The following is a 55,891-nucleotide window of genomic DNA, read 5'->3' as shown; positions in this document are numbered from 1 at the left end:
ACCGCGTCGACGGGCAGCCCCTGGACGCGGGCCATGAGCAGTGCGATGTCGTCCTCCCCGTGCCGGGTGTGCAGCGTGTTCAGCACGTGGTCGCAGACCTCCTCCAGGGGGCGCGACGGGTCCGCGACCGCGTCCCGCAGCCCCCGCAGGCCCTCCTCCAGGGGGTGGTCGCGGGACTCGACGAGCCCGTCCGTGTAGAGCGCCAGCAGGGCCCCCTCGGGGAGGTCGATCTCCACCTCCTCGAAGGGTTCGCCGCCCACCCCGAGCGGCATCCCCGGCGGGACCTCCAGCAGCAGGCCGGGCCTCGGCCGGGTGCCCTCCTCCGCCGGTTCCACCAGCACCGGCGGCATGTGGCCCGCGTTCGCGATGGTGCACCGCCGCGTCACCGGGTCGTACACGGCGTAGACGCAGGTCGCCAGGTACACCTCCGACCGGTCCGCGTCCCGGGAGTGCAGCGCCGCCCGCGAGGCCTGCTGGGAGCCCCCGGGCGCCCCGAGCCCCCGGGCGACCTCGTCCAGGGCGGTGAGCACCTCCGCCGGTTCGAGGTCCAGCAGTGCCAGGGTCCGTACGGCGGTGCGCAGTTCGCCCATGGCCACGGCGGCCCGCAGCCCGCGGCCCATGACGTCGCCGACGACCAGCGCCGTGCGGTGTCCCGGCAGCTCGATGACGTCGAACCAGTCGCCGCCGACTTCGGTGGCCGCGTTCCCCGGCAGGTACCGGCAGGCGATGTCGAGTCCGGCCGCCTCCGGGTCGCCCGGGGGCAGCAGGCTCCGCTGGAGTATCAGCGCCCGCTCGTGTTCCCTCCGGTACAGGCGCGCGTTGTCGATGCACACGGCGGCCCGGGCGGCCAGCTCCACGGCCACCGCCCGGTCCCGCTCGCCGAAGGGCTCGCTGCCCTTCGTACGGGAGAACTGCGCGAGTCCGACGACCGTGTCGTGGGCGACCATCGGCACGACCAGCGTGGACTGGACGAGGTCGTCCGACCCGCCGCCCTCGATCAGCCGCGGCCGGGCCGTCCGCAGGGCCAGCGCCCCCGGCGAGGCCGCCGGATAGCGGTGCGTCTCCCCTACGGAGACCAGTGCGCCCGGCCCGGACAGCGGGGCGTCGGACACGGCGGAGGCGAAGGCCACCCGCCGCAGCGGCGCGGACGGCGCGCGGCCGGGCCCCTGCCCGGGCAGGGAGGGCACCCCGGGGCCCTGCGGCCGGGCGGGCCGGTCGTCGTCGCCGAGCAGCAGCCCCTGGTAGAGGTCCACGGCGGCCAGGTCGCAGAAGCCGGGGACGGTGACGTCGAGGAGTTCCCGGGCGGTGGTCTCCAGGTCGAGGGAGTTCCCGATGCGGTGTCCGGCCTCGTTGAGCAGGGCGAGATTGCGCCGTACGCCGGCGGCCTCGCGGGCGGCGAGGTGGCGCCGGGTGACGTCGATGCCGATGCCCGCGACCCCGACGGGCCGGCCGGTGCCGCCGTGGACGCGGTAGAGGTTGATGGACCAGTGGCGGTTGTTGTCCCGGCTGCGCGGGGTGGCGCCGGTGATCCGGAGGTCGGTGACGGATTCGCCGGTCTCCAGCACCCGGCGCAGGGCTTCGGCCATCCGGTCGGCCTCGTGCGGCGGGAGGTAGTCGTGCACCGTGCGGCCGCGGTGTTCCTCGGCCGCACCGCCGAAGACGGTCGCGAAGCGGCGGTTGGCGCGCTGCACGGTGAGGTCCGTACCGAAGAGCAGGAAGCCGAAAGGGGATTGGCCGAATATGGCTTGCGAGGCCGCGAGATCGGATTCGATCCGCCGCAGCGCGCGTACGTCGACCACGACGCACAGCGCGGCCCGCTCGGCGGTCTCGGTCTGGGTGGGCATCACATAGATCTCGGCCACGCCGTGCGCGCCGTCCCCGTCCGGGATCCGGAAGGGGACGAGGCCGGTCCATTCCTCGCCGTCGAGTATCTCCGCGACCTTGCGGTGGCCGCCGGCCCTGAGCTCGGCCGGCATGAAGGCCTCCACGGGATCGCGCCCCACCGCCTGGGCCGGGGAGAGACCGAACAGTTCCTGGGCGCGCAGGCTCCACTGGTCGATCAGCCCGTCAGGTCCGATCGAGAAGGAAGCGACCTTTATGTAGTCATATATCGAGCCAGGCGGGCTGCTGTGCCACAGGGCGTCGTGCCACGTCGCCCCGGACACTCGGGCCTGATGTGCCTGCGCAGGTATCTCGCTCACGCGACCGTCCCCTCCAGCTCACCGCAACCGGACCGGCCATCACCGAAGTATTCAGCACCACGGCCCCGGTCCGCATGGCGTTCACGATCACAAAAAGGTCCCGACTGTTTCGAGCCACGTCCAGTGATCGTCAGCCACTCCTCCCCTTGTTACTCACCAGGAAGTGCCAACTCGAACCACACAGTCTTGCCCGACTTCCCGTGCCGGGTGCCCCAGCGCTGCGCCGAGACGGCCACGAGGTGCAGCCCCCGGCCGCCCTCGTCGTCCGGGTTCGCGACGCGCTCGCGGGGCGGATCCGGCAGCGGATCGGAAACCTCCACGAGAAGCGCAGGACTCGACGGCACCCCCTCGGCGGCCGGATCGCGCCGTACCAGGCGGACCCCGATGGGGCCGGAGGCGTAGCGGAGGGAGTTGGTGACCAGCTCGCTGACCAGCAGTACGGTCACGTCGCCGACGGCCTCCAGGCCCCAGGCGCGGAGCTTTCCGCGCACGGCGTGGCGGGCGGTGCGGACGGCACCGGGCTCGGCGGGAAAGGCCCACTCGGCACATTCACCGTCTGTGTCGATCACGCCGATCACTTCCCGGGCCGCGGCGACCCCAGTCGGGTTCAGCAGGGACGATAGGGGAACGAGATAGGGATTAATAGCGACATACCCGATATTCAGGGCGTCGTACCACTCCAGCCCCCACGCACCGGCGCACTGTGGCGCAGACGGCCTACAGCGCGAGCCTCACACGCCCCGGGCGGGGTCCTCCGCCTGATCCCGGAGCAGCCCCAGCCGGCGTCCGGCCTCCGCGACGGCCGGTCGGTCCTGGTCGAGCCAGTCCACGGAGTCCAGCTCCTGCGGCCCGAGCCAGCGCAGCTCGTCGTGGTCCTCCAGCGGCTCCGGCTCACCGGACAGCAGCCGGGCGGTCCACACGTGCAGCACCAGGCCGGGCTTCAGCGGCCACTCCCCCGGGATGCGCTCCAGCGCCTCGGTCTCGACGCCGAGCTCCTCGCGCAGCTCGCGCACCAGCGCCTCGGGGACGGTCTCACCCGGTTCGGCCTTGCCGCCCGGGAGCTCCCACCGGCCGGCCAGCTCGGGCGGCGCGCTGCGGCGGGCGGCCAGCAGGCGCCCGTCATGGCAAAGGGCTCCGCCCACGACCACTCGTACAGTCATGGGCGGAGCCTATGTCAGTGCGCCGGCGGCCCGGCGCTCAGTTCGTCGTCGCGGTCTGGCTGCCCTGACCGACCCGCTCGACCCAGTAGAGCTGCTTGTGTCCGCGGTCGTCGAGGCTGTCGACGACCTTCTGGGCCTCGGCCCGGGTGGAGTACCGGCCCACCCGGTAGCGGTTGCCGTTGTCGTCCTGACGTATGACCAGCCATGGGAGCAGGGCACCGCTGTCGTTCATCGCGTCTCACCCTCCGCCGATGTACCTGCCCGGGAAACCCCATTGCGCATATGCCCGAGCTTACGCCCGACCTTTACTGAGCGGATACGGTTTTTCACGAAGAGGTACCTCGCAGGCGTACGCATCCGGCCATGCGTACGAGCGGGCCGTGCGCGCCGGCTCAGACCCGGCGCACGACCGGCATCGGGAGCACCACGGCTCCCGCGTCCGCGCCCTTGCGGCAGGCGTCCCCGCAGGTGGCGTCGAGGGAGCAGCAGAGCGAGCAGATCGGCCCCGCCTGGACGGGGCAGTCGGCCGTGTCGGGGAGTTCGTAGGCGGTCTCGCAGACCGAGCAGGTGCGGGTCGCGGTGATGTCCGGGACCTCGATGCCGGGGCCGTTCACCTCGTTCGGCCTGGCCAGGTAGTACTTCCCCTTGGTCGCCCAGGCGATCAGGGGGCACAGGACCAGCGCCAGTCCGGCGGCGATGAAGGTGGAGAAGGCTTCGGGGTAGGTGCCGAAGAGTCCGAAGAACGCGAGGATGGAGACGGTGGAGGCGATCACCATCGCGCCGAAACCCGCCGGGTTGACGGCGTACAGGTAGGCGCGCTTGAACTCGATGTAGGGCGGGCTGAGTCCGAGGCGCTTGTTGATGACGAGGTCGGCCGCGACGGCGGCGATCCAGGCGATGCCGACGTTGGAGTAGAAGCCCAGGAGTTTGCCGAGCATCGCGAACATGTCCAGCTCCATCAGCGTCAGCGCGATGCCGAGGTTGAGGAAGATGTACCAGACCCGGCCGGGGTGGCGGTGGGTGACGCGGGAGAAGAAGTTCGACCAGGACAGCGAGCCGCTGTAGGCGTTGGTGACGTTGATCTTCACCTGGGAGACGATCACGAACAGCGCGGCGGCGGGCAGCGCGAAGCCGCCGAGCCAGGGGCGCAGGGCCTCGATCTGCGGGGCGATGGGCTCCAGCGCGTGGGTCTTGCCGACCGCTTCGAGGGCGACGAAGGCGAGGAACGCGCCGCCGAGCTGCTTGGCGGCGCCGATGATCACCCAGCCGGGGCCCGCGGCGAGCACGGCGAGGTTCCACCGGCGGCTGTTGGCCGCGGTCTTGGCGGGCATGAACCGCAGGTAGTCGGCCTGTTCGCCGATCTGGGCGATGAGCGACAGCGCGATGCCGGTCCCGAAGCCGAAGCCGATCCAGGAGAACCCGGAGCCGGCGCCCTCGGTGCCGCCGAAGTCGGCGAACGCGCCCCAGGCGTCCGGGGCGTGGAAGGCGAGCACGAGGAAGGGCAGCACGAGGCCGATCAGCCAGACGGGCTGGGTCCAGGCCTGGACCTTGGCGAGGGCGCCCATGCCCTTGAAGACGATCGGGATCACGATGAGCGTGGTGAGCAGGTACCCGAGCTGGAGCGGGAGGCCGATCGCCTGGTGCATGGCCTGGGCCATGATCGAGCCTTCGAGGGCGAAGAAGATGAAGGTGAAGGAGGCGTAGATGAGCGAGGTGAGGGTGGATCCGAAGTACCCGAAGCCCGCGCCGCGCGTCACCAGGTCCATGTCCAGGCCGTACGTGGCGCAGGCGCGCGCGATGGGGATGCCGGTGAGGAAGATGACGGCGGCGGCGGCGAGGATCGCGGCGAGGCCGCTGGTGAACCCGTAGGCGAAGACGATGGAGGCGCCGATCGCGAAGTCGGCGAGGTAGGCGATCCCGCCGAGCGCCGTGCCCGCGACGGATGCGGGGCTCCAGCGGCGGAACGCGTGGGGGGCGTAGCGGAGGGAATAGTCCTCGCGGCTCTCGTCGGCGGCCAGCTTGGCGTAGCTCCGGCGGGGCGGCGACTGCGGGGGCGCGGCGGTCTCGGCGGTCTCGGTCATACCGCCGGACGGTAGGGCCGGTGTGTGACGCCGCGTCACGCGTGGGCATTGCCCGGCGGTTACGTCGCCCCGCCGCGCGTCACCGGGGCGTTAACGGCGCGGTACGCGGTGTCCGCCATCCGGTGCGGCGCGCTCCGGCCCCGCGGCGCTCGGGGGCGGGGACCGGGATCCGGTCTCGCGGCGGCGGCCCCGGGTCCGGGGCGCCCGTACGACGGCGCCTCGGCCGGGGCCCGGGTCAGCGGACGGGGAGGTGGTAGGCCAGCCGGTAGCGGTCCGCGGGGACCACGACGTCGGCGGTCTCGACGGCCAGTCCGGAGGCGAAGTACGTACGGCTCACCACCAGCACCACGTGCCCCGGCACCCCGCCCAGCGCCATGATCTCCTCGGCCAGGCCGGGCCGCGCCCCGACCTCCTCCGCCACGTTGTCGACGACCACGTCGATCGCGGCCATCCGGTCCACCACCCCGGAGCCGCCCAGCGGGCCCTCCTCGGGCAGCATCACCGGCGTCCGGCCGGTCACGGCCAGCGGCTCCCAGGAGGTCGACAGCATCATCGCCTCCCCCGCGTCGCGGAAGACATACCGGGTCCGCATGACCCGGTCCCCAGGCTCGATGCCCAGCCGCTGCGCGATCTCGGCCGGGGCCTGCGTCTGCTCGCTGGTGGACTCCCACGTGCCGCGCGCGCCCGATTCCGCCTGCTCCTGGCGGAACGGCGTCGACGTGGTGCCGGTGCGGTACCCGGAGCGGGCGACCCGCCTCGGCACGGGCTGTTCGCGCACGTACGTGCCCGACCCGGACCGGCCCTCGACGAGCCCCTCCGCCATGAGGACCTTGCGCGCCTCCAGCGCCACCGTGTCGGAGACTCCGTACTCCTCGCGGATACGGGCCTGCGAGGGGAGCCGGGCGTGCGGGGGCAGGGACCCATCGACGATCTTCCGTCGCAGATCCCCGGCGACGCGCAGATAGGCCGGCTGCTCACCGAAAGTCACTGGCCACTCCCATCAGGTTGACAGACAGCTACACCCTGGCAACCGACGGTTGTGCACCGCAAGCAAGGGCCAGAGTTTCACTCGAAGTGATGAAGCCAGGTCACTCAAACCCGTTACCGCGCGTTACACAGAGGCGCTCAAACCGACTCCGACGACGAGCCCTCCCCGCCCTCGTCCGGGTACCCCTCAAGCCACTCCGGAACCCGCGTCGAAAGGCCGTACGCACCGCGCAGCGCCTTCTCCGTGTCGACGGAGGCCGCCCCCAGCGCCCGGTCCCACGCGTCCTGGAACTCGGCCGGCCGCGTCGCCCTCGCCGCCCGCTGCCACTCCTTGCGCGCCGCCTCGACCTCCTTGAGCCGGGCCGCCGCCGCCGCGCCCACCTCGGGCCGGCCCTTGACGTCCTGGAGCATCGCCGCCTCGGCGCCCAGCGAGGCGTCGACCTGCCGGGCCCACTGCCGGTACTCGGACAGCGCGTCGTCGACCTCCGCGTCGGGCCCGCGCCCGAGCGCCTGGTCGGCCTGGTTCATCGCCCGCAGGAAGGTCACCTGGTCCGGCGTCAGCACCGCCGCGTCCTTGCGCAGGCTGCCCCTGTGCTCCTCCTCCGACGTGCCGATCACGCAGAGCAGCCGCCGGTCGCCCTGGCGCCACAGCTCGCGCGTGGGGGCGAAGTAGAACATCTCCGCGTACCCCGGCAGCGCCCAGGTGTCCATCGCGTACTCGTCCTGCGCCTTCCAGCACGTCTCGGTGGCGGTCTTCTTCAGCTGCACGCCCCCCGGATAGGGGCCCGAGTCCATGAGGGAGGAGGAGGTCACCTCCGCGTCGTGGACCTCCGCGCACCCGATCCTGTAGACGAAGGGCTCCTCTTCGAGGAGATCGCCGCCGGGGACGTTGAAACAGTCGCCGGGCCGCATCTCGTCCATGCTCGCCAGCCGGCCCTCGACGTCCTCCAGCCCGCTCGTCGAACCGATCCGCTCGAAGAACGGGTCCGCGTACCGGCCGGTGGCGTACACCAGGCCCGCGGTCATCGTCACGGAGACCACCAGGCCCACGACGGCGAGGGACCTGCCCCGCTCCCGCTTCTTCGCGATCTGCACCAGCGCCACGACGGCGAAGACGATGCCCAGCGGCGGCAGGCACAGCAGGCCGACCAGCAGGGAGGCGAGCGCGAACCCGTTGAGGGCGGGCGGCCCCTGGGGCACGGGCGGCCCCCACATCGGCTGCGCGGACGGCGGGGGCCAGTGGTAGCCCTGACCGGCGGGGGGATTCGGCGGGGGCGGGTTGGTCACGGCGCGGGATGCTCCATCACAGGGGGCGCGAACGAATGCGCGAATAGTACGCAGAGGGGGCGACCGCCCTGTGGTCGCCCCCGTGGTTCACCGCTCGGTCCTACCGGTCCGCGTAGGCCCTGCCCCTAGCGCGGACGCCGCGTCAGAACTGCAGCGCCCAGCTGTCGATCTTGCCGACGTCGGCGCCCGCGAGGTCGGCGACCCGCAGCTTCCAGACCCCGTTGGCTACCTCGGAGGAGGCGTTCACGGTGAAGGACTGGAGGATGTTGTCCGCGCTGCCGCCGGTGCGGTTGCGCAGGTTGTAGACGGTGCCGTCGGGGGCGACGAGGTCGACCTTCAGGTCACCGACGTACGTGTGCTTGATGTCGACGTCCACCTTGAGGGCGCTCGGGGCGTTGCCGGAGATCCCGCTGACGGTGACCGGCGACTCGACGGTGGAGTTGTCGTTGATCGCGTAGTCGGCCGCGTTCTCGAAGCGGGTGCCCGGGTTCGGCGGGGTGGTGGAACCCCCGACGTACAGCAGGCGGTTCGGGGAGCCGCTGCCGGGGCCCGTCACCACGTTCGGGGTGGCCGCCGCGACCAGGCCGTCACGGACCTGCGCCGGGGTGCTGGCCGGGTTCTGCGAGAGGTACAGGGCGGCCGCGCCCACGACGTGCGGGGTGGCCATCGAGGTACCCGAGATGGTGTTGGTGGCGGTGTCGCCGGTGCCCCACGAGGAGGTGATGGAGGAACCCGGCGCGAAGATGTCGAGGATGGAGCCGTAGTTGGAGTAGCTGGCCTTGGCGTCGGTGCTGGTGGTCGCCCCGACCGTGATCGCCTCGGCCACCCGCGCCGGGGACTTGGTGGAGGCGTCGGTGGACTCGTTGCCCGCCGCCACGCCGTACGTGATGCCGGCGGCTATGGAGTTGCGCACGGCGGTGTCGAGCGCGGAGTCCGCACCGCCGCCGAGCGACATGTTCGCCACGGCGGGCTTGACGGCGTTGCGGGTCACCCAGTCGATGCCCGCGACGACCTGGGCGGTCGTACCGGAGCCGTTGTTGTCGAGCACGCGGACGCCGACGATCTTGGCCTTCTTGGCCACGCCGTACGTGCCGCCCGCGACGGTGCCGGCGACGTGCGTGCCGTGACCGTGGCCGTCCTGGGCGGTGTTGTCGTTGTCGATGGCGTCGTAGCCGTCGGAGGCGCGGCCGCCGAAGTCCTGGTGCGTCTTGCGGACGCCGGTGTCGATGATGTACGCCGTGACGCCCTCACCGGCCTTGTCCGGGTAGGTGTAGCTCTGGTCGAGCGGGAGCGCCCGCTGGTCGATGCGGTCCAGGCCCCACGACGGCGGGTTGGGCTGGGTGGCGTCGACGGTGAAGAGGCGGTTCTGCACGACCGACTTGACCGCCGGGTCGGCGGCGAGCTTTCTGGCCTGCGCCTCGGAGACTTCCACGGAGTAGCCGTTGAGGGCGGCGCTGTAGGTCCGGTCGATCCTCGCGCCGTACCGCTTGGCGACGGCCTTGCCGCTGTCGGCGGTGGAGCGGGCGGCGGAGTCGTTCAGGGTCACGATGTAGCTGCCGGCGACGGCATCGGCGGCGCCGGCGTTCTCGATGACGCCCTGGGGGCCGTCGGCCGCGGAGGCGGGTAACGCGGCGGCCGCGCCCAGTGCGAGGGCCACGACGGCGGTGGCGCTGATGCCGGCGATCTTCCGGCGGGTGTGACGCATCACGGACATGTGAGGGGTCCTCCTCATAGGTGGTGCGCTGCGGGGGGTGGGGCGTCGGACCGGAGCTGGATAAGCATGGCCATGACAAGACATCGCGGCTGGTGCACCGCCCAACGGGCCGTCGCCTCCGAAAGGTTGACCCACCCCCGCGCCATCCCACAAGAGGACAACGCACGCGTAACATCCGTGCCATACAACGGCCATGAACGAGCAAAGGCGTTCCGCACATGACGCACGCACTGCCTGGTTACGTCTGCCCCGAGGACGGCACCCGCGCCGACGTCCGGACGGCGCCGTGGTGCTGCCCGGTGTGCGCCGGACCGTGGGACCTCGACTTCGCACCCGATCCGGCCATCGCGCTGGAGCCGGCCGCCGGACCCAACTCGCTGTGGCGGTACGGATCCGTGCTGCCGCTGCCTGGAGCGTTCTCGGTGTCGCTCGCCGAGGGGCACACTCCGCTGGTGCCGCTGGCGGAGCGCGTTCACGCCAAGCTCGACTTCCTGATGCCGACGCTGTCCTTCAAGGACCGGGGTGCGGTGATGCTCGTGGAGCTGGCCCGGCGGCTGGCTCCGGAGCGGGTCGTCGCGGACAGCAGCGGCAACGCGGGGACCTCGTTCGCCGCCTACTGCGCGCGGGCCGGGCTGAGTTGTGAAGTTTTCGTGCCCGAGGGCACCTCGGAGAAGAAGACCGCGCAGATGCGGGCGCACGGGGCGGTGGTCCGGGTGGTGCCGGGCGGGCGCGAGGCCGCCGCGCTGGCGGCCCGGGCCGCCGCGGAGGAGCCGGGGGTCTTCTACGCGAGCCACGTCTTCAACCCGTACTTCCTGCACGGCACGAAGACGTACGCGTACGAGATCTGGGAGGAGCTGGGCGGCCGGCTGCCGGAGGCACTGGTGGTGCCCGTGGGCAACGGCACCCTGCTGCTGGGGGCCGCGCTGGCGGTGCGGGAGCTCGGCCGGCGCGGGGTGCGGCCGCCGGCGCTGATCGCCGTCCAGGCGGAGGCGGTGGCCCCGCTGGCGGAGGCCTTCGCGGCGGGGGCGCAGGAGGCGCGGCCGGTGGCCCAGCGGCCCACCCTGGCCGAGGGGATCGCGATCCCGGCGCCGCCGCGGGCACGGCAGATCCTGGCGGCGGTCCGCGAGACCGGCGGCACGTTCGTGACGGTGTCGGAGGAGCGGCTGCGGGCGGCCCAGCGGGACCTGGCGGCGCGGGGCCTGTTCGTCGAGCCGACGGCCGCGGCCTGCTGGGCGGCGGTCTCCCCGGGCGCCCCCACGGACCCCCTCCAGGGCCGCACGGCGGTCCTCCCCCTCTGCGGCGCGGGCGCGAAGACGGGCCTGGCCCCGTAAGCCCGGGCCGGGGCGGCGGCCCGGGGCGGCCGGGCGGCGTACGCACACGGCGGAAAATCGCCAGCCCCGGGCCGCCCCGTCTGCTGGACTGTGCCCATGACCGCTGATCTCGGCCCCGCCCGGCAGACCGCCCGGGCCGGCGCCTTCGCCGCTCTGCACACCCCCGCCGCCCCGCTCGCCCTGGCCAACGCCTGGGACGTGGCCAGTGCCCGCCTCGTCGAGGCCTCCGGCGGCGCCGCCGTCGCCACCACCAGCGCCGGGGTCGCCTGGTCCCTCGGGGCTCCCGACGGGGACGCCCTGAGCCGGGACCGGGCGCTCGACCTCGTCGCCCGGGTGGCCTCCGCCGTCTCGGTGCCGGTCACCGCCGACATCGAGGGCGGCTTCGGCGCCGACCCCGCCGCGGTCGCCGAGACCGTCACCGGGGTCCTGGCCGCCGGCGCGGTCGGGATCAACATCGAGGACGGCAACCGCGCCCCCGCCGACCACGCGGAGCGCCTGGCCGCGGCCCGCGCCGCCGCCGAAGCCGCCGGGATCCCGCTCTACATCAACGCCCGCGTGGACACGTACCTCTTCGGCCTCGGCGATCCCGGCACCCGCCTCGACGAGACCCTGGCCCGGGCCGCCGCCTACCTCCGGGCCGGCGCCACCGGCATCTTCGTGCCCGGCGTCACCGACCCCGGCACCGTCGCCGAGCTCGCCAAGGGCATCGACGCCCCGCTGAACGTCCTCGTCGGCCCCGGCGCCCCCACGGTGGCCGAGCTCGGCGCCCTCGGCGTCTCCCGCGTCAGCCTCGGCTCCTGGGTGGCGGAGGCCGCGTACGCCGTCGTCCGCCGCGCCACGCAGGAGATGCTCGGCTCCGGCACGTACACCTCCCTCACCGGCTCCCTCCCCTATGGCGAGCTGAACGCCCTGCTCAAGGGCTGAGACAGCCCGGAAAACAAGAAGCCTGTACGGGCCAACGACCATAGGCTCCCGCCGTGCCCACATCGAAGATCTCCGGCTCCGTCTGGACCGCCCTCGCCCTCGTGTACGTCGTCTGGGGGTCCACCTACCTCGGCATCCGGATCGTCGTGCACACCATGCCGCCGTTCCTGTCGGCCGGAGCCCGGTTCATCGCCGCCGGCCTGCTGCTGGCGGGCATCGTCGCCTGGCGGTACGGCCCGGCCGCGCTGAAGGCCACCCGCGCCGAGCTCGGCTCGGCCGTACTGGTGGGGCTGCTGCTGATCCTCGGGGGCAACGGCCTGGTCGTGCTCGCGGAGACCTCGATCCCGTCCGGCCTCGCGGCCCTCGTGGTGGCCGCGGTGCCGATGTGGCTGGTGGTGCTGCGGGCGGGCACCGGGGACCGGCCTCAGGTACGCACCCTGGCCGGGGTGCTGCTCGGCCTGGCCGGGCTGGCCGTGCTGACCAGCCCGGGGCTGAGCGGGACCGTACGCCTCTCGGGCGTGCTGCTGGTGGTGGCCGCGTCCGTCCTGTGGGCGCTGGGCTCCTTCGCCGCGTCGAAGCTGACGCTGCCGGGCAATCCCTTCGCGGGGAGCGCGTACCAGATGCTCGCGGGCGGGGTCGGCGGCGTTCTGGTCGGCCTCGGCCGGGGCGAGCAGCGCGGGCTGGACGTGGCCGCGTTCTCCGCCTCGTCCTGGCTGGCGCTGGGCTACCTCGTCCTCTTCGGCTCGCTCGTCGGCTTCACCGCGTACGTGTGGCTGCTGCGGGCCGCGCCGCTGTCGCTGGTGGCCACGTACGCGTACGTCAACCCGGTCGTCGCCGTGGCGCTGGGCGCGCTGATCCTCGACGAGGCGCTGACCTGGCCGATCCTGGTCGGCGGCGCGGTGGTCGTGGCGGCGGTGGGCGTGATCGTCAGTACGGAGCGCAAGAGCTGAGGGCCCGTACGGGGTGCGGGAGCAGGGGCGGCCCGCGGTCAGCCGCGCGCGGCCCGCTCGTACAGCGCCCTGGCCTTCTCGTCGTAGAGCGCGGCGGTGGAGTCCACGTCCGTGTCCCCGCCGCTGAGCACCCCGATCAGCCGGCCGGGCTGCCCCGGGCCGCCGCGGTCGGCGATCCAGGGGCTGCCGCTGGTCCCGGTCCAGAAGCCCGAGCAGTTGATGTACAGCATGTCGGGGTCGTCCTCGTCGTGCCGGGTCTGGGTCGTGCAGGAGACGGGCTTGTTCTGCGGGTTGTGCTCGGACTCCGGGTAGCCGACGACGGTGACGTCGCGCTCGTATCCGGAGGTCCAGTCGGGCTTGGGGGCCTCGCTCCGGCCGACCCGGTCCTGGAGGCTGCGCCCGTCCTCGTCCGGCTCGACGGTGAGGAAGGCGAAGTCGGCGGTGTCGTCGCCCCACTTCGTCCAGCGCTCGTCCACCTGGACGGAGCGGACCTTCCACACGCCGAGGGGCTGGGTGCCCTCGCCCTCGCCGGAGAAGGCGGGGGCGAAGGCGAGCTCGCCGATGGCGAGGCCGTCGTGGGCGACCTCGCCGGGCTGTCCGTCCTCGCCGGCGGGGGCCACGCAGTGCGCGGCGGTGGCGACGACGTTGCCCTCGGGGCTGTCGACGACACTCGCCGTGCACCAGTGCTCCCCGTTGGCCATGAGGACGCCGACGGTGGGGAAGGGGTGCACCGGCCGGTCCTGGGCGGACTCGGCGAACGCGACGGCGAAGACCGCCGCGATCACGGCGAGGGCGGCGGCCGAGAGCCCCTTCACCCTCGTGCTCATCGCACGGCGGGATCGGGGGTCGGCGGCGACATGACCTTGCTGATCCACTCCAGGGAACCCTCCCTCATACCGCGTACGTACGACTTTCCGTTGTGCTCACCATCCTGGATCACCTGGAGCCGGGTGTGCACGGGGCCCCTGCCGTACTCCTTCATGAACTTCTCGGCGAGGTCGCGGCCGCCCTCCTTGGTGCCGATCTGGAAGTTGACGTAGACGTCGGGACCGCCCGCGCGGATCAGCTTCTCGGCGAGCTTCTCCGGGTTGTTCTCGTCCATGGCCTGCCGGTTCCCCTTCCACAGCGGGGAGTCGGGGACGATGTCCACGCCGCTCGCGATGACCGCCTTGAAGCGGTCGGGGTACTTCAGGACGTGCTTGAAGGCGCCGAACCCGCCGGACGAGGAGCCCATGAAGGCCCAGCCGTCGCGGGAGTCGAAGGTACGGAAATTGGCCTTCGTGAATTCCGGGACGTCATCGGCCATCCAGGTGCCCATCTTCGGCTGGCCGGGGATGTCCGAGCCGTCGAAGTGGTGCTTGGTGTCGGCGTTGATCACCGGCATGACGAGGATGAAGGGCAGGCTGGTGCCGTCCTTCACCCCGTCGATCACGGCCTGCTGGAGGCCGAGGCCGGGGCCGGTGCCCCAGTAGTTCTTGGGGTAGCCGCGGCCGCCGGGCAGGGAGATCAGGACCGGGAAGGCGCTCTTCGCGTACTTCGGGTCGTCGTACTCCTTCGGCACCCACACCCACACGTCACCCGTGAAGCCGGACTTGGCTCCCGTCAGGGTGGTCTGCGCGATCTGGGTGCCGTCCGGCAGCCGGGCGCTGCGGACGAACGTGGCCTTCGGGCCGGTGGGCATGTGCACGCCCGGGCGGATGTCCTCGGTGGCGGCGGCCGTCTCCTGGGTCTTCCCGAAGGCCACGGGATCCCCTATGTCCGAGAAGATGCCGCACTTGTACGCCGCCGCGCCGCCCCCGGCGAGCGTGAGGGCGAGGCCTGAGCTGATCAGGATCAGGCGCTTGGGACGGCGGCGGCCCTTGGTCGTGGGGCCGCCTTCGCCTTGCTGGTCTTGCTGCACGGATTTGTTCCCGTTCCTTCTCCGGCGCTCGTCGCCGAGCGCGGGTCGGACCGATCGGTCCCCCTTACACCCCTGTCAGAGGTGTCAACGACGCTATGGGTTGCCCGGGACGGGGGTGACGTGGCGAGCGCCACGCGGCGTGGTGGCGCGTCGGGTCCGTGCGGGGGGCGGGGAGATCAGCCGGCTTCGGGCTTCGGGCCCTTCAGCACCTTGCTGATCCACTCCAGCGAGCCTTCCTTCATGCCGCGCACGTAGTGCCAGCCGTTGTGCTCGCCGTTCTGGATGTCGCGGATGGTGATCTTGACCGGGCCCTTGCCGTACTCCTGCTGGAACTTCAGCATCCGGTCCTTGCCCGTCTCCTTCGTGCCGACCTGGAAGTTGATGAAGACCTCCGGGCCCTTGCCGTCGATCAGCTTCCTGGCGAGCTTCTCGGGGTTGTTCGCGTCCATCTCCGCCTGGTGGCCCTTCCAGAGCGGGGAGTCGGGAACGATCTCACCGCCGCTGGCGATCACGGCCTTGAACTTGTCCGGGTGCTCGAGGACCTGCTTCATGCCGACGAAGGCGCCGGAGGAGGAGCCCATGAAGGCCCAGCCGTCGCGGGACTTGTACGTGCGGAAGTTGGCGCGGGTGAAGTCCGGGACGTCCTCGGCGATCCAGGTGCCCATCTTGGGCTGGCCGGGGATGTCGGCGCCGTCGTAGTAGTACTTGTTGTCCGGGTTGAGCACCGGCATGATCACGATGAACGGCAGGCTGGTAGCGGCCTGGACGCCCTCGCTGATGGCCTTCTGGAGGCCCAGGCTGCGGTCGGACCAGTAGTTGGCGGGGAAGCCGTTGCCGCCGGGAAGCGCGATGAGCACCGGGAAGGCGCTCTTCTCGTACTTCTTCTCGTTGTACTCCTTCGGCGTCCACACCCAGACGTCGCCCTCGAAGCCGGACTTCGCTCCCGCGAGGCGGGTCTTGGCGATGACCGTGCCGTCGTCGAGCTTGGCGGTCTGCTTGAAGTCGGACCGCGGGCCGGAGGGCAGCAGCACGTCCGGGTCACCGGAGGGCTGGGCCGGGGCGGAGGGGGCGCCGGGGGCCTTCTGGCCGTTGCCCGCGTCCGCGTCCGCGGGCGGGGGGTTCTTGCCGAAGCTCACGCTCTCGCCGTTGCCGGAGAACCACTCGTTCTTCCAGGCGGTGAAGCCGCCGGCGCCGACGAGTATCAGCAGGACCAGGGACGCGCTGATCCATATCGCCCGGCGGGACCGCCCGGTCGCGGGAGCGGGGGCCGCCGCGGGCGCGCGGTCACCGTACGGGGGCGGGGGCGGGGGCGACTGGTGCTGGTCGTACTGCTGCTGGTGCTGGTGCACGGACTTCGCTCCGAACGGTCATGGCTGCCCCCAGCGGGACAGAACGGCTGGGCATCCCATTGGTCCTGATGTACGAATCCTGCCGGGAGTTCCAAAACCAGGCAAAAACATGACCCGCGTCTCACCGCGCGACCCTCACTTCAGGGCGTCGAGGACCCGCGCGCACCGGCCCAGCAGCTCGATGAGCTGCTCGCGTTCGGCACCGGTGAACTCGGCCGCGAGCGTCCGCTCCACCCGCACGGCCCCGGCGTCCGCCAGCTCCATCGCCGCGCGCCCCTCCCCGGTGAGCCGGGTCTCCAGCACGTTGCGGTGCCACTCGTGCGGGGTGCGTTCGATGAACCCGCGCTCCTGGAGGTTCTTCAGCACGGTGTTCATGGTCGGCGGCGTCACCCCGCACAGCCGCGCGAGCGCGGCGGCGGAGATGCCCGGCTTCTCGGAGAGCCAGAGCAGGGCGGCGTACTGCGGAACCGTTACCGCAGCCGGCTTGCAGGCGGTGTTCTTCGCCGCGAGGAGCGCCTGCTCGGCGCGCTTGATGTGAGAGCCGATGCGCTCCTCGGCGGGCATGGAGGTCATTCCGGCATCCTACGACCCTTGCCAAGCATTAGAGCTCTAACGTATCTTCGCCTTCACCTGCACGAAAGACCACGCAGGTTCATAAGCATCGCTACACCTCATCGACCACTTCCGCTAACCGAGAACGGGACGTCACCTGATGAAGCTCGCACCGGCCACGAAGCTCCTGACCCTCACCGCGGCCCTCACCGCCGCGCTCGCCCTCGGCACGGCCCCCGCCCAGGCCACGGACTCCCGCGTCTCCACCGCCTTCTCCCTCCCCGGCGCGAAGGTCTACCCCGAGGGCATAGCCGCCGACGCGCGTACGGGCACGGTCTACGTCGGCTCGTACGCGGACGGCACCGTCTACCGCGCCCGCCCCGGCCAGCGCACGGCCGAGGTCTTCCTGCCGGCCGGCACCGACGGCCGCGACACCGCGAACGGCCTCTTCGTCGACGGCCGCGGCCGCCTCTGGGTCACCGACTCCACCACGGGCGTGGCCGTCTACGACACCCGCACCGGTACCCGCCTGGCCCACTTCGAGGTCTCCGGCAGCGCGCCCTTCTTCGTGAACGACCTGGCCGTCACCCCGGACGGCACGGCCTACCTCAGCGACAGCTTCCGCGCCGTGGTCTACCGCGTCACCCCGGCCCAGCTGGCCACCGGCTCCGGCGCGCTGGAGGTGGCGTACGACCTGCACGACCGCCTCACTCCGTCGCCGGCCGGCAGCGTCTCCCTGAACGGCATCGCCGCGGACCCGGCCGGCCGCTACCTGCTCACCGTCGACATGACCGCGGGCGACCTCCACCGCATCGACCTGCGCACGGGGGCCCTGTCCCGCGTCAGCCTCCAGGGCGGCGACCTCAAGCACGCCGACGGCCTGCACCTCTCCCCCGGCGGCGCCCTGCGCGTGGCCCACAACACCACCAACACCCTGACCCGCTGGCAGCTCACCCCGGACGGCACCCGCGCCCGGCTGGTGCAGAGCCTGACGGACCCCGGCCTCCAGATCCCCACCACCCTCACCCGCACCCCGGGCCGCACCCTGGTGGTCCGCTCCCAGTTCGACAAGGGCGGCCCCCTGAACCCGGGCACCGGCACCCCGACCACCTTCACCGTCGCCGCGGTCCGGGGCCTGTGACCCCTGCCCCGCGCGGCGCGAGGCCGTCAGGGGACCAGGACCGCCGGCGTCGCCGGGGGCCGGGCGGGCTGACTCCGCGGCCGCGGGGGCGCGGTCGCGGGGTCAGCGCCGTCGGCGGCGGGCGCGGAGCATCGTCAGGGCGTGAGCCACGGCCACGGACAGGCCCAGGAGCAGGGCCCCCGTCCACAGCGCGGCGGAACCCCGGGTCTGCAGCACCGCCATCCCGACCGGGGCGCCGACCACGAGCCCGAGGTTCCAGACGAAGCCGTACGCGCCCTGGTACGAGCCGGCCCGGCCCGGCGGCGCATGGCGGACCAGGAAGGCGGAGGCCTGCGGGACGAGCAGCATCTCGCCCGCCGTCCACACCACCAGGGCGGCGGCGTACGCCCACGGCCCCGTGGCCACCGCGTTGAGTCCGAAGCCGACCGCCACCAGGACCGCCGCCGACAGGAACTGGAGGTCCACGGCGAGCCGCCGGGTCAGCCGGGAGACCAGCGGCTGGGTGGTGATGATCAGGAAGCCGTTGAGCGAGACCACCAGACCGTAGACCTGTGAGGACAGGCCGTGCGCCTTCATGTCGAGCGGCAGCGCCGACTGCTTCTGGAGGTAGATCGCCGCCAGGCAGAACGACAGCGTCAGGAACCACGCGGTCGCCGGGCTGCGGAACGGCGCGAGCAGACCCCGCACGCTCTCCCGCCCGCCACCGCCCGCCCGGGCGGCCCCGGCCCGCGATCCGGGCCCGGGCAGCCGGCGCGCCAGGCCGATGTACGCGAGCGCGGTGGTGACGTTGAGCGCGATGAGCCAGTAGCCCGAGGCGGACAGGAGGAAGCCGGAGACGGCCGGGGAGACCGCCGCCCCGATGTTCGACGCCCAGTACAGCAGGCCGAAGGCCCGTACGTGTTCGCTCTCCGGCAGCGCCTGCGCGACCACCACCGTCCCCGCGGGCTTGTGCAGGGTCGAGGCGCAGCCCGCCAGGAAGGCCGCCACGCCCAGCACGGCCGGCTGGTCCACCACCGCCAGCACCGCGCACGCGGCGATGGCGGTGGCCTGGGAGACGAGGATCGCTCCGCGCGCGCCCGTACGGTCCGCCAGGACGCCCCCCGCCAGCGAGCCGGTCACCGACCCGGCGCCCCAGACGCCGACGAGGATGCCCGTCGCCCCGGGACCGATGCCCGACTCGGCGGCGAGGAAGAGCGCGAGGAACGACGGGACGAGGATTCCCAGCCGGTTCAGCAGGAGACCCGTGAACAGCAGCCAGAAGACCCGCGGGAGCGGAATTTTATGCTCCGGTACCCGTCGGGCCGTTGCCTGGCCGGTCACGCGGACTCGAGCTCCTGCCAGTCGGACAGCCGCTGCAGGGCGAACACGTCCTTGACGGAGGCGATCTTGTCCTCCAGGTGGGTGGTGTCTCCGTGGCTCAGGATCGAGGCGTAGGTGTCCCGCAGCGCCGAAACCGTCGCCCTCAGCCCCTGGTTGGCGTAGATGATGGTGGACACGCCGTCCTTGACCGCGTCGTCCGCGTGCCAGTCGGGGTAGGTCGTGGGCACCACGACGACGGGCGCGCGGTCGTGCCACTCCTGGAGGAACTCCAGGACCTGGTCCCTCGTACGGGACTTGGAGTGGATGAGCACGGCGTCCGCACCCGCGTCGACGTAGGCGTGGCAGCGCTCCAGCGCGACCTCCAGGCCGAGGCCGTCGATCAGCGCCTCGGTGCGGGCGATGAAGAAGAAGTCCTCACCGCGCTGCGCGCTCTTGGCGACGCGGACCTTGGAGCAGTACTCCTCGGTGTCCAGCAGAGTGTGCGCGGTGGCGACGAAGCTGTTCATCTTCGGGAAGAGCTTGTCCTCCATGCAGACGGCGGTGATGCCGGCCGCCTCGTACTCGTGGACCATGTGCGCGACGTTGAGGTTGTTGCCGTAGCCGGTGTCGACGTCCGCGACGACCGGGATGCCGAGCGCCTTCTGGGTGTGCGCGGCGGCCTCCAGGTACTCGGTCATCGTCAGCACGCTGGCGTCGGGCAGGCAGCGGGCCGCGGACACCTCCAGGCTGGAGGCCCATACGGCGTCGAACCCGGCCGCCTGCGCCAGCCGGCCGCCCAGGGCGTCGTGCGCGCCGGCGACGCGGACGGCCTGCGAGAGGGCGCGCCGCTCGGCGAGGACGCTGCGGAAGGAGGGGTACGAAGCGGGCTTGAACATGTGGGTTCCTTCGAAGTGGTTCGGTGGTCGGTATCGGACCGGCCCCGGCCGGCCCCGGTCGGCCGCGGGGCGGCGCGGTGCGGGGCGGCGGCGCAGGGCGACAGAGCGGGACGGAGCAGGGCGGGGCGCCGCGGCGGGGCCGCGGCCGCGGCCGCGGCCTCAGTGCGCGTCGGCGGTCCGGACGGAGATCAGGGACAGCGCCCGGCGGGCCCGGTGCAGCGCCTCGCGCCCCGTCGGGGCGGTCGCCACGACGTGCCCGTGCCGGGCGCTGTTGTTGACGTGGGCATGGGCCGGGGACGCGCCGCCGTCGCCCGGCGCGACGTACAGGACGACGTCGGCCACGCCTTCGATACGGCGCGCCGCGTCGGCCCCCCGTACCTCGGTGACCGTTCCGGCCTCGGCGGGCAGGAAGGCGATCGCGGCGGCGCCCTTGGCGGCCGGCCGGGGCACGGTCCACCCGGGCAGGTGCAGTGCGAGCAGCTCGGCGGGGATGCCGACCCCGGTGGCCAGTTCGACGAGCCGGGTGATCCGGTCGCCCGCCGGACGGCAGTTGATCTCGATCAGCCGGGGCCCGTCGGCCGCGAGGCGCAGTTCGACGTGGGCGGCCCCGAAGTCGAATCCGACGGAACGCACCGCGTCCGCCGCGACCCGGGCGCACCGCTCGTCGAGCCCGTCGCCCAGCTCGGCCGGGACGTGGTGGCCGGTCTCCACGAAGTGGGGGAGCTCGCCCAGTTCCTTCCAGGTGACCGCGAGGACGGTGATCTCGCCGCCGTTCACCAGCGCCTCGACGCTGACCTCGGGCCCGTCGACGTACTCCTCGACGAGGGCCGCCGGGATCTTGAGCTGGCCGCGCTCGTTGTGGGTCTCCGCCAGGATCGTACGGACGTGCTCGGCGGCCTCGGCGGCGGTCGCGCACAGCCGGACCCCGTTGCTGCCGCCGTCGTCCAGCGGCTTGACGACGCACGGGAAACCGACGTCCCGCCCGCTCGCCTCCTCCGGGCCCGAGACCCGGGCGAACCGCGGAACGGGCACGCCCGCCGCCGCGCACAGCGCGCGCGTGGCCGACTTGTCGCGGGCGGCCCGCACTCCGGCCGGGTCCGGGCCGGGCAGCCCGAGCTCCCGGGCGGCCTCGGCTGCGGCGATCATGTGCCACTCGCCGACCGAGATCAGCGCGTCCGCCGGCGGCGAGAGCCGGCGCACGGCGTCGACGACGGCCCCGGAGTCGTTGGTGTCGCACACCACGACCTCGTCCAGCCAGGCCGTGTCGAGCCTCTCGTGGCCGGCCGCGAGGTAGAGGGACAGGTCCCGGGTCAGGAAGGTGACCCGGTGGCCGGCCTCGCGCGCCGCGACGATCGCCTCGTACCCGGCCCCGGTGAGGTTGCTCTCCAGGAACACGACGTGACGGGTCATGCCGTGGCCCCGGAGTCCTCGGCCGTCTCGGGAGCCACCTCGAACAGCTCCTCGCACAGCAGCGTGAGCTCCCGCAGGTCCGTCGAGAGCTGTTCCGGGGAGGCCGCGCGCATCTCGATGCGCACGGGCGCCGCGACGCCCTCGTGGCGGGGGCGCACCACGTCGCCGGGCTGCTTGTAGGTGTCGACCTGCACCGTGGAGGGCAGGGCGCGGATCGCGTCCAGGGTGCGGTACGAGCGCAGCCGGCCGGCCTGCGCCGGGTAGGGCGTGACGACCGCCGCCGCCCCGTCGTGGGCCGGGGTCACCTGCGGCGGTACGCCGCGCATGACGTCCCGGTACCCGGCGATGATGTTGATGCCGAAGGCCTCGCGCAGCAGCGGGGCCCGGTTCGCGCCAGGCCGGCCGCCCGCCTCGATCAGCCGGGGACCGCCGGGGCCCTGGACGAACTCGACGTGCAGCAGGCCGCGGTCGACGTCCAGGGCTCGTACGGCCTCACGGGCCAGCGCGCGCATCCGGTCCTGCTGGTCCGCGGTGAGTTGGGTCGCCGTCACCCGGGCGAAGTGGTGGAAGTCGGTGCCGCCGAGGTCGGTGCCGGTGACCACGTCGATGACGGGGGTGGTCCACACCTCGCCGTCCAGCACCAGGCACTCGACCGAGTGGTTGGTGCCGGGCAGGTACTCCTCCGCGAGGATCTCCACCGGTACGCCGGACACCCGCTGCTGCTCGGAGAACTCGGGCAGCGTGTCGCGGACCTGCCGGTAGGCGGCGGTCAGCTCGTCGGCGTCCGCGCACAGCGACACGAAGTAACTGCCCCACAGGTTACCGGGCTTGAGGATGACGGGGTAGCCGGTGTCGGCGGCGAACCGCAGCAGTCCCGCCTCGTCCGTGACCACGTGGGAGCGGGCGGAGGACTCGATGCCGATCCGCTCGGCGAAGCGGCGCCGCATCTCGCTCTTGCTGCGCACGGCCGTGGCGGCGGCGGGGGTCATGCCGCGCAGGCCGAGCAGGGCGCACACCTCGCTCCACAGCGGGACCAGGGTCTCGTCCACGTTCAGCACGCACTCCAGGCGGTACCGGCCGCGGATCTCCTCGATCCGGCGGGCGATCGCCCCGGCCCCCTGCGAGAAGGCGAACTTCTCGACGAAGTCGAACTCCGGGGGCTCCAGCTTGTGCGGCGTGTCCTCGTCGAGGAGCAGGCCCAGGGCGGACTCGCCGCCGAGCAGTCCCGCGTAGAACTCCGGCCGCTGGGCGGTGCCGAAGTACAGGACGAGCGGCCGGAGGTCACTCGACATCGTCCATCACCTCCCGCAGGCGGGACAGGCCCGCGGTGATGCGGTCCTCGGCGATGGCGTACGACAGGCGAAGGAAATCTTCGCTGCCGAAGGCCGATCCGGGGGTCAGCGCGATGCCGGCGTGCTCCAGGAGGAGTTCGGCGAGCACCCCGCCGTCGGTCACGTCGGTGCCGCGCAGCGTCCGGCCGATGACGTCGCGGCCGTCGACGAAGAAGTAGAACGCGCCCTGGGGGGTGGTGGCCGACAGGTGCGCGGTGGCGTCCAGGGCCTTCTCGACGATGCCGTGCCGGTGCAGCAGCACCTGGCGGGCCTCGGCCACGAAGGAGTCGAGTTCACCGCGAGCGGCGGGCAGCAGCGCGTGCTGGACCACACTGGTCACGTTGGACGTGGTGTGGCTCTGGAGGTTCTTCATGGCGGAGATCACCGCGGCGGGGCCGTGCACATGGCCGGCCCGCCAGCCGGTGACGGCGAAGCTCTTGGAGAACGAACCGATCCCGACGACGAGCTCGCGGGCGCCGTCGACCAGCGCCGCGGGGTGCGCGTGCTGCGCGCCGGGCAGCACCAGCTCTCCGTAGCACTCGTCGAACAGGATCCACACGCCGTGGCCCTGGGCCCATGCGGTGATCTCGGCCAGTACGTGGGGCGGGTAGACGGCGCCGGTCGGGTTGTTCGGCGTGTTCAGCACGAGCATCCGCGTCCGCGGAGTGCGCAGTGCCTCCAGCCGCTCGACGGTGGGCACGAAGCCGGTGTCCGCGGTCTCCACCGGCACCGGTACCGCTCCGGCCAGCCGGATCTGGGCCTGGAAGGTCCCCCAGCCGGGATTGGGCACGAGCGCTTCGTCGCCGGAGTCGAGCAGCACCAGGCACGCCAGGTACAGCGCGTGCTTGGCGCCGGCGGTGACGAGTACCTCGGAGGGCGTGTACGCGACGCCGGACAGCCGGGAGATGCGGTCGGCGAGGGCCTCGCGCAGGGCCGGGATGCCGCCCGTGTCCGTGTAGCGGTGCACGTCCGCGTCAGCACTGCGCCGCAGCGCGCTCAGCACCTCGGGGTGCGGGGCGAAGTCCAGTTCTCCGGCGGCGAAGTTGACGATGTCGACGCCGCGGGCCCGCAGCGCCTCCGCCTTGTTGCGGGTGCCTGAGGTCTTGGAGCCGGATATCCGGCTGCTGCGCCGGGACAGCCGCATGAGCGGCTCGCGCTCCTGGCTGGCCTGCTGGTCGGGCATGTGGTTCACATCCTTGCGGTGAAGGTGCGTGGCGGCGGGCAAACGGCGGTGGCCGCTGGGTGGTTGCCCGTGGTGCGGTGACGCGGGTGTGGCGGGTGTAGGGGTGTCAGGGGTGGAGCGGGAGGCGTGCGTGGAGCGGGAGGCGTGCGTGGAGCAGGAGGCGGGGGTGCGGCGGGGTGTGTCAGGCGGTGGCCACGCGCAGGACGACCGACATGGAGCTGACGACCAGCAGGCCGAGGACGACCCGGCGGAACCGCTCGGCGTTCAGGCGGTGGAAGGCCTTCTCGCCGACGAAGATCCCGATGAGCAGGGCCGGCACCCCGACGAGGAGCATCTGCCCGACGGTCGCGGTGAGCTGGCCGCTGATCCCGAATCCGGCGAGCGCGGCCAGGCTGGTGCCGGAGAACACGACGCCCAGCGTGGCGCGCTGGACCCTGGGCTCCAGCTGCATGCTCTGGAACGCGGCGACCATCGGCGGACCGTCGATGCCGGTGGCGGCGAAGGAGGCCCCGGAGAACATCCCCACGGCCATCACCGCGGCCAGGCCGCCGCCCAGGGTGATCTTCCGCCACACGATGAAGGTGCCCAGCAGGACCACCGCCGTGATGATGAACAGCAGCACCCGCGAGGAGAGCGTGGCCAGCAGCCACACCCCGAACGGCACGCCGGCCAGCCCGGACAGCAGGGTGGCCGTCATCAGGCGGCGGTCGACGTGACGCCAGTCGCGGACGGCGATCACCAGGCTGAGCGGGGCCGCCATGATCCCGGCCACGACCACCGCGCTCGCCGGGTCGATGAGCAGCGCCAGGGGCGGGACGGCCACCAGGGAGAAGCCGAATCCCGCCGTGGTGCGTACGACGGAGGCGACGGCCAGCACCACGAAGGCGCCGAGGAGGATCATCATGCGGAACGGGTCTCCAGGTTGGGCGGCACGGTTCGGAGCGGCGCGGGGTTCAGACGACGTGGTTGGTGAGCCGGCCGATCCCCTCGACGGAGACCGTGACCCGGTCGCCTCGCCGCAGCGGTCCGACGCCCGCCGGGGTGCCGGTGAGTATCACGTCGCCGGGGTGCAGTGTCATGGCCGAACTGATGTGACTGATCAGGCGGTCGACGGGGTGCACCATGTGGGAGCTGTTGCCGTCCTGCCGGACCTCTCCGTTCACGGTGGCGCGTACCCCGACCGCCCTGACGTCGAGTTCGGTCTCCACCCAAGGGCCGATTGGGCAGAAGGTGTCCGAGCCCTTGGCCCGCCACCACTGCCGGTCCGGCCCCTGGAGGTCGCGGGCGGTGACGTCGTTGGCGCAGGTGTAGCCCAGGACGTGTGCGGGCACCTGTTCCGGCGTCAGATCGCGGCAGGTCCGGCCGATCACCGCGGCGAGCTCGGCCTCGTGGTGGAGCTCGTCCGTGTAGGACGGCTTGACGATGGCCTCGTCCGGTCCGATGACGGCGCTGCCCGGCATGAGGAACACGAGCGGCTCCTCGGGCACCTCGTTGCCGAGTTCCGCGGCGTGCTCGGCGTAGTTCCGGCCGATCGCGAGGACCTTCCCCGGTGTGACGGGGGCGAGCAGCCGCACCTCCTGGAGGGGGAAGCGGGGCGCGTCCGAGGGCACGTCCAAGGGACCGAAGGGGCCGTTGATGAGCGGGACTACCTCGTCGTCGGCGAGGATTCCGTAGCGGATCGTTCCCGCCTTCTCGAACCTTACGATGCGCATGTGCCGCTTCCGTTCTCTGTCTCGGCGGGGGTTCTTCCCGGCAGGGCGCGCAACAGCAGCTCCGCCAGGTGTTCGGGACGGCGTGAGCCCTCCTGGGAGATCTGCGTCCGGCAGGAGAACCCGTCGGCCACGACGGCGGTGTCCGGTCCGGCGGCCCGCAGCTTCGGGTAGAGCTCCCGTTCGGCCGCGCCCTGGGAGACGTCCCAGTGGCCGGGTTCGTAGCCGAAGTTGCCGGCCATGCCGCAGCAGCCCGCGGAGATCACGTCCGTGGTGACGCCGAGCCGGCGCAGCACCTCGCTCTCCGGGCCGTGACCGTGGCCGGCCTCCTGGTGGCAGTGCGGCTGCATCAGGGCGTCCTGGTCGAGCTTGCCGAACGGCCAGGGGCCCTGGTGGTCCGCGACCACTTCGGCGAGGGTGCGCACCTGCTGGGACAGCCGGCGTACGACCGGCGAGTCCGGCAGCAGTTCGGCCGCCTCCTCGCGCAGGGTCTGGGTGCAGGAGGGCTCCAGGCCGATGATGACGCGGCCGGCTTCCAGGTGCTCCCGCAAGGCGCCCACCGAGCGGCCGAGCACCGCCCGGGCGGTCCCCAGCTGGCCGGTGGAGTGCCAGGTCAGGCCGCAGCAGACCGGGCCGTCGGGCAGCACCACCTCGTACCCGAGGGCTTCCAGGACCCGGGTGGCGGCCTGGGCTCCCCGGGGGTCGAGGAGGTTGCTGAAGGTGTCCGGCCACAGGACGACGGTGCCGGAGCTGCCCTTGGGGACACGCGCCCCCGTACCGGCCTCCGCGCCGGCGGGGGCCGGCTTGCGGTAGTGGAACCACTGCCTGAAGGTCTGCGAGGGCAGTTCCACCAGCGGCCTGCGCGTCTCCAGCCCGGCCAGTGAGCTCAGCCTGGCCGCGAGCGGCTTGCGCCGCGTCAGCCGGTTGAGCGAACGGGGGGCCACGGACGCCAGCCGGGCCAGCAGCGGCAGCCAGCCCAGGGTGTAGTGGGCGCGCGGTCTCAGCCGTCCCTCGTAGTGCCGGTGCAGGAACTCCGACTTGTACGCGGCCATGTCGACGTTGACCGAGCAGTCGCTCTTGCACGCCTTGCAGGAGAAGCACAGGTCGAGTGCGTCCCGGACCTCGGTGGAACGGTAGCCGTCGGTGATCGTCTCGCCGCGCAGCATCTCGCTGAGCACCCGGGCGCGCCCCCGGGTGGAGTGCACCTCGTCGCGGGTGACCTGGTACGAGGGGCACATGTGGCCGGTGTCGTTGCGGCAGGTGCCGACGCCCGTGCAGCGGTGCACGGCGCTGGTGAGCGAACCCTTGTCGTCGCCGAAGCGCTGGATCAGCGGCAGTTCGTTGCGGTCGCGGCCCGGGCCGGGGCGGATGGCCTCGTCGAAGGGGGCCGGGTCCACGATGATGCCGGGGTTGAGCAGGTTGCGCGGATCCCAGATGTTCTTGAACGCGGCGAACGCGCCGATGAGTTCGGGCGAGTACGTACGGGCCAGCAGCTCGGACCGGGCACGGCCGTCGCCGTGCTCGCCGGAGGCGCAGCCTCCGTGCTGGACCACGAGGTCGCCGGCGGCGGTGATGAACTCCCGGTAGTCGGCGATGCCTTGCTCGGTGCCCAGTTCCCAGTCGACCCGGACGTGCAGGCAGCCCTCGCCGAAGTGTCCCGTGATGGTTCCGGTCCGCCGGTGCTCGGCCATGAGGGCGTGCAGGTCCCGCAGGTACCCCGACAGCCTCTCCGGCGGGACGGCGGAGTCCTCCCAGCCGGGCCAGGCCTGCCGCCCGTCGGCCATCCGGGTGGCGATGCCCGCGCCGTTGCGGCGGATGGACCAGATCGCGGCCGTCTGCTCGGCGTCGGCGGTGATGAAGCTGGTGGCGTCGGTCTCACGGGCGAGGCGCTCGGCATTGGCGATCGCGTCGGCCTCGTCGGTGCCCTCGATCTCGCAGTACAGCCAGGCCTCGCCGCGCGGCAGCAGGTCGATGCCCGGAGCGCGGCCGCCGCGCGAGCGCAGCGCCTCGACCAGCGGAGCGTCCAGACCCTCCACGGTCAGCGCGCCGGCCTTCGCCAGCGAGGGCGCGCAGTCGGCCGCCGCGTAGACGTCGGGGAGGCCGAGTACGAGGAGCACCCGGGCGGCCGGGATCGGGGTGAGCCTGATCTTGGCGCCGAGCAGGACGCCGCAGGTGCCCTCGGTGCCCACCAGTGAGCGGGCGACGTGGAAGCCCTTCTCGGGCAGCAGGGCGTTCAGCCCGTACCCCGAGACCTGCCGGCCGAACCGGCCGAGCTCGGTGCGCAGCGGCGCGAGGTGGCGGTCCCTCAGCTGCTTGAGGCGGCGGTCGATGTCCGCGTCACCGCTGGAGCCCTCGTCGGCGCGGATCCGGCGGCCGTCGGCGAGCAGCAGGTCCACCTGCTCGGTGATGTCGGCGGTCGTGCCCCAGGCCACCGAGTGGGCGCCGCAGGCGTGGTTGCCGATCATTCCGCCGATGGTGCAGCGGGAGTACGTCGAGGGGTCGGGGCCGACGGTGAGGCCGTGCGCCGCGGCCCGGTCCCGCAGGGTGCCGAGGACGACGCCGGGCTGGACGGTGGCGGTGCCGGCCTCCGGGTCGAGTTCCTCGATGCGGTTCATGTGGCGGGAGAAGTCGAGGATCAGCCCGGTGCCGATGGAGTTGCCGGCTATGGAGGTGCCGCCGCCCCGGCAGGTGACGCCGACGCCGTGCTCGGTGGCGATGCCCACGGCGATGGCGGCCTCTTCCGCGTCCCGGGGCTCGAACACCGCGGTCGGCATGACGCGGTAGATCGAGGCGTCGGACGTGTACGCGGTGCGGGTCCGCACATCCGTGCGGGCGGCGGGCAGGCGTGACTGCAGGTGCCTGGTGAAGTCGTTCATGGCGTCTTTCCCGGGTGGGCGGGTGGGGCGGCGGTCGAGGCGCGGGCGGTCAGCCGCGCGCACCACCGGTGTGGAGCGGGAAGTAGTCGATCAGCAGCATGTCGCGCACGCCGTGACGGACTCCGGCCGCCGGCTCGATCGCGGAGACCCCGTGGAAGACCCGGCGGTCGTCGATCACGATCGACTCGAACGGCTGGAGCAGCGTGGTGCTGTAGAGCGGCTGCCGGTCGCGGTCGTACAGCTGCGACTCGCCTCCCTCGACGTCGACACGGCGCATCAGGACCTGCGCCACGTAGTGGTGCCCGTCCTCGTGCACGCCCTCGGGGGCCGGGAGGCCCTTGGCGTCGCGGGTCGCGGTGATGCGGATCTGGTGGACGCCGACACCGCTGGTCTCCGGGTCGAAGTCACCGGGCACCCGCTCGGCGAAGAAGCGGATGAGGGTGTGGAGCACCCCGTCCGCGGCCACGCTGTCGGCGAGCGGCGGGAAGTGCCGGTCGACACCGCCGTGGAGGGAATTCACCTGGGCGCTCTGGTGGAAGGCCCGCGGGGGATCCAGTACGAGATCCCCGTCGGAGAAGTGGAAGGAACCGTGACGGCGGCGGCGGTAGTCCGCGCCGTCTTTCATGTAGGCATCGACCGGCAGATCCTCCCAGGATTCCAGGAACAGCTTGATCTGGTCCGCCGGGTGAGTATCCAGCGCCTGCTTCAGATCCGCTTCCGAGAAGTACCGGTACGGAGCGTCGCTCTCACCGGCTGTGCCCCGTGACCGTATTACCTCGGTCGTCACTACGCACTCCCTTTATTGGGTTCTTTACGACGTTGCCTCAGCGAATGAGGCCTCACTGATCCTGGCTGAAAGGAGTTCTACCGGGCAAGACCGCGACCGGTGCGGGAACCTGCGCCGCAGGAACACGCGGGGCAGCCGGAGCCATGACGGCCGGCCGCCGCCGCAACCTCCGCCGAACGGCGCCGTTCCGAATATTCCCCGACCTTGCGGGCGACGGGGAAAGGGCCGAAAACAGGCTGTCCGGTGGCGGGATTCCACCCGGCAAGCCGGCCCTCACCAAGGGGGGCCGTAGGACGTGATCAAAGTCTCCAGCTGCACAGATGCTGGCCGAGACGCGGTCAACTAGCCTGACCGGAAGTACAAGTTGCCAGCATGGGGGAATGCCGCGTGACGCCTACGTTTCGAACACCTCTTGAATCCCTGCAAGCTCAAGACATCCAGCTCTATAGAGAGTTGCTCGCACAGGATTCGGCACCACGTCCGCCGGAGCAGCCGGACTCCGCCGCCGGGGAGCGGGCCTTCGGGGCCCGGGAGGATTCGCTGGAAAGACTGCTCTCTTCCGGACTCGCAGTCCCGGACGAGCGGAGCGCAACCGGCTTCACTCCTGTGAATCCCGAAACGATCGGGAGTCACGTTGTGGCCGAGATACTCGAAAATTCCGCCCGCTCGGCGATCAACCTTCTGCGGGTACGGGAAGAATTGAGTCCGGTGGTTGCCGAGTATCGCCACAATCATCTTCGGAACGCCTACGGATATGTGACCCACACCGATTTCCCGAACATCAATGCCGCCATCCGGCTGGCAGCGCGGGAATGCCGTGAAGAAGTACTGACCTCACAGCCCGGCGGTGCCAGATCCGCCGCCGTCCTCGCCGAGTCGCTGCCGTCCACCCTGGAGATGCTCGACCGCGGGGTGACGATGAAGACGATCTACCAGCACAACGCGCGGTCCAGTTCGCCGACGCGTGACTTCGTCCGCGCGATCCAGGAGCGCGGCGCTCAGGTGGCGACCCTGGACGAGAACTTCGACCGCCTGATCATCTTCGACCGGACGGTGGCGTTCATCCCCGCCGCCGACGACCGCCGGGCAGCGGCGGAGATCCGCGCTCCCGCCGTGGTCTCGTTCCTCGTGGCCCTCTTCGAACGCTCGTGGATCAGGGCGGTCGCCTTCACCCCGCCCGGGCGCGACCAGGCGACGAGCCGCATCACCGACGACCTGGAGCTGGCGATCATGCGGCACATCGTCGCCGGTGACACGGATTCGGTGACGGCCGGTCAACTCGGCATCAGCGTGCGGCGGTGCCAGGAGTACGTGGCGAGGATGTCCGCGAGGCTGGGCAGTCGCAGCCGGGCCCAGTTGGGCTATCTGATCGCCAAGTCGGAGCTGCTTGACAACGTTTCCGAGGAAGCGGCCCCGGACGGCCCCGCCTGATCCACAGCCCCACCGGACGGCGCCGGCCTCGGGCCTCAGCAGCCCTGGACCGGCGTCGGCACGGGCTTGGCCGAGTCCCACCCGATGTCGCAGGCCACACCGGCCGCCGACGCCGCGGCGGGAGCCGCCTGGGCCGACGCGACGGGCAGGGCGATCAGGACCGCGGTGGAAACGAGAAGGGTGGCGGCGAAGCGGTGCATGGTTTCTCTCTCAGAGATGCGAGCTGGGCGAACTACCGCGCCGATCAGCCGGCGCCCAATTATGTTCATCCAGCACCTACCCCCGTTTCAAGATCTCCATGGGGTGGTGAACCCGCACTGCGGGAAACCGCAGCCACCCGGGAGACGGCGACAGACGGTGAGTGACGACCGCACGGCGTTGCGGACTCGCTGCGGACTTGGCCTACGGGGCGACGGAGTCGAGGTGCCTGCGCAGTTCCGCTGCGATGTCTTCGTTGCCACCCTCGGCCGGCAGCGGCCACGGGTCCTGCTCGCCGTTCGCCACAGCGAGGCTGCTCGCGAACCAGACGAGGTGCGGTGCGGGCACGAAGGTGTCCCGGAGCCACCGGGCGAAGACAGCGGCTTCACCGGCGGTCACATCGGTCAGGGTGATGTAGGCACACTCGGGCTCGGGCATCGACGCCGTCCCGTCGATCCATACGCCAGGGGCCAGCTCGATCTCGAAATCGAGGACGGGAACGCTGTGGATGCCCGAGACCCGATGGTCCACGGTGGGCTCGGGGAACGCCTCCCTCAGACCCCGCTCCAGGGACCCGGCCGTGGCGCGCCAGGCTCCGCCGCCACCCTGCGGCGGGTAGAAACCGAAATTGGTGCGGCTGTTCCGCTCAGTGGGCACGGTCTTCCTCTGTCTCACGGCACGTATCGCGCCGAGCCCGCGTACGAGTCCACGTCCGATGCCGCCCGCGTGCTGGGGACGGCGTACGGCGTGAGGCCGCTGGTCCACAACCGCGATGAGCGGCGCAGCCGCTCCGCACGGCGGAACCCGCCCCGCACGCTGCGGCCTCCGTAGCAGGCACGAAGGCCGCCCAACCCGCTCCACCGCAGGTCAGTAGTGGTACCGAGCCGCGAGGACGACGATCTCCTTGTCCGTCACCAGGTAGACGAGGCGGTGCTCGTCGTCGATCCGCCGCGACCACGCGCCAGGCAGGTGGTACTTCAGTGGTTCGGGCTTGCCGATCCCTGAGAACGGGTCACGCCTGACGTCCTCGATGAGCTTGTTGATCCGAGCGAGCATCTTGCGGTCGTTCTTGAGCCAGGACGTGTAGTCCTCCCAGCCCTGATCCTCGAACACAAGCCTCACGCGGAACCCGCACCCGCGTCCGTGGAGTCCGGATCGATCAGCTCGCGCTCCGACACGTTGATGTTTGCCAGGGCGTTCTCGTACGCCTTGAGCAGCCGACGGGCGTTCGCCGGAGAGCGCAGCAGGTACGAGCCCTCGCGCAGCGCCGCGTAGTCCTCGGCCGAGACAAGCACGGCGTTGCCGTGCTTCGAGACGATCTCGATGGCCTCGTGGTTCTCGTTGACCTTCTTGATCAGCGGAAAGAGTTCCTTGCGCGCTTCGCTCGCAGTTATCGACACGACCTGACACCTTCCACCCAGTGGTACGTAATAACGTACCACTGCTGGCGCCCCTCGTGCGGGATGAAGGAGCCACGGGTCCCGTCACGGGAAACAACCAAGGGTCCGACTCCCAAGAGTCGGACCCCTTCTGACCTGCAGACTTGCTAGATCAATGGCACTGCACTGAGCCGCCGGCTACACGTTGAAGCGGAATGTCTGCGGCCCGATCCCGACCTGCGACGGAGCCCAGTAGAGCGCCCTGACCAGGCGTTTCTCCATTGGCGAGCGTTGGGTCCCGACGGTCGCTTACGGGTGTCCGGCGGACTGTCTGCGGACTGGCCTACGAGGTCTCGACAGAGTCGAGGTGCCTTCGCAGCTCCGCGGTGATGTCTTCGTCGCCGCCCTCGGCCGGCAGCGGCCACGGGTCCTGCTCGCCGTTCGCCACAGCAAGGCTGCTCGCGTACCAGACGAGGTGCGGTGCGGGCACGAAGGAGTCCCGGAGCCACCGCGCAACGTGGGCTCGGGAATGTCTCCCTCAGAGCCCTCTCCAGGGACTCGGCCGTAGCGCGCCAGGCTCAGCACCGTGAAGCGTCACGGTCTACTCGTCCCGCTGGACCGCGCACCGACGCCCTTCAGGCGGGCCGAACGACTGATGGATGATCAGATGCCCAGCGTCAGCCCAGCACAGGAAACAGCAGGGGCCAACGGCTCACCTCTTCACCTGAATGCCCCTGCCGCGTTGCCCCCCATCCGCCCCGGTCATCGCATGGAGTGGGAAAAACGAGCCCGCGCGGGGCCACCGGAAGGCAGGAAAGGGCGCTATGTACGTTCGCAGCATCTACGCAACGGGTGATCCGGCCGAGCTCGACGGGGTCGCCGAGGCGCTACGGACCGACGGGCGTGCGCTGCTGTCGGCGCAACCGGGCTTTCGCGGGATGGGGCTGTTCGCCGACCGCGAGCTCGGCAAGCTCCTGGTGGGATCGTGGTGGGAGGACGAGGCCTCCCGGCAGGCCAGCTACGAGAACCTGAGCAAGCGGCGGGCCGAGATGATGGCGCCCTTCGCGCAGACCGTGACGGTCGACAACTGGGAAGCGGCGGTCGCCCGGCGCGCAGAGGAACTCGCGCCAGGCGCGGGGTTCCGGCTGGTCCACATGGACGTCGAGCCGGCTGACATCGACCTGCTGGTGGACACGTTCCGCGACACCTCACTGCCCAGGGTCCAGAAGGTTCCCGGACTGGCCGGCATCTCCCTGCTCATCGATCGCGACCGCGGCAGAGCCGCCGTCGGCGCGCTCTACGCCGACCGCAACGCACTCGTGGCATCCCGTGGCGCCGTCGCGGCGGTCCGCGGAGAGGCCACGGCGAAGGCTCGCGCAACCACCCGCAGCCTCGAGGAATTCGAGGTGGTCCTCGCCACGGCGGTACCCCACGCCTGAGCCTGCCTCCGCTTCCGCGATCGCGAGTCAGCACCAAGTCGGCATGGGCATGCAGAAGGGGTCGAACTCGACGAGTCCGGCCCCTTCTGACCTGCACGCTTGCGAAATCAGTCCATCGGCCGGGGGCGTGGCTCGTACGCGGGTGCCCCTGCACGCCGCAGGGCCGCGGGATCTCCGTCCCCGGAATCAGTCACCCAATCGGCGGCTCATCCCAACGAGTGCACGCAACCCACGTTGTGTACACATGGCACACTCGGTACCCTTGAGGCATGACTCAGCCGCTGCCCATAGAGTCCATTCGCGACGTACGCGCTCACTTGGCCGAAGTCGTCGAACGGGCCGACCGCGACGACGTGCCCACTGTCATCACCCGCCGCGGCAAGCAAGTCGCCGCCGTGGTCTCGATCGAGGTGCTGCGCAAGTACCAGGAGTGGGAAGAGCGCGAGATCAACCGCATCATCGACGAGCGCATGGCGAGCCCGGCCGCCGGCGTCCCGATCGAGGACGTGATGAGGGAGACCCTGGCGCGCAGTGAGTGACTACCGCACGGTGTTCCGACCCGAGGCCCAGGCCGAGCTGCGCAAGATCCCGCGTGACATGGCGCTTCGCATCCTGGCCAAACTGACAGAGCTGGAGAGCGACCCCTTCGGCTTCAACACCACGGCACTCGTATCCCAGCCTGAGCGTCGCCGCCTACGGGTCGGCGACTACCGTGTCGTCTACACGATCGACAACGGGGAGCTGGTGGTGTGGGTCGTACACGTCGGACACCGCTCCACGGTCTACGACACTTAGCTGCTCCCGGTCCTGCGGACTGTTGCGGACAGCAGAAGGGCCTGACCTGCATCCTCGCAGGTCAGGCCGCATCTGGATACGCGATCAGACGTTGAAGCGGAACTCCACCACGTCGCCGTCCTGCATGACGTACTCCTTGCCCTCCATGCGGGCCTTGCCCTTGGCGCGGGCTTCGGTGACCGAGCCGCACTCGACCAGGTCCGCGAAGGAGATGACCTCGGCCTTGATGAAGCCGCGCTGGAAGTCGGTGTGGATCACGCCGGCGGCCTCGGGGGCGGTGGCGCCCTTCTTGATGGTCCAGGCGCGGGTTTCCTTCGGGCCGGCCGTCAGGTACGTCTGGAGGCCCAGGGTGGTGAAGCCGACGCGGCCGAGGGTGGCCATGCCCGGCTCCTCCTGGCCGACCGACTGGAGGAGTTCGAGGGCCTCGTCGTCCTCCAGCTCGATGAGCTCCTGCTCCAGCTTGGCGTTCAGGAAGATCGCCTCGGCCGGTGCGACCAGGGCGCGCTGCTCGTCCTTGAAGGCCTCGTCCGTCAGCTCGTCCTCGTCCACGTTGAACACGTAGAGGAACGGCTTCGTCGTCAGCAGGTGGAGCTCGTGGAGGAGGTCGCCCTGCTCCGTGCCCTTGGTGATGCCCTTGGAGAAGAGGGTGTCGCCGGCTTCGAGGATCTTCTGGGCCTCGACGACCGCCGCCAGGACCGCGACCTTCTCCTTCTGGAGGCGGGACTCCTTCGTCAGGCGCGGCACCGCCTTCTCGATGGACTGGAGGTCGGCGAGGATCAGCTCGGTGTTGATCGTCTCGATGTCGTCCTTGGGCGAGACCTTGCCGTCGACGTGGACGACGTTCTCGTCCTTGAAGGCGCGGATGACCTGGCAGATCGCGTCCGACTCGCGGATGTTCGCGAGGAACTTGTTGCCGAGGCCCTCGCCCTCCGAGGCACCGCGCACGATGCCCGCGATGTCGACGAAGTCGACGGTCGCCGGAAGGATCTTCTGCGAGGCGAAGATGCCCGCGAGGACGGCCAGCCGCTGGTCCGGGACACCGACGACGCCGACGTTCGGCTCGATGGTGGCGAACGGGTAGTTGGCCGCCAGCACGTCGTTCTTGGTCAGGGCGTTGAACAGGGTCGACTTGCCGACATTCGGCAGGCCGACGATTCCGATCGTGAGCGACACGTTGGCGACTTCCCGTAGCTGGAGGGGGCGGCGGCCCGGGGATGGACCATCGGACAGTTTACTTTCCGATGAGTGGCAGTCGTTGTACGCGTGTCCGGGTGCCCGGACGGGGCCCTCCCCGCCTAGTTTGGTGGGGTGGAGCACTACAGGACGCGTTCAGTACGTCACCCGGGAGGGCAAGCCGCGGGAGCACCCCGCCCGCCGCGGCCCGCCCCTGCCCGGCGGCTGCCCCGGCCCCGGCTGACCGGACTCGGCGGCGGGCTGTTCGCGTGCGTCGGGATGGCGCTGGCCGCCGGGATCGTCTGGCTGCTGTTCGACTCCTCGCTGTTCGCGTACGGGCTGCTCTTCCTGCCCGTCGCCGCCGCGACCGCGCTCTGGGTGCGGCCCGCCGACCTGATCACCGCGCCCATCAGCGCCCCGATCGCCTTCGCGGTCGGGGTGTGGCCCGTCTCCGGCGGCTCCGGGGGCTTCGGCGGGCAGCTGATGGGGATCGTCTCGGCGCTGTCCCTGCACGCCGGGTGGCTGTACGCGGGCACGGTCGTGGCCGCGCTGATCGCCCTGGTCCGCAAGGCCGTGCTGATCGGGAAGCGGCGGATGCCCAGGCGCGTCGCCTAAGCGCGTCGCCTAAGCGCGTCGCCTGGGCTCCGACCCCGCCCAGGCGCCCCGCCCGGGCACCGCCCCCGCCCGGGCAAGGCCCCTCAGCCCTTCGCCCCCCGCGCCCCCCGCGCCGCCATCGCCGCCCCGACGATGCCCGCGTTGTTCTGGAGCTCGGCCGGCACGATCTCCGCCCGGATCCCCTCGATCAGCGGCAGGAACTTCTCCGGCTTGCGGCTCACCCCGCCCCCGATGATGAAGAGCTCCGGGGAGAAGAGCATCTCCACGTGCTCCAGGTACCGCTGCACCCGGTGCGCCCAGCGCTCCCAGGTCAGGTCGTGGTCCTCCTTGGCCTTCACCGACGCCCGCGTCTCCGCGTCGTGGCCCTTGAGCTCCAGGTGGCCCAGCTCGCTGTTGGGGACCAGCCTGCCGTCCGTGAAGAGCGCGCTGCCGATGCCCGTCCCGAGCGTGAGCAGGATGACCGTCCCCGACCGGTCGCGCCCGGCCCCGTACGTCATCTCCGCGACCCCGGCCGCGTCCGCGTCGTTCAGCACCGTCACCGGCCGCCCGCCGAGACGGTCCGAGAGCAGGGCCGCCGTGTCGGTCCCGATCCAGGCCTTGTCCATGTTGGCCGCCGAACGGGTGATCCCGCCGGTGACCACCCCCGGGAAGGTGACCCCCACCGGGCCGTCCCAGTCGAAGTTGCGCACGACCTCGACGACACAGCCGGCCACCCCGTCGGGGGTGGCCGGCTGTGGTGTCAGTACTTTGTGCCGCTCCTGGGTCAGCTCACCGCGGTCCAGGTCCACGGGAGCGCCCTTGATGCCGGTTCCGCCGATGTCCACGCCGAAGATCTGCATGGGAACACCGTAGAGAAAACAGCGGGGACGGGCCTACTTCTCGGCGACGAGTTCCGCCGCTTCGGCGCGCAGATCGCGGCGCAGTTCCTTCGGCAGCGAGAAGACGATCGACTCCTCGGCCGTCTTGACGATCTCCACGTCCACGTAGCCGCGCGCGGCCAGCCACTCCAGGACCTCTTCGACCAGGACCTCCGGCACCGAGGCGCCCGAGGTCAGGCCGACCGTGGTGACGCCCTCCAGCCAGGCCTCGTCGATCTCGCTCGCGAAGTCGACGAGGTACGCGGCGCGCGCGCCGGCGTCCAGGGCGACCTCGACCAGCCGGATCGAGTTCGAGGAGTTCTTGGACCCGACGACGATGACCAGGTCGGAGTCGGCGCCCATCACCTTGACCGCGGCCTGACGGTTCGAGGTGGCGTAGCAGATGTCGTCGCTCGGCGGCGAGACCAGCAGCGGGAACTTGGTCTTCAGCGCGTCGACCGTCTCCATCGTCTCGTCGACGGAGAGGGTGGTCTGGGAGAGCCAGACGACCTTCGACTCGTCGCGCACCTCGACGTTCGCGACGTCGTCCGGGCCGTCGACGATGGTGATGTGGTCGGGGGCCTCGCCGGAGGTGCCGATGACCTCCTCGTGGCCCTCGTGGCCGATGAGGAGGATGTCGAAGTCCTCGTTGGCGTACCGGATGGCTTCCTTGTGGACCTTGGTGACCAGCGGGCAGGTCGCGTCGATCGTCGCCAGCTTGCCGCGGGCGGCTTCCTCGTGGACCACGGGCGCCACGCCGTGCGCGGAGAACATCACGATGGAGCCCTCGGGAACCTCTTCGGTCCGTTCGACGAAGATGGCCCCCTTCTTCTCCAGGGTCTGGACCACGTACTTGTTGTGCACGATCTCGTGGCGGACGTAGACCGGCGCACCGTACTGCTCGAGAGCCTTCTCGACAGCGATCACGGCTCGGTCGACGCCCGCGCAGTAGCCGCGGGGCGCGGCGAGCAGGACACGGCGGGAAGCGGGAGCAGTCATAGGCTCCATCGTACGGGGGTCTTCAGCAGGCCGGTCGTCCCCCGTTCGGCACAAACTGGGTCGAACCTCTGTACCGGCTCTCCCCCGGAGGAACGATGGCGTCCGCGACGGAACCCAGTACGGCTCCCGAGGCGCCCGCGGCGCTGCGGCGCAGCCTCGGCTTTCGGGACCTGGTGGTCTACGGACTGCTGTTCATCGCTCCGATGGCCCCGGTCGGGGTGTTCGGCACCCTCGACGCCCGGTCGCACGGGGCGGTCGCGCTCGTCTACCTCTGCGCGACGGTCGCGATGGCCTTCACGGCCTTTTCGTACGCGCAGATGGTGCGGGTGGCCCCGCAGGCCGGCTCGGTCTTCACGTACGCCCGCAAGGGGCTGGGCGAGGGCCCGGGGCTGATCGCCGGGTGGATGGCGATGCTCGACTACCTGCTGATCCCGGCGGTGGCGTACCTCTTCTCCGGGATCGCGATGAACGCCCTGGTCCCGGAGGTCTCGCGGTGGGTGTGGACGGCGCTGGCCGTGGTGATCACCACCTTGCTGAACCTGTGGGGCGTACGGGCGGCCGCGCGGGTGGGCTTCGCCGTGCTGGCGATGGAGATCGTGGTGCTGCTGGTGTTCCTGGTCGCGGCGGTGGCCGCGCTGGTCCGGGGCGGGGCGCAGCGCGGCTGGCTCTCCCCGCTGACCGGTGACGGCTCGCTGGGCTTCTCGATGGCGGCCGTCCTGGGCGCGGTGTCGGTGGCGGTCCTGTCGTACCTGGGCTTCGACGCGATCGCCTCCTTCGCCGAGGAGGTGACCGGGGGCTCGGAGCGGGTGGCGCGGGCGGTGCTGTTCTGCCTGGCGCTGACCGGGGTGCTGTTCATCGCGCAGACCTACCTGGCCGCGCTGCTGACCCCGCTCTCGGCGGCGGAGCTGGCCGCCGCCCCGGCCGAGCAGGGCCCGGCCTTCTACAACACCGTGGAGTCGGCGGTCGGGCCCTGGCTGCACGACCTGGTGGCGGTGAGCAAGGCGATCGGCGCGGCTTTCGCGGCGCTGGCCGGGCAGGCGGCGGCGGGCCGGCTGCTGTTCGCGATGGCCCGCGAGCGGCGGCTGCCGCGCCTCCTGGCGCGGACCTCGGACGGGACCCCGCGCCCGGCGCTGCTGGTGGCGGCGACGGTGACGTTGGTCGCGGCGGTGTGGGCGGCGCGGCGCGACGACGGGCTCGACCATCTGGTGTCGGTGGTGGACATCGGGGCGCTGGTGGCGTTCACCCTGCTGCACGCCTCGGTGGTGGGCTGGTTCGTGGTGAAGCGGCGGCAGGGCGAGCCGGACTGGCTGCGGCACCTGGTGGTCCCGGTGCTGGGCGCGGCGGTGACGGTCGCGGTGATCGTCGAGGCCTCCTGGACGGCGCAGCTGGTGGGTGCGGTGTGGCTGGCGGTGGGCCTGGGCGTGCTGGTGGCCCAGCGGGACCGACGCGCGGGCGATCGCGCGGCCGGGCCCGGAGACGGTGTCAGCTCTGGCGGTTAGCCTGCGTGCATGGGTCTGAATACGTCGGCTGACGCGCCGCTGCCGGTCGGTCAGGTGTCCCGGCTCATCGGGGGCTGGATCGACAGGCTCGGCCAGGTGTGGGTGGAGGGGCAGATCACTCAGCTGTCCCGGCGGCCGGGGGCGGGGGTGGTCTTCCTGACGCTGCGCGACCCGTCGCACGACATCTCGCTCAGCGTGACCTGCTACCGCCAGGTGTACGACGAGGTCGCGGACGCGGTGACGGAGGGCGCGCGGGTCGTCGTACTGGCCAAGCCGGAGTGGTACGCCCCGCGCGGGCAGCTGTCCCTGCGGGCCACCGAGATACGGCCGGTGGGCATCGGGGAGCTGCTGGCCCGCCTGGAGAAGCTCAAGCGGCTCCTGGCCTCCGAGGGCCTGTTCGCGCTGGACCGCAAGAAGCCGCTGCCGTTCCTGCCGCAGCTGGTCGGGCTGGTGGTGGGGCGGGCCTCGGCGGCGGAGCGGGACGTCCTGGAGAACGCCCGGCGGCGCTGGCCGGCGGTCCGCTTCGAGGTCCGCAACGTCGCCGTGCAGGGGGTGCACGCGGTGCCCCAGGTGATCCAGGCGGTCAAGGAGCTCGACGCGCTGCCCGAGGTGGACGTGATCATCGTGGCGCGCGGCGGCGGCAGCGTGGAGGACCTGCTGCCCTTCTCCGACGAGGAGGTCGTACGGACCGTCGCGGCGGCCCGTACCCCGGTGGTCTCGGCGATCGGGCACGAGCCGGACTCCCCGCTGCTGGACCTGGTCGCGGACCTGCGGGCGTCCACGCCCACGGACGCGGCGAAGAAGGTGGTCCCGGACGTGGGCGAGGAGCTGGAGCGGGTACGCCAGCTCCAGGCCCGGGGGCTGCGCGCGGTGCGCGGGCTGCTCGACCGGGAGGAGCGGGGCCTGGACCACGCCCTGGCGCGGCCGGTCTTCGTGCATCCGCAGCGGATGGTGGAGACCCGGGAGGCGGAGGTCGAGGCGCTGCTGGCCCGTGCGCGCCGGACGCTGGGGCACCTGCTGGACCGGGCGGAGTCGGAGCTGACGCACACCCTGGCCAGGGTGGTGGCGCTGTCTCCGGCGGCGACCCTGGAGCGCGGGTACGCGGTGCTCCAGCGGGCCGACGGGCACGTGGTGCGCTCGCCCGGGGAGGTCGGGCCGCAGGAGGTGCTGCGGGCGCGGGTCGCGGCGGGCGAGTTCCACGTGCGGGTCGACTCCGTCCCGCAGGCCGAACCGGCCCCCGGACCGGACGCCGAACCGGCCCCGGAACCGGAGGCCGAGCGGTCCCCTGAACCGGCCGAACCGGCCGCGGACGCCGGCTGACGACACCGGCCGGCGAGGACACGTTCCGGCAACAACTTCGTTGTATTGCACAGATAAGGTGGGATCGGGAATGGCTGAAACCAATACGGCGCTGGGGTACGAGCAGGCCCGGGACGAGCTGATCGAGGTCGTCCGCAAGCTGGAGGCGGGCGGCACCTCGCTGGAGGACTCGCTGGCGCTCTGGGAGCGCGGCGAGGAGCTGGCGAAGCTCTGCCGGCACTGGCTGGAGGGGGCCCGCGCCCGGCTGGACTCGGCGCTGGCCGCCCGGGACGGGGCGACGGAAGGGGCCGGGGACGGCCGCGGAGAGTGATCCCCGTCACCGGTACGGCGGTTTAGTTGAAAATTCACATACCTCGGCTCTAGAGTCGGACACATCGCGCTTCACCTCCGTAAAGAAGAAGGCTTTCCGATGTCTCTCGTTCTCGACGCCGCCGCCCAGGACCTGCTGTTCCGCGAGGCCCGCACCGCCAACTCGTTCTCCGACGAGCCGGTGACCGAGGAGCAGGTCCAGGCGATCTACGACCTCGTGAAGTACGGCCCGACCGCTTTCAACCAGACCCCCCTGCGCATCACCCTGGTCCGCTCCCCCGAGGCCCGCGAGCGTCTCGTGAAGCACATGGCCGAGGGCAACCAGGCCAAGACCGCCGCCGCCCCGCTGGTCGCGATCCTCTCCGCGGACAACGAGTTCCACGAGGAGCTCCCGCAGCTGCTGCCGCACTTCCCGCAGGCCAAGGACGCCTTCTTCTCCGAGCGCCCGGTCCGCGAGCAGTCCGCCCTGGTCAACGCCTCGCTGCAGGCCGCCTACTTCATCGTCGGCGTCCGCGCCGCCGGCCTGGCCGCGGGTCCCATGACCGGCCTGGACTTCGCCGGTGTCCAGAAGGAGTTCCTGGACGCCGACCACACCCCGCTGATGGTCGTCAACATCGGCAAGCCGGGCGAGAACGCCTGGTTCCCGCGCTCCCCGCGCCTGGAGTTCGACCAGGTCATCACCACCGTCTGAGTCCGGACCCCGCACGCGGACGAGAGGCCGCCCGCCCCGGATCCCCGGGGCGGGCGGCCTCTCGTCTGCGTGCGCGCGGGCCGCGCGGGGCTCACTTGCCCTGCTTGAACTCCAGCGCCGCCGCCATCGCGCCCAGCTGCTCGTAGGAGGCCGTCCCGGTCACCACCGTGACGTGGCCCTGCTCCTGCCGCACGAGGGCGTCGTACTTCTCGCCCTCCCAGCGCTCCCAGGGCTGGTCGCCGACCTGCTGCCGCTCCCCGGTGGCCTGCGCCTGCTGGGTCAGCTTGGCGATGTGCTTGGCCGAGGCGTCGCTGGACTGCTCCACCGCCACGTACTGCTGCTGCGGGTCGAGGAAGCCCAGGTGCCAGGCGTTGGCGTCCTTGCGGGAGAAGGTGACCGAGGTGGCGCGCCACTGCTCGGGCAGCCCCACGGGCGCGGCGACCGGGTACGGAGCCGCACGGCGGGCCGTGAGCGTCTCCACCCGGTAGTCCACCACGCGCGTCGGGTCGGCTTTCTCGTCATGCGGGATGAAGATGTAGATGCCTCCCACGACGAGACCGATCACCGCCAGCGACCGGACCATGTCCCAGATCGTCTGCTTGCCTTTCATACCTGCCACGGCACCATCGTCCCGCATCGCCGGGAGTGATCACCGCCGGGGTCGGCGTGGCGGCAGCGCCGAAGACGCCCGCGAGAACGCAAGATGTCCGCTCAGGACAACCGCCTGACCGATATTCCGCTCATACGTGACCCGCCCTGCTCAATATGTCGACGTACCGATAGAGTTCCAGCACCCTCACATCCCGGCCGTCGTCGTACAGAAAGGTGCGCTCCGATGACCGAGCACAACCTGCCGCCCCAGCTCGAAGTCTCCCCGGAGGCTCCCGACCGCAACCTCGCCCTGGAACTCGTCCGGGTCACCGAAGCCGCCGCCATGGCCGCCGGCCGCTGGGTGGGCCGTGGCGACAAGCTCGGCGCCGACGGCGCCGCGGTCAACGCCATGCGCACCCTGATCTCCACCGTCTCGATGAACGGCGTCGTCGTCATCGGCGAGGGCGAGAAGGACGAAGCCCCGATGCTCTTCAACGGAGAGCGGGTCGGCGACGGCACCGGTCCCGAGGTCGACATCGCCGTGGACCCGATCGACGGCACCACCCTGAACGCCAAGGGCATGCCGAACGCCATCGCCGTGCTGGCCGCCGCCGACCGCGGCACCATGTTCGACCCGTCCGCGGTCTTCTACATGGAGAAGCTGGTCACCGGCCCCGAGGCCGCCGACTTCGTCGACATCAACGCGCCCGTTTCGGTCAACATCCGCCGCGTCGCCAAGGCCAAGAACATGGCCGTGGAGGACGTCACCGTGGTCATCCTGGACCGCCCCCGTCACGAGGGCATCGTCAAGGAGATCCGCGAGACCGGCGCCCGCATCAAGTTCATCTCGGACGGCGACGTGGCCGGTTCGGTCATGGCGGTGCGCGAGGGCACCGGCGTCGACCTGCTCCTGGGCATCGGCGGCACCCCCGAGGGCATCATCTCGGCCTGCGCCATAAAGTGCCTCGGCGGCACCATCCAGGGCAAGCTGTGGCCCAAGGACGAGGCGGAGCGCCAGAAGGCCCTCGACGCGGGCCACGACCTGGACCGGGTCCTGCACACCAACGACCTGGTGTCCGGCGAGAACGTCTTCTTCGTCGCCACCGGCATCACGGACGGCGAGCTGCTGCGCGGCGTCCACTACCGCTCGGAGACCGCGACGACGTCCTCGCTGGTCATGCGCTCGAAGTCGGGCACGATCCGGCAGATCGACTCCACCCACCGGCTCTCGAAGCTGCGCGCCTACAGCGCGATCGACTTCGACCGCGCCCAGTAGGAGCGGTCGGGCCGGCTGAACGGCACATACGAGAGGGGCGGTCCCGCGTGCGGCGGGACCGCCCCTCTCGTATGTGTACGGTGCTTCGCCCCCACGGAGTGCGACGGGCCGCGCCCGGGCTCAGCCCGCGGCGGCGATCGGACCGCTGCCGGTACCGGGCCTCAGCTCGGCCGCCCGGCGCCGCCGCCGGGCCAGTACGACGCGCCGTTCGGCGGCGGTGAGCCCGCCCCAGACCCCGTAGGGCTCGGGCTGGAGCAGCGCGTGCTCCCGGCAGGCGACCATCACGGGGCAGCGCGCGCACACCCGCTTGGCGGCCTCCTCACGGGCGAGCCGGGCCGCGGTGGGCTCCTTGGAGGGCGCGAAGAACAGACCGGCCTCGTCCCGGCGGCACACCGCCTCCGCATGCCATGGGCCGTCCTCTTCCCTCGCCGGCACCCGCGGCCTCGGCACGGCGGTCGGACGCGCCTGAAGGCTCTTGACGGCGGCTACCTGCAGGGACTGATGCGGCGGATGCGGCACGGTCTACTCCTGACGACGTATACGCGAGCGAGAGACGATGCACCTGTCCCTACCCGCTGTACGCGCCCCTATGCACTGGGTGCCGCGCGTCGGCCGCTCCGGGAAACTTCGACCGAAACGCGTCCCCCGCACCACTCGCGCGCCGGCCGCGGCCGAGGGGTACGCATACCGGGCTCAGCCCTCCAGGCGCTTGCGCATCCGGTGGGCCAGGTCGACCAGGCGGCTGCCGAGCTTCGGCCGGGCCTCGATGTTGCCCAGCAGCGCGAAGCCGCGGACGATCACCACCGGCGCCTGGGGGTCGGTGTCGCCGCGGCTCTCGCCGTGCACCTCGAAGTTGCCGAGGACCCCGCTGCCGTAGCCGCGGAGCGTCACGTTCTCCGGCACCAGGATCTCGACGTTGCCCAGTACGGCGGTCGCGTAGATCTCGGTGACCTGCTGCTCGAAGACGGCCTGGGTGAGGTCGATGGTGATGTCGCCGAAGACCGAGATCGCGCGGGTGTTCGCCCCCGGGCGCCAGCGGCCCTTGCGGGAGGAGCTGCTGAACACGGCGACGACGGTCTCGGCCGGCCCGGAGACCGGTGCGGCGGCGGGGACGGCGGGAGCGGCCGAGGGTGCGTAGCCCGGACCGGTACCGGCGGCGGCCGGGAGGTCACGTACGAGCACGTCCAGCTCCCCGACCGTCTTGACGGCGTAGAGGGAGTCCAGGCGGTCGGAGTGCTCCTCGGCGGTCAGCCGGCCTTCGGCGACGGCGTCGGCGAGGATCTGCGCGATCCGGTCCCGGTCGGCGTCGGAGGCGCGCAGCTCGGCGGCCGGGGAGGCAGCGGATGCGGCGGGGGCGGCGGGGTGCTTTTCCAGGTCCACGTCACACAGCATAGCGAGACACGATAGATCGCGATACTCCCCCGGCGGCCGGTGAGCCTTGCCCTCGACGTCGACGTCGACGTCCAGTGAGCCTTACCTCACAGACACGGCCGCGCGGCGAGGTCCTACGCTGGTAAGCCGCGCTGCCAATTGGTCGCCAGCGCCGTCTGCCGAGTGAGGAATGACTGCCGTCATGCCAGAGTTTGCGTACACCGACCTGCTGCCCCTGGGCGAGGACACCACCCCCTACCGGCTGGTGACCTCCGAAGGCGTCTCCACCTTCGAGGCCGACGGCCGTACGTTCCTCAAGGTCGAGCCTGAGGCGCTGCGCAAGCTCGCCGAAGAGGCGATCCACGACATCCAGCACTTCCTGCGCCCCGCGCACCTCGCGCAGCTGCGCCGCATCATCGACGACCCCGAGGCGAGCGCGAACGACAAGTTCGTGGCCCTGGACCTGCTGAAGAACGCGAACATCGCGGCGGCCGGGGTCCTCCCGATGTGCCAGGACACCGGCACCGCCATCGTCATGGGCAAGCGCGGCCAGAACGTGCTCACCGAGGGCGGCGACGAGGCGGCCCTGTCCCGGGGCATCTACGACGCGTACACGCGGCTGAACCTGCGCTACTCGCAGATGGCCCCGATCACCATGTGGGAGGAGAAGAACACCGGCTCGAACCTGCCCGCGCAGATCGAGCTGTACGCGACCGACGGCGGTGCGTACAAGTTCCTCTTCATGGCCAAGGGCGGCGGCTCGGCCAACAAGTCCTTCCTCTACCAGGAGACCAAGGCGGTCCTCAACGAGGCCTCCATGATGAAGTTCCTGGAGGAGAAGATCCGTTCGCTCGGTACGGCGGCCTGCCCGCCCTACCACCTGGCGATCGTGGTCGGCGGCACCTCGGCCGAGCACGCGCTGAAGACCGCGAAGTACGCCTCCGCCCACTACCTGGACGAGCTGCCCCGCGAGGGCTCCCCGCTGGGCCACGGCTTCCGCGACGAGGCCCTGGAGCAGCAGGTCTTCGAGCTGACCCAGAAGATCGGCATCGGCGCGCAGTTCGGCGGCAAGTACTTCTGCCACGACGTGCGCGTGGTGCGCCTGCCCCGCCACGGCGCCTCGCTGCCCGTCGCGATCGCCGTGTCCTGCTCGGCGGACCGCCAGGCCACCGCGAAGATCACCGCCGAGGGCGTCTTCCTGGAGCAGCTGGAGACGGACCCGGCGCGCTTCCTGCCGGAAACCACCGACGAGCACCTGGCCGAGTCCGCGGACGTGGTCTCCATCGACCTGACCCAGCCGATGGACGAGATCCTGGCGACCCTGACCAAGCACCCGGTCAAGACCCGCCTGAGCCTGACCGGACCCCTGGTCGTGGCGCGCGACATCGCGCACGCCAAGATCAAGGAGCTGCTGGACTCCGGCGCGGAGATGCCGCAGTACCTCAAGGACCACCCGGTCTACTACGCCGGCCCGGCGAAGACCCCCGAGGGCTACGCCTCCGGCTCCTTCGGCCCGACCACGGCCGGGCGCATGGACTCCTACGTCGAGCAGTTCCAGGCGGCGGGCGGCTCCAAGGTGATGCTGGCCAAGGGCAACCGCTCGCAGCAGGTGACGGACGCCTGCGGTGCGCACGGCGGCTTCTACCTCGGCTCGATCGGCGGCCCGGCGGCGCGCCTCGCCCAGGACTGCATCAAGAAGGTCGAGGTCCTGGAGTACGAGGAGCTCGGCATGGAGGCGGTCTGGAAGATCGAGGTCGAGGACTTCCCGGCGTTCATCGTCGTCGACGACAAGGGCAACGACTTCTTCCAGAACCCGGCCCCGGAGCCGACGTTCACCCACATCCCGGTGCGCGGTCCGGGTCTGTAGCGCGTAGGTGAGGGCCCCTCTGCCGAACGGCGGAGGGGCCCTCACGCATGTCGGCCGATCGGCAGATGGAGCCGGGGGCGCCGGGCGGCGAGGCTTCTCACGTAGCCAAACAGTCCTCCAAGCACGGGAGTTCGACATGAAGAACCGTACGCGCGCCCTCGCCCTGGCCGGCTCCGCCGCCGCGCTCGCCACCGTGATCGGCGCGGCCCCCGCCCCGGCGGCCCCGGCCGCGCCGAAGGTGGCCTCGGCGCACGGCGGCGGCACGGTGCACTACCCGTACGTGCCCGCTTCGCACGACATCCGCTTCACGGTCGACGCCGAATCGGTGCCGTGGAGCCGGCCCTTCCCGGGGGTCGAGCACGGCCTTCCGACCGATGCCCGCGGGCGCGTGACCGTCTACCACGCCCAGCCGGAGGCGAACTTCACCGGCGTCGCCGAGGCCGAGGTGGACTGCCTGGTCACGGGCGGCAGGACGGCGACGGTGACCGCGGTGGTCAAGTCGTCGAACGTGCCCGGCTGGGAGGGCAAGCGGATCGGCCTGAGCATCCAGGACGGCGAGCGCGGCGCACCCGACCGGGTCGGCTTCTCCTGGGGCATCGCGAACGTCGACATGAAGCCGGACGGCTCGGCCGCCGAGGCCACGGTCGGCACCTGCATGGCCCCGGCCCCCTTCACGGAGGTCACGAAGGGCAACTTCAAGGTCACCCCGGCCCCCCTGGCCCCGCAGCCGAAGCCGTAGCCGAAGCCGAGGCGGTAGCCGTAGGCGCCGCCGGCGGGGCGGGCCGCGGACTCCGCCCCGCCGGGCCCGTCGCGCGCCGCGGGCGGGCGGCATCCGGTTAACGTCGGGGACACGGCCCCGCGCCTGCGCGTTCACCCCGGTTTGCGAGGATTCCCGTATGACTGCGACGCCCTCCCTCCGTACCGCCCGCACCGTACGGGTGGTGGCCCATCGAGGGGCCTCCCACCAGCACCCCGAGCACACGCTCGCCGCCTACCGCCAGGCCATCGCCGAGGGCGCCGACTCGCTGGAGTGCGATGTCCGGCTCACGCGGGACCAGCGGCTCGTCTGCGTCCACGACCGCCGCGTCGACCGCACCTCGGACGGGCGGGGCATCGTCTCCGAGATGACGTACGAGGAGCTGGCCGCGCTCGACTTCGGGGCGTGGAAGGGGGACGGGCACGCGGGCGCCCGGGTGCTGCTCTTCGAGGACCTGCTGCGGACGGCCCTGGAGGCGCCCCGGCCGGTCGGGCTCGCGGTGGAGACCAAGCACCCGACCCGCGCGGGCGGCCGGCTGGAGGCCGAGCTGGTGCGGATGCTGCGCGCTTACGGGCTGGCCGACGGGCGCAGCGGCCGGGTCGAGGTGATGAGCTTCTCCCGCACCGCGCTGACCCGGATGCACCGGCTGGCGCCGGGTCTGCCCGCGGTGTACCTGATGGAGCGCCGGCTGCGGCCGGTGCGGCCGCCGTACGCCACGCACGCGGGCCCGGGCATCGAGCTGGTCCGGCGGGATCCCGGCCTGGTGGGGCGGCTCAAGGCCAGGGGGCTGGCCGTACGGGTGTGGACGGTGGACGAGCCCGAGGACGTGGACCTGTGCGTGCGGCTCGGCGTGGACACCCTGATCACCAACCGGCCGCGGGCGGTGCGGGAGCGGCTCGAAGCCCGCTGAGCGGCCCGGACGTGGAAACACCCGGCCGGGGTGCGCCGGCCGGGCGTGGGGGGTTCGGTGGCGGGGAGCGTTACGCGAAGCGCTGGTTGGCCGAGCCGTTGCAGGTCTGCAGGCGCAGCTGTTCGTGGGCGGCGGCCACGGTCAGGCACATGCCCGGGGCGGCCGCGGGGCGGAAGGTGGCGCCGTCGCGGACGAACTGCTGGTTCGCTCCGCCGTGGCAGTCCCACAGGATCAGGCCGGTGCCGTTGGCGTAGTCGGCGCCGGGGGCGTCGAGGCAGCGGTCCTGGGTGAGCTCGGTGCGGAGCGCCTTGCGGGCGGTGTCGTACCACCAGCCCTGGTTGCGGCCGCCGTGGCAGTCCCAGCCGACCACCTTGGTGCCGTTGGCGCTGGAGCCGCCGAAGGTGTCGAGGCAGTTGCCGGTCGCCGCGTCCTTCAGGGGCTTGTACAGGTCGTCCCAGGCCCCGGCCTGGAGGACGGGCGTGCCGGTGCTCGCGGGGTCGGCGCAGGAGGCCTCGCGCAGGCCGGAGTCGTAGAGCTGGGTCAGGCAGGAGGCGAAGGCGCCGTGGCCCCGGTAGTTGGGGTGGAAGGACTGCCGGGCGGTGTTCTCGTCCCAGGGGAAGTGGTCCCCGAGGTCGAGGTAGAGGCCGCGGGCCCAGGTGTCCTCCATGCAGACCTCGTGGCCGTGGAAGAGCCGGGAGTTGTCCAGGTAGGTGGCGCCGGAGGCGAGGGCCGCCGCGCGCATGCCCTTCTCGAAGGTGGGGACCGCGTAGTTGCGGCCCCAGGCGGCGTCGGAGTCGTAGCCGGCGCAGCCTCCGGGGAGCTTGCCGGGGAAGCTCGGGTTGTCGTTGAAGTCGGGGCCGATCGGGCTCGGGTAGCCCATCACGACCAGCTTGTAGTCGGAGTCGGCGTAGCCGGCGTCACGCATGACCGTCTTGAGGTCCGCGACGGTCGCTTCGACCTTGGGCTTCAGGCCGTCGACGCGGGCCTGCCAGCCGGGACCGTACTTGGGCTCGCAGGTGCCCTGGCTGAGCACCCAGCGGGTGACGCAGTCGGTCATGACCGGGCCGAACTGCAGGTCGTCGTTGGCGCCGGCGACGAGCAGCACCATCTTGATGCGGGTGTTGCGGGCTTTGACGGCGAGGCTGTCGCTCTGCACCAGCTCGTCGGCGTACTGCTTGCTGCCGCCGATCCTGATGTTGCCGGTATAGCCTCCGGAGCAGGCGACGTTGAAGGTCAGGTCGGCCGGGATGCCGGTGCGGTGGATCGCGGAGTCGGGCGAGCGGTGGCACTGGTTGGCGGGGGTGTTGGTCGCGGGGTCGTAGTTGCCGACGCCCTCGCCCGAGATCTCGCTGTCGCCGAGCGAGATCAGGCCGGTCTTGCGTTCGGCGAGGGGGCGGATCGCGGAGTCGCCGTAGATCTTGGTGGCCTCGGCGGCCCGGATCGCCTCCAGCTCCGGCGACAGGGCCTTCGGCGCGAGCGGGGCCGCGGCGGGGGCCGCCTGGGCCATGGGGGTGATGGCGGTGACGCCCCCGAGGGCGGCCGCGACCGCCGCGACGGCGGCGAAGGTAGATCTGAGCCTGGGTTTCGTGCGTAGACGTGCCATGAACGCCTCCCCGGTATCGGTGTTACCCCCGGTATTTACTGGCCGGTAGGGGACTTGGGAACAGTTCGAACAAGACAATTGCTCAACTTTTTGAGGAGGCACCACACATGACCGACGGTCAGCAGTCCGAGAAGGCGTCCGAGGAGTTCCGGACCGAGCACGATTCCATGGGCGAGGTACGGGTCCCCGCGCACGCCAAATGGCGTGCCCAGACCCAGCGCGCGGTGGAGAACTTCCCGATCTCCGGCCAGCGCCTGGAGCACGCCCACATCTCCGCCCTGGCCCGGATCAAGGCCGCGGCCGCGGTGGTGAACGCGCGGCTCGGGGTCCTGGACGAGGACGTGGCCGAGGCCATCAGGTCGGCCGCCGAGGAGGTCGTACAGGGCCGGTGGGACGACCAGTTCCCGGTGGATGTGTTCCAGACCGGATCCGGGACCTCGTCCAACATGAACGCCAACGAGGTGATCGCCACGCTGGCCGCCGAGCGGCTCGGCCGCCCGGTGCACCCCAACGACCACGTCAACGCGTCCCAGAGCTCCAACGACGTGTTCCCGTCCTCAATCCACATCGCCGCGACCGCCGCCGTCACCGGCGTGCTGATCCCGGCCCTGGAGCACCTCGCCGAAGCGATGGAGCGCAAGTCGGCCGAGTTCGCCGTGGTGGTCAAGGCCGGGCGGACGCACCTGATGGACGCCACGCCGGTGACCCTGGGCCAGGAGTTCGGCGGGTACGCCGTCCAGATCCGCTACGGCGTCGAGCGGCTGCGCGCGGCCCTGCCCCGGCTGGCCGAACTGCCGCTGGGCGGAACGGCCGTGGGCACCGGGATCAACACCCCGCCCGGGTTCTCCGCCGCGGTGATCGCGGAGGTGGCCGCCGCCACCGGGCTCCCGCTGACCGAGGCCCGGGACCATTTCGAGGCCCAGGGGGCCAGGGACGCCCTGGTGGAGACCTCGGGAATGCTGCGGACGGTCGCCGTCTCGCTCACCAAGATCTCCAACGATCTGCGCTGGATGGCCTCCGGACCGCGCACGGGATTGGCCGAAATCAATCTCCCGGATCTCCAGCCGGGGTCCTCGATCATGCCCGGAAAGGTCAATCCGGTGATCCCGGAAGCCGTTCTCATGATCGCCGCACAGGTGATGGGGAACGACACCGCGGTCGCCGTGTCGGGCGCGGCCGGCAACTTCGAGCTCAATGTGATGCTCCCGGTCATGGCCCGGAACCTGCTCGAATCGATCCGCCTGCTGGCCAACGGAAGCCGCCTGCTGGCCGACCGCACGGTGGACGGGATCACCGCCAACTCCGAGCGGGCCAGGGAGTACGCGGAATCCTCGCCCTCCGTGGTGACCCCCCTCAACCGCTACATCGGCTACGAGGAGGCGGCCAAGGTGGCGAAGAAGGCCCTCGCGGAACGGAAGACGATCAGGGAGGTCGTCCTGGAGTCGGGATACGTCGACCGCGGCGACCTGACGCTCGAACAGTTGGACGAGGCACTGGACGTACTGCGGATGACCCGGCCCTGAAACAGCCCCCCGCCGGGGGCCGGATTCGGTCGTTTCCCGTCCCCGGGCACCTCCGTGACCTGCACCGCAGCACAGGCGCGGGCCCCAGCCCTAAGATCTGCGCATGACAGGTACCGGAGGCCGCGGGGGCGGCGTGGAGCGCGGCGACGCGCACGGCGGGACGCGGGACGCGCGCTGGGCACCCGGGGAGCAGATCCTCTGGCGCTACCGCGACCACGCCCCGGGGCTCAAGGGCCAGGTCCACATCTGCCGCCCGGTGACGGTCGTACAGGACACCGACGAGCTGCTGGCCGTGTGGATGGCCCCCGGCACCGAGTGCGTCAAGCCGGTGCTCGCCGACGGCACTCCCGTGCACGAGGAGCCCCTCGCCACCCGCTACACCGCGCCGCGCACCACCGTACGGGCGCACTGGCACGGCGCCGGGGTGCTGAAGCTGGCCCGGCCCGGGGACCCGTGGTCGGTGTGGCTGTTCTGGGAGCGGGGCTGGCGCTTCAAGAACTGGTACGTGAACCTGGAGGAGCCGCGGACCCGGTGGGCCGGCGGGGTGGACTCGGTGGACCACTTCCTGGACATCGCCGTGGCACCGGACCGGAGCTGGAAGTGGCTCGACGAGGACGAGTTCGCGCAGGCGCAGCGGATCGGGCTGATGGAACCCGAGCAGGCGCGCGCGGTGGAGGCCGCGGGGCGGGCGGCGGTGGACGTGATCAGGGAGTGGGGGGCTCCGTTCCGCGGCGGCTGGGAGAACTGGCGGCCGGATCCGGCCTGGAGAGTTCCGGTTCTTCCCGAGGACTGGGACCGCACCCCGGCGCATATGACGTCATGAGACCCTTGATGCGCCCCCGGGGTTCAAACGTAGGATCGTCCTCCGCCGGGTCGCCTGCGGCGTTGCCGTCAGGCTGTGCATCCGTAATTGTCGTGCCGTACACGGGACTTGACCGGAGATCAACCCAAGGCGAGAGGTAACGAGCGGGACGCGGAAACGCGGGGCGGTGGTGCCCCTGCCGCTGAGCGGGTATACCGCGACTGACCGAGTTGAGTGCAGCGCACATCGAGCGCAAACGGACGGAATTCCACGCGTGACGGAGTACCCCACCTCCCAGGAGGGCCCGCAGCCCGTCGCCTCCGGCGGAGGTACGGACGATGCCGGCCACGGCAAGGCCGCCGTCGCGGCCACCGAGGCCGTACGCACGCATGCGCAAGGACCGGGCGCGGAGCGCGGCGCGGCCGCGCCGGGCAGGCCCGCCGAGCTCCCCCGGCCGCGCGCCGCGGCCGCCTCCGCGCCGGATGCCGCGCCCGGCGGGGAGCCCGCCCGGGGCGGCGCACGGGCCCGGGACGGCGAGGCCGCCCGCAACGCGGCGGCCGGCGCAGCGGGGCAGGAACTGCCCTCCGAGCCCTCCCGCCCCCACGGCACGGACGGCCGTGCCGTCCACGGCACCCGCCCGGGCAGCAGGCCGGACGACACCGCCCCGGTCGCCGGAGCCGTCGCGGGCGCCGTCGCCGGGGCCGTCGGTGCCCCGGCCGGCGGCGGGCCGGTGGACGGCTCCGCCGGCGGGGCGGGCCGCCACGGAGGCGGCGGGATACCGGCTCCGGGCGGCGGGGAGGCCACCGCGGGGCGCCGGGAAGGGGACCGGCTGCGTTTCGTCGGCGCCGCCACCCGCCGCATCGCCCGCGGCATCGACCTCGACGAGATCGTGCTGGGCCTGTGCCGGGCCACCGTGCCCACCTTCTCGGACGCCATCCTCGTCTACCTGCGCGATCCGCTGCCGGTGGGGGACGAGCGTCCCGTCGGACCGGTCGTTTTAAGGCTGCGTCGCACCGACCGGCTCCGTCCGCTGGACGATCTGACCGCGGGAGATCCGGCCGGGGCCGCGGGGGCCGCCGGCGAACTCGACTTCAGTCAGCTGCTGGTCGGCCCGCAGGGTGACCTGCCCGCGGCCGAGCTGTGCGAGATCCAGCCCGGCGGCGCGCTCGCCGAGGTGCTGCGCGGGGTCCGGCCCGTCTTCGGGTCGGCTCCCGGAGCCAAGGACGCGCTGCCGGAGCTGCTGGGCGCCGACCATCCCGTCCCGCGCGGCCAGCGGGCCATCCTGGCCCCGCTGCGGGGCCGTCGGCGGGTGATCGGCGCGGCGGTGTTCCTGCGTACCCCGGACCGGCCCGCCTTCGAGACGAACGACCTGCTGGTCGCCGCCCAGCTGGCCACCCACACCGCGCTCGGCATCGACAAGGCGGTGCTGTACGGCCGCGAGGCGTACATCGCGGACGAGCTCCAGCGCACCATGCTCCCCGACAGCCTCCCCCAGCCCACCGGGGTCCGCCTCGCCTCGCGCTACCTGCCCGCCGCCGAGACGGCCCGGGTCGGCGGCGACTGGTACGACGCCATACCGCTGCCCGGCAGCCGGGTCGCGCTCGTCGTCGGCGACGTCATGGGCCACTCCATGACCTCGGCGGCGATCATGGGCCAGCTCCGGACCACGGCGCAGACCCTGGCGCAGCTGGACCTGCCTCCCGCCGAGGTGCTGCACCACCTGGACGAGCAGGCCCAGCGCCTGGGCTCCGACCGGATGGCCACCTGCCTGTACGCCGTCTACGACCCCGTCTCGCACCGGATCACCATCGCCAACGCCGGCCATCCGCCGCCGGTCCTGCTGCACCTGGGCGGCCGCGCCGAGGTGCTCCGGGTGCCGCCGGGCGCCCCGATCGGCGTGGGCGGCGTGGACTTCGAGGCGGTGGAGCTGGACGCCCCGGCCGGGGCCACCCTGCTGCTGTACACCGACGGACTGGTGGAGTCGCGGCTGCGCGACGTGTGGACCGGCATCGAGCAGCTGCGCGAGCGCCTGGCCACCACCGCCCAGCTGACCGGCCTGGACCACCCGCCGCCGCTGGAGGCCCTCTGCGACGACGTCCTGGACATGCTCGGCCCGGGCGACCGGGACGACGACATCGCCCTGCTCGCGGCCCGTTTCGACGGGATCGCGCCCAGCGACGTCGCGTACTGGTTCCTGGACCCGGAGGAGACCGCCCCGGGGCGGGCCCGCCGGTTCGCCCGCCGCGCCCTGACCCGGTGGGGCCTGGAGGAGCTGAGCGACTCCCTGGAGCTGCTGGTCAGCGAGGTGGTCACCAATGCCGTGCGGTACGCCGAGCGGCCCGTGACCCTGCGCCTGCTGCGTACGGACGTGCTGCGCTGCGAGGTCGGGGACGACTCCCCGCAGCTGCCGCGCCAGCGCCGGGCCCGGGACACCGACGAGGGCGGCCGCGGGCTGTTCCTGGTCAACCGGCTGGCCCGCCGCTGGGGCGCCACCCGGCTGAGCAGTGGAAAGGTGGTCTGGTTCGAGCTCCCGTTGCCGGGGGCGCATGATCGGCGTTGACTGGGCAAAAGAGAGCGAAGCGACCCAACCGAACCCTAGGGGAGGACGCTCGTGACCCAGGACGCGCAGAAGATTCCGTACACGACCAACAACGTCGGCATTCCGGTGGAGAGCGACGAGCACTCGCTCACCGTCAGCCCCGACGGCCCGATCCTCCTGCAGGACCATTATCTGATCGAGAAGATGGCCCAGTTCAACCGGGAGCGGGTGCCCGAGCGGGTGGTCCACGCCAAGGGCTCGGGCGCGTACGGCGTCTTCCAGGTGACCAACGACGTCAGCCAGTTCACCAAGGCCGACGTCTTCCAGCCGGGCCGCAGGACCGAGATGCTGGCCCGCTTCTCGACCGTCGCGGGCGAGCAGGGCTCCCCCGACACCTGGCGCGACCCGCGCGGTTTCGCCCTGAAGTTCTACACCGAGCACGGCAACTACGACCTGGTCGGCAACAACACCCCGGTCTTCTTCGTCCGCGACCCGATGAAGTTCCAGGACTTCATCCGCTCCCAGAAGCGGCGGCCCGACAACGGGCTGCGCGACCACGACATGCAGTGGGACTTCTGGACGCTGTCCCCGGAGTCCGCGCACCAGGTGACCTGGCTGATGGGCGACCGGGGCATCCCGAAGTCGTACCGGCACATGAACGGCTACGGCTCGCACACGTACCTGTGGGTCAACGGCGGCGGCGAGAAGTTCTGGGTGAAGTACCACTTCAAGACCGACCAGGGCATCGAGTTCCTGACGCAGGCGGACGCCGACCGGATCGCGGGCGAGGACCCCGACTTCCACCGGCGCGACCTGTTCGACTCGATCGCGGACGGTGAGCCGCCGAGCTGGACGCTGAAGGTGCAGATCATGCCCTTC

The 55,891-nt window shown here is 71.7% G+C and carries 54 protein-coding genes (2 of these 54 cut by a window edge); 21 read left to right on the top strand and 33 right to left on the bottom strand.

Annotated elements, in window-relative coordinates; all coding sequences use genetic code 11:
- From ACZ4TG_RS26510 to ACZ4TG_RS26475, 8 genes are all read right to left on the bottom strand, one after another.
- Positions 1-2,192, bottom strand: partial view of a SpoIIE family protein phosphatase gene (locus tag ACZ4TG_RS26510; protein WP_468167299.1) — the 5' portion only. 421 nt of this gene lie to the left of the window's left edge; only the first 2,192 of its 2,613 coding nucleotides appear in the window; its start codon is at positions 2,190-2,192; its stop codon lies beyond the left edge, outside the window.
- Positions 2,193-2,350: 158 nt separating this feature from the next.
- The gene (locus ACZ4TG_RS26505) at positions 2,351-2,779 is read right to left on the bottom strand and encodes an ATP-binding protein (RefSeq protein WP_468167043.1); all 429 of its coding nucleotides are present in this window, start codon (positions 2,777-2,779) and stop codon (positions 2,351-2,353) included.
- A gap of 153 nt (positions 2,780-2,932) precedes the next feature.
- A complete protein-coding gene (locus tag ACZ4TG_RS26500) occupies positions 2,933-3,361 on the bottom strand; it encodes a (deoxy)nucleoside triphosphate pyrophosphohydrolase (protein ID WP_468167041.1) in 429 nt (142 codons plus the stop codon).
- A 37-nt stretch (positions 3,362-3,398) separates the two neighbouring features.
- Complete coding sequence (locus ACZ4TG_RS26495; protein ID WP_365617778.1) at positions 3,399-3,593, bottom strand: SPOR domain-containing protein; 195 nt, start codon at positions 3,591-3,593, stop codon at positions 3,399-3,401.
- Between the two features lie 160 nt (positions 3,594-3,753).
- The gene (locus ACZ4TG_RS26490) at positions 3,754-5,442 is read right to left on the bottom strand and encodes a purine-cytosine permease family protein (protein ID WP_468167039.1); all 1,689 of its coding nucleotides are present in this window, start codon (positions 5,440-5,442) and stop codon (positions 3,754-3,756) included.
- A gap of 235 nt (positions 5,443-5,677) precedes the next feature.
- Positions 5,678-6,430, bottom strand: a complete 753-nt coding sequence (locus ACZ4TG_RS26485) for a GntR family transcriptional regulator (protein WP_468167037.1) — start codon at positions 6,428-6,430, stop codon at positions 5,678-5,680.
- 137 nt (positions 6,431-6,567) lie between these two features.
- On the bottom strand, positions 6,568-7,716 hold the full coding sequence (locus tag ACZ4TG_RS26480) for a DUF4190 domain-containing protein (protein ID WP_468167035.1): 1,149 nt from the start codon (positions 7,714-7,716) through the stop codon (positions 6,568-6,570).
- Positions 7,717-7,858: 142 nt separating this feature from the next.
- Positions 7,859-9,430: a S8 family peptidase gene (locus ACZ4TG_RS26475; RefSeq protein ID WP_468167033.1), complete on the bottom strand. Its 1,572-nt coding sequence runs from the start codon at positions 9,428-9,430 to the stop codon at positions 7,859-7,861.
- 218 nt (positions 9,431-9,648) lie between these two features.
- Between ACZ4TG_RS26475 and ACZ4TG_RS26470 the strand changes: the two genes are divergently transcribed.
- From ACZ4TG_RS26470 to ACZ4TG_RS26460, 3 genes are all read left to right on the top strand, one after another.
- Entirely contained in the window at positions 9,649-10,761 is a 1,113-nt protein-coding gene (locus ACZ4TG_RS26470) for a pyridoxal-phosphate dependent enzyme (protein ID WP_468167031.1), read from the top strand.
- Positions 10,762-10,857: 96 nt separating this feature from the next.
- A complete protein-coding gene (locus ACZ4TG_RS26465) occupies positions 10,858-11,685 on the top strand; it encodes an isocitrate lyase/PEP mutase family protein (RefSeq protein WP_468167029.1) in 828 nt (275 codons plus the stop codon).
- Positions 11,686-11,738: 53 nt separating this feature from the next.
- Positions 11,739-12,635: an EamA family transporter gene (locus ACZ4TG_RS26460; RefSeq protein ID WP_468167027.1), complete on the top strand. Its 897-nt coding sequence runs from the start codon at positions 11,739-11,741 to the stop codon at positions 12,633-12,635.
- A 38-nt stretch (positions 12,636-12,673) separates the two neighbouring features.
- Here the strand turns inward: ACZ4TG_RS26460 and ACZ4TG_RS26455 are convergent, their stop codons facing one another.
- The 4 genes from ACZ4TG_RS26455 to ACZ4TG_RS26440 all read right to left on the bottom strand — a co-directional run bounded on the left by ACZ4TG_RS26455 (position 12,674) and on the right by ACZ4TG_RS26440 (position 16,457).
- Positions 12,674-13,462: a trypsin-like serine peptidase gene (locus ACZ4TG_RS26455; RefSeq protein WP_468167025.1), complete on the bottom strand. Its 789-nt coding sequence runs from the start codon at positions 13,460-13,462 to the stop codon at positions 12,674-12,676.
- Positions 13,459-14,535, bottom strand: a complete 1,077-nt coding sequence (locus ACZ4TG_RS26450; RefSeq protein WP_468167023.1) for an alpha/beta hydrolase — start codon at positions 14,533-14,535, stop codon at positions 13,459-13,461. The genes ACZ4TG_RS26455 and ACZ4TG_RS26450 overlap by 4 nt, the downstream gene beginning before the upstream one ends.
- 176 nt (positions 14,536-14,711) lie before the next feature.
- Positions 14,712-15,884, bottom strand: coding sequence for an alpha/beta hydrolase (locus ACZ4TG_RS26445; protein ID WP_468167021.1), 1,173 nt, complete (start codon positions 15,882-15,884; stop codon positions 14,712-14,714).
- A gap of 135 nt (positions 15,885-16,019) precedes the next feature.
- Positions 16,020-16,457 (bottom strand): MarR family winged helix-turn-helix transcriptional regulator, encoded by a 438-nt coding sequence (locus ACZ4TG_RS26440; protein WP_468167019.1) that lies wholly within the window; start codon positions 16,455-16,457, stop codon positions 16,020-16,022.
- 139 nt (positions 16,458-16,596) lie between these two features.
- Between ACZ4TG_RS26440 and ACZ4TG_RS26435 the strand changes: the two genes are divergently transcribed.
- Complete coding sequence (locus ACZ4TG_RS26435) at positions 16,597-17,577, top strand: SMP-30/gluconolactonase/LRE family protein (protein WP_468167017.1); 981 nt, start codon at positions 16,597-16,599, stop codon at positions 17,575-17,577.
- Between the two features lie 102 nt (positions 17,578-17,679).
- Here the strand turns inward: ACZ4TG_RS26435 and ACZ4TG_RS26430 are convergent, their stop codons facing one another.
- From ACZ4TG_RS26430 to ACZ4TG_RS26390, 9 genes are all read right to left on the bottom strand, one after another.
- Complete coding sequence (locus ACZ4TG_RS26430) at positions 17,680-18,897, bottom strand: MFS transporter (RefSeq protein WP_468167015.1); 1,218 nt, start codon at positions 18,895-18,897, stop codon at positions 17,680-17,682.
- Positions 18,894-19,772: an isocitrate lyase/phosphoenolpyruvate mutase family protein gene (locus ACZ4TG_RS26425; RefSeq protein WP_468167013.1), complete on the bottom strand. Its 879-nt coding sequence runs from the start codon at positions 19,770-19,772 to the stop codon at positions 18,894-18,896. Before ACZ4TG_RS26425 ends, ACZ4TG_RS26430 begins: the two co-directional genes overlap by 4 nt.
- A 159-nt stretch (positions 19,773-19,931) precedes the next feature.
- Positions 19,932-21,182 carry an ATP-grasp domain-containing protein gene (locus ACZ4TG_RS26420; RefSeq protein WP_468167011.1) on the bottom strand — a complete coding sequence of 417 codons (1,251 nt, stop codon included), beginning with the start codon at positions 21,180-21,182 and terminating at the stop codon, positions 19,932-19,934.
- A complete protein-coding gene (locus tag ACZ4TG_RS26415) occupies positions 21,179-22,474 on the bottom strand; it encodes an ATP-grasp domain-containing protein (protein ID WP_468167009.1) in 1,296 nt (431 codons plus the stop codon). Before ACZ4TG_RS26415 ends, ACZ4TG_RS26420 begins: the two co-directional genes overlap by 4 nt.
- Positions 22,464-23,696: a pyridoxal phosphate-dependent aminotransferase gene (locus ACZ4TG_RS26410; protein ID WP_468167007.1), complete on the bottom strand. Its 1,233-nt coding sequence runs from the start codon at positions 23,694-23,696 to the stop codon at positions 22,464-22,466. The genes ACZ4TG_RS26415 and ACZ4TG_RS26410 overlap by 11 nt, the downstream gene beginning before the upstream one ends.
- A gap of 181 nt (positions 23,697-23,877) precedes the next feature.
- The gene (locus ACZ4TG_RS26405; protein ID WP_468167005.1) at positions 23,878-24,600 is read right to left on the bottom strand and encodes a sulfite exporter TauE/SafE family protein; all 723 of its coding nucleotides are present in this window, start codon (positions 24,598-24,600) and stop codon (positions 23,878-23,880) included.
- Positions 24,601-24,649: 49 nt separating this feature from the next.
- Positions 24,650-25,408 (bottom strand): fumarylacetoacetate hydrolase family protein, encoded by a 759-nt coding sequence (locus tag ACZ4TG_RS26400; protein WP_468167003.1) that lies wholly within the window; start codon positions 25,406-25,408, stop codon positions 24,650-24,652.
- A complete protein-coding gene (locus ACZ4TG_RS26395) occupies positions 25,396-28,281 on the bottom strand; it encodes an FAD-binding and (Fe-S)-binding domain-containing protein (protein ID WP_468167001.1) in 2,886 nt (961 codons plus the stop codon). Before ACZ4TG_RS26395 ends, ACZ4TG_RS26400 begins: the two co-directional genes overlap by 13 nt.
- 49 nt (positions 28,282-28,330) lie before the next feature.
- Positions 28,331-29,068 (bottom strand): 2OG-Fe dioxygenase family protein, encoded by a 738-nt coding sequence (locus ACZ4TG_RS26390; RefSeq protein ID WP_468166999.1) that lies wholly within the window; start codon positions 29,066-29,068, stop codon positions 28,331-28,333.
- 636 nt (positions 29,069-29,704) lie between these two features.
- Between ACZ4TG_RS26390 and ACZ4TG_RS26385 the strand changes: the two genes are divergently transcribed.
- Positions 29,705-30,499 (top strand): helix-turn-helix transcriptional regulator, encoded by a 795-nt coding sequence (locus ACZ4TG_RS26385; RefSeq protein WP_468166997.1) that lies wholly within the window; start codon positions 29,705-29,707, stop codon positions 30,497-30,499.
- Positions 30,500-30,534: 35 nt separating this feature from the next.
- On the opposite strand, the gene ACZ4TG_RS26380 is transcribed toward ACZ4TG_RS26385, so the two are convergent.
- The 5 genes from ACZ4TG_RS26380 to ACZ4TG_RS26360 form a co-directional block, all read right to left on the bottom strand.
- Complete coding sequence (locus tag ACZ4TG_RS26380; protein WP_468166995.1) at positions 30,535-30,699, bottom strand: hypothetical protein; 165 nt, start codon at positions 30,697-30,699, stop codon at positions 30,535-30,537.
- A 202-nt stretch (positions 30,700-30,901) separates the two neighbouring features.
- Positions 30,902-31,354 (bottom strand): hypothetical protein, encoded by a 453-nt coding sequence (locus tag ACZ4TG_RS26375; RefSeq protein ID WP_468166993.1) that lies wholly within the window; start codon positions 31,352-31,354, stop codon positions 30,902-30,904.
- Positions 31,355-31,564: 210 nt separating this feature from the next.
- The gene (locus ACZ4TG_RS26370; RefSeq protein ID WP_404004013.1) at positions 31,565-31,819 is read right to left on the bottom strand and encodes a Txe/YoeB family addiction module toxin; all 255 of its coding nucleotides are present in this window, start codon (positions 31,817-31,819) and stop codon (positions 31,565-31,567) included.
- Complete coding sequence (locus ACZ4TG_RS26365) at positions 31,816-32,097, bottom strand: type II toxin-antitoxin system Phd/YefM family antitoxin (protein WP_468166991.1); 282 nt, start codon at positions 32,095-32,097, stop codon at positions 31,816-31,818. Before ACZ4TG_RS26365 ends, ACZ4TG_RS26370 begins: the two co-directional genes overlap by 4 nt.
- A gap of 322 nt (positions 32,098-32,419) precedes the next feature.
- On the bottom strand, positions 32,420-32,566 hold the full coding sequence (locus ACZ4TG_RS26360) for a hypothetical protein (protein WP_468166989.1): 147 nt from the start codon (positions 32,564-32,566) through the stop codon (positions 32,420-32,422).
- A 334-nt stretch (positions 32,567-32,900) separates the two neighbouring features.
- Between ACZ4TG_RS26360 and ACZ4TG_RS26355 the strand changes: the two genes are divergently transcribed.
- From ACZ4TG_RS26355 to ACZ4TG_RS26345, 3 genes are all read left to right on the top strand, one after another.
- Entirely contained in the window at positions 32,901-33,515 is a 615-nt protein-coding gene (locus tag ACZ4TG_RS26355; protein ID WP_361760461.1) for an antibiotic biosynthesis monooxygenase, read from the top strand.
- 269 nt (positions 33,516-33,784) lie between these two features.
- A complete protein-coding gene (locus ACZ4TG_RS26350; RefSeq protein ID WP_060180502.1) occupies positions 33,785-34,054 on the top strand; it encodes a type II toxin-antitoxin system Phd/YefM family antitoxin in 270 nt (89 codons plus the stop codon).
- Positions 34,047-34,310: a type II toxin-antitoxin system RelE family toxin gene (locus ACZ4TG_RS26345; protein ID WP_030207783.1), complete on the top strand. Its 264-nt coding sequence runs from the start codon at positions 34,047-34,049 to the stop codon at positions 34,308-34,310. The genes ACZ4TG_RS26350 and ACZ4TG_RS26345 overlap by 8 nt, the downstream gene beginning before the upstream one ends.
- 84 nt (positions 34,311-34,394) lie before the next feature.
- On the opposite strand, the gene ychF is transcribed toward ACZ4TG_RS26345, so the two are convergent.
- A complete protein-coding gene (gene ychF / locus ACZ4TG_RS26340) occupies positions 34,395-35,483 on the bottom strand; it encodes a redox-regulated ATPase YchF (protein ID WP_468166986.1) in 1,089 nt (362 codons plus the stop codon).
- 279 nt (positions 35,484-35,762) lie between these two features.
- On the opposite strand from ychF, the gene ACZ4TG_RS26335 reads away from it, so the two are divergent.
- On the top strand, positions 35,763-36,098 hold the full coding sequence (locus ACZ4TG_RS26335; protein ID WP_468166984.1) for a DUF6542 domain-containing protein: 336 nt from the start codon (positions 35,763-35,765) through the stop codon (positions 36,096-36,098).
- Between the two features lie 83 nt (positions 36,099-36,181).
- Here the strand turns inward: ACZ4TG_RS26335 and ppgK are convergent, their stop codons facing one another.
- Entirely contained in the window at positions 36,182-36,937 is a 756-nt protein-coding gene (ppgK, locus tag ACZ4TG_RS26330; protein WP_468166982.1) for a polyphosphate--glucose phosphotransferase, read from the bottom strand.
- 33 nt (positions 36,938-36,970) lie between these two features.
- The gene (locus ACZ4TG_RS26325; RefSeq protein WP_468166980.1) at positions 36,971-37,963 is read right to left on the bottom strand and encodes a 4-hydroxy-3-methylbut-2-enyl diphosphate reductase; all 993 of its coding nucleotides are present in this window, start codon (positions 37,961-37,963) and stop codon (positions 36,971-36,973) included.
- 86 nt (positions 37,964-38,049) lie between these two features.
- On the opposite strand from ACZ4TG_RS26325, the gene ACZ4TG_RS26320 reads away from it, so the two are divergent.
- The 4 genes from ACZ4TG_RS26320 (at position 38,050) to ACZ4TG_RS26305 (ending at position 41,773) form a co-directional block, all read left to right on the top strand.
- The gene (locus ACZ4TG_RS26320; RefSeq protein WP_468166978.1) at positions 38,050-39,453 is read left to right on the top strand and encodes an APC family permease; all 1,404 of its coding nucleotides are present in this window, start codon (positions 38,050-38,052) and stop codon (positions 39,451-39,453) included.
- A gap of 9 nt (positions 39,454-39,462) precedes the next feature.
- Complete coding sequence (gene xseA / locus ACZ4TG_RS26315) at positions 39,463-40,773, top strand: exodeoxyribonuclease VII large subunit (RefSeq protein WP_468166976.1); 1,311 nt, start codon at positions 39,463-39,465, stop codon at positions 40,771-40,773.
- Between the two features lie 70 nt (positions 40,774-40,843).
- Positions 40,844-41,083 carry an exodeoxyribonuclease VII small subunit gene (locus ACZ4TG_RS26310; protein WP_468166974.1) on the top strand — a complete coding sequence of 80 codons (240 nt, stop codon included), beginning with the start codon at positions 40,844-40,846 and terminating at the stop codon, positions 41,081-41,083.
- Between the two features lie 99 nt (positions 41,084-41,182).
- The gene (locus tag ACZ4TG_RS26305; RefSeq protein WP_468166972.1) at positions 41,183-41,773 is read left to right on the top strand and encodes a malonic semialdehyde reductase; all 591 of its coding nucleotides are present in this window, start codon (positions 41,183-41,185) and stop codon (positions 41,771-41,773) included.
- A gap of 91 nt (positions 41,774-41,864) precedes the next feature.
- Here ACZ4TG_RS26305 and ACZ4TG_RS26300 read toward each other — a convergent pair whose 3' ends face one another.
- Positions 41,865-42,383: a DUF4245 domain-containing protein gene (locus tag ACZ4TG_RS26300; RefSeq protein ID WP_468167297.1), complete on the bottom strand. Its 519-nt coding sequence runs from the start codon at positions 42,381-42,383 to the stop codon at positions 41,865-41,867.
- 225 nt (positions 42,384-42,608) lie between these two features.
- Between ACZ4TG_RS26300 and glpX the strand changes: the two genes are divergently transcribed.
- Complete coding sequence (gene glpX / locus ACZ4TG_RS26295; RefSeq protein ID WP_468166970.1) at positions 42,609-43,640, top strand: class II fructose-bisphosphatase; 1,032 nt, start codon at positions 42,609-42,611, stop codon at positions 43,638-43,640.
- 120 nt (positions 43,641-43,760) lie between these two features.
- Here glpX and ACZ4TG_RS26290 read toward each other — a convergent pair whose 3' ends face one another.
- Positions 43,761-44,159 (bottom strand): WhiB family transcriptional regulator, encoded by a 399-nt coding sequence (locus ACZ4TG_RS26290; RefSeq protein ID WP_468166968.1) that lies wholly within the window; start codon positions 44,157-44,159, stop codon positions 43,761-43,763.
- A gap of 174 nt (positions 44,160-44,333) precedes the next feature.
- Positions 44,334-45,020 (bottom strand): DUF1707 SHOCT-like domain-containing protein, encoded by a 687-nt coding sequence (locus ACZ4TG_RS26285; protein WP_468166966.1) that lies wholly within the window; start codon positions 45,018-45,020, stop codon positions 44,334-44,336.
- Between the two features lie 193 nt (positions 45,021-45,213).
- Between ACZ4TG_RS26285 and ACZ4TG_RS26280 the strand changes: the two genes are divergently transcribed.
- From ACZ4TG_RS26280 to ACZ4TG_RS26270, 3 genes are all read left to right on the top strand, one after another.
- Positions 45,214-46,878, top strand: coding sequence for a fumarate hydratase (locus tag ACZ4TG_RS26280; RefSeq protein WP_468166964.1), 1,665 nt, complete (start codon positions 45,214-45,216; stop codon positions 46,876-46,878).
- A 136-nt stretch (positions 46,879-47,014) separates the two neighbouring features.
- Positions 47,015-47,617: a hypothetical protein gene (locus tag ACZ4TG_RS26275; RefSeq protein ID WP_468166962.1), complete on the top strand. Its 603-nt coding sequence runs from the start codon at positions 47,015-47,017 to the stop codon at positions 47,615-47,617.
- Between the two features lie 157 nt (positions 47,618-47,774).
- On the top strand, positions 47,775-48,545 hold the full coding sequence (locus ACZ4TG_RS26270; RefSeq protein WP_468166960.1) for a glycerophosphodiester phosphodiesterase: 771 nt from the start codon (positions 47,775-47,777) through the stop codon (positions 48,543-48,545).
- A 70-nt stretch (positions 48,546-48,615) separates the two neighbouring features.
- On the opposite strand, the gene ACZ4TG_RS26265 is transcribed toward ACZ4TG_RS26270, so the two are convergent.
- A complete protein-coding gene (locus tag ACZ4TG_RS26265; RefSeq protein ID WP_468166958.1) occupies positions 48,616-50,148 on the bottom strand; it encodes a ricin-type beta-trefoil lectin domain protein in 1,533 nt (510 codons plus the stop codon).
- 107 nt (positions 50,149-50,255) lie between these two features.
- Between ACZ4TG_RS26265 and ACZ4TG_RS26260 the strand changes: the two genes are divergently transcribed.
- From ACZ4TG_RS26260 to ACZ4TG_RS26245, 4 genes are all read left to right on the top strand, one after another.
- On the top strand, positions 50,256-51,671 hold the full coding sequence (locus ACZ4TG_RS26260; protein WP_468166956.1) for a class II fumarate hydratase: 1,416 nt from the start codon (positions 50,256-50,258) through the stop codon (positions 51,669-51,671).
- A 103-nt stretch (positions 51,672-51,774) separates the two neighbouring features.
- Positions 51,775-52,494, top strand: coding sequence for a cytidylyl-2-hydroxypropylphosphonate hydrolase (gene fomD, locus ACZ4TG_RS26255; RefSeq protein ID WP_468166954.1), 720 nt, complete (start codon positions 51,775-51,777; stop codon positions 52,492-52,494).
- A gap of 253 nt (positions 52,495-52,747) precedes the next feature.
- Entirely contained in the window at positions 52,748-55,033 is a 2,286-nt protein-coding gene (locus ACZ4TG_RS26250; RefSeq protein ID WP_468166952.1) for a SpoIIE family protein phosphatase, read from the top strand.
- Positions 55,034-55,084: 51 nt separating this feature from the next.
- Positions 55,085-55,891, top strand: the 5' portion of a protein-coding gene (locus tag ACZ4TG_RS26245; protein WP_468166950.1) for a catalase. It continues 657 nt past the right edge of the window; the window shows 807 of its 1,464 coding nt (coding positions 1-807); its start codon is at positions 55,085-55,087; the stop codon falls past the right edge of the window.

The organism is Streptomyces sp. NPDC028314, assembly GCF_055565795.1.
This window is presented reverse-complemented; position numbering and strand designations above follow the sequence as displayed.

Coding starts and splice junctions, on each gene's coding strand:
- fomD (WP_468166954.1), top strand. CDS start 51,775: ATGACAGGTACCGGAGGCCGCGGGGGCGGCGTGGAGCGCGGCGACGCG.
- ACZ4TG_RS26265 (WP_468166958.1), bottom strand. CDS start 50,148: ATGGCACGTCTACGCACGAAACCCAGGCTCAGATCTACCTTCGCCGCC.
- ACZ4TG_RS26410 (WP_468167007.1), bottom strand. CDS start 23,696: ATGCCCGACCAGCAGGCCAGCCAGGAGCGCGAGCCGCTCATGCGGCTG.
- ACZ4TG_RS26435 (WP_468167017.1), top strand. CDS start 16,597: ATGAAGCTCGCACCGGCCACGAAGCTCCTGACCCTCACCGCGGCCCTC.
- ACZ4TG_RS26465 (WP_468167029.1), top strand. CDS start 10,858: ATGACCGCTGATCTCGGCCCCGCCCGGCAGACCGCCCGGGCCGGCGCC.
- glpX (WP_468166970.1), top strand. CDS start 42,609: ATGACCGAGCACAACCTGCCGCCCCAGCTCGAAGTCTCCCCGGAGGCT.
- ACZ4TG_RS26420 (WP_468167011.1), bottom strand. CDS start 21,182: ATGACCCGTCACGTCGTGTTCCTGGAGAGCAACCTCACCGGGGCCGGG.
- ACZ4TG_RS26320 (WP_468166978.1), top strand. CDS start 38,050: ATGGCGTCCGCGACGGAACCCAGTACGGCTCCCGAGGCGCCCGCGGCG.
- ACZ4TG_RS26355 (WP_361760461.1), top strand. CDS start 32,901: ATGTACGTTCGCAGCATCTACGCAACGGGTGATCCGGCCGAGCTCGAC.
- ACZ4TG_RS26270 (WP_468166960.1), top strand. CDS start 47,775: ATGACTGCGACGCCCTCCCTCCGTACCGCCCGCACCGTACGGGTGGTG.
- ACZ4TG_RS26380 (WP_468166995.1), bottom strand. CDS start 30,699: ATGCACCGCTTCGCCGCCACCCTTCTCGTTTCCACCGCGGTCCTGATC.
- ACZ4TG_RS26470 (WP_468167031.1), top strand. CDS start 9,649: ATGACGCACGCACTGCCTGGTTACGTCTGCCCCGAGGACGGCACCCGC.
- ACZ4TG_RS26310 (WP_468166974.1), top strand. CDS start 40,844: ATGGCTGAAACCAATACGGCGCTGGGGTACGAGCAGGCCCGGGACGAG.
- ACZ4TG_RS26405 (WP_468167005.1), bottom strand. CDS start 24,600: ATGATGATCCTCCTCGGCGCCTTCGTGGTGCTGGCCGTCGCCTCCGTC.
- ACZ4TG_RS26335 (WP_468166984.1), top strand. CDS start 35,763: ATGGCGCTGGCCGCCGGGATCGTCTGGCTGCTGTTCGACTCCTCGCTG.
- xseA (WP_468166976.1), top strand. CDS start 39,463: ATGGGTCTGAATACGTCGGCTGACGCGCCGCTGCCGGTCGGTCAGGTG.
- ACZ4TG_RS26475 (WP_468167033.1), bottom strand. CDS start 9,430: ATGTCCGTGATGCGTCACACCCGCCGGAAGATCGCCGGCATCAGCGCC.
- ACZ4TG_RS26260 (WP_468166956.1), top strand. CDS start 50,256: ATGACCGACGGTCAGCAGTCCGAGAAGGCGTCCGAGGAGTTCCGGACC.
- ACZ4TG_RS26325 (WP_468166980.1), bottom strand. CDS start 37,963: ATGGAGCCTATGACTGCTCCCGCTTCCCGCCGTGTCCTGCTCGCCGCG.
- ACZ4TG_RS26280 (WP_468166964.1), top strand. CDS start 45,214: ATGCCAGAGTTTGCGTACACCGACCTGCTGCCCCTGGGCGAGGACACC.
- ACZ4TG_RS26425 (WP_468167013.1), bottom strand. CDS start 19,772: ATGTTCAAGCCCGCTTCGTACCCCTCCTTCCGCAGCGTCCTCGCCGAG.
- ppgK (WP_468166982.1), bottom strand. CDS start 36,937: ATGCAGATCTTCGGCGTGGACATCGGCGGAACCGGCATCAAGGGCGCT.
- ACZ4TG_RS26300 (WP_468167297.1), bottom strand. CDS start 42,383: ATGAAAGGCAAGCAGACGATCTGGGACATGGTCCGGTCGCTGGCGGTG.
- ACZ4TG_RS26440 (WP_468167019.1), bottom strand. CDS start 16,457: ATGACCTCCATGCCCGCCGAGGAGCGCATCGGCTCTCACATCAAGCGC.
- ACZ4TG_RS26495 (WP_365617778.1), bottom strand. CDS start 3,593: ATGAACGACAGCGGTGCCCTGCTCCCATGGCTGGTCATACGTCAGGAC.
- ACZ4TG_RS26455 (WP_468167025.1), bottom strand. CDS start 13,462: ATGAGCACGAGGGTGAAGGGGCTCTCGGCCGCCGCCCTCGCCGTGATC.
- ACZ4TG_RS26395 (WP_468167001.1), bottom strand. CDS start 28,281: ATGAACGACTTCACCAGGCACCTGCAGTCACGCCTGCCCGCCGCCCGC.
- ACZ4TG_RS26275 (WP_468166962.1), top strand. CDS start 47,015: ATGAAGAACCGTACGCGCGCCCTCGCCCTGGCCGGCTCCGCCGCCGCG.
- ACZ4TG_RS26400 (WP_468167003.1), bottom strand. CDS start 25,408: ATGCGCATCGTAAGGTTCGAGAAGGCGGGAACGATCCGCTACGGAATC.
- ACZ4TG_RS26500 (WP_468167041.1), bottom strand. CDS start 3,361: ATGACTGTACGAGTGGTCGTGGGCGGAGCCCTTTGCCATGACGGGCGC.
- ACZ4TG_RS26305 (WP_468166972.1), top strand. CDS start 41,183: ATGTCTCTCGTTCTCGACGCCGCCGCCCAGGACCTGCTGTTCCGCGAG.
- ACZ4TG_RS26415 (WP_468167009.1), bottom strand. CDS start 22,474: ATGTCGAGTGACCTCCGGCCGCTCGTCCTGTACTTCGGCACCGCCCAG.
- ACZ4TG_RS26490 (WP_468167039.1), bottom strand. CDS start 5,442: ATGACCGAGACCGCCGAGACCGCCGCGCCCCCGCAGTCGCCGCCCCGC.
- ACZ4TG_RS26350 (WP_060180502.1), top strand. CDS start 33,785: ATGACTCAGCCGCTGCCCATAGAGTCCATTCGCGACGTACGCGCTCAC.